The sequence below is a fragment of the Actinokineospora sp. NBRC 105648 genome (assembly GCF_030269645.1).
Taxonomy (GTDB): domain Bacteria; phylum Actinomycetota; class Actinomycetes; order Mycobacteriales; family Pseudonocardiaceae; genus Actinokineospora.
Window position 1 is genome coordinate 173,015 of record NZ_BSTR01000004.1, and the last position, 54,651, is coordinate 227,665.

Sequence of the window (54,651 nt, forward strand, 5' to 3'; positions counted from 1 at the left end):
TGGCGCTGGCCAAGGAGGACGACGCCGCCTCCCGGGACCGGCTGGCCGCGCTGCGCGCCGAGCTGGCCGAGAAGCGCGAGCAGCTGGCCGCGCTCACCGCCCGCTGGCAGAACGAGAAGGGCTCGATCGACCGGGTCCGCGAGCTCAAGGAGCAGCTGGAGTCGCTGCGCGGGGAGTCCGAGCGGGCCGAGCGCGACGCCGACCTCGGCCGGGCCGCCGAGCTGCGCTACGGGCGCATCCCGGCGCTGGAGAAGCAGCTGGCGGCGGCCACCGCGGCCACCAGCACCCCGACCGGCGAGGCGGTGATGCTCAAGGAGGAGGTCGGCCCGGACGACGTGGCCGAGGTCGTCTCGGCGTGGACCGGCATCCCGGCGGGCAGGCTGCTCGAGGGCGAGACGCAGAAGCTGCTGCGGATGGAGGAGGCGCTCGCCGGGCGGGTCGTCGGCCAGGCCGAGGCGGTGCGGGTGGTCTCCGACGCGGTGCGCCGGGCCCGCGCGGGCGTGGCCGACCCGGACCGCCCGACCGGCTCGTTCCTGTTCCTCGGACCCACCGGCGTCGGCAAGACCGAGCTGGCCAAGGCGCTGGCCGCGTTCCTCTTCGACGACGAGCGGGCGATGATCCGGATCGACATGAGCGAGTACTCCGAGAAGCACTCGGTGGCCCGCCTGGTCGGTGCCCCGCCCGGCTACGTCGGCTACGACCAGGGCGGCCAGCTGACCGAGTCGGTGCGCCGCCGCCCGTACAGCGTGGTGCTGCTCGACGAGGTGGAGAAGGCGCACCAGGACGTCTTCGACGTGCTGCTGCAGGTCCTCGACGACGGCAGGCTCACCGACGGCCAGGGCCGCACGGTCGACTTCCGCAACACCATCCTGGTGCTCACCTCGAACCTGGGCTCGCAGTCGATCACCGACCCGTCGCTGGACGACCGCGGCAGGCACGACGCGGTGATGGCGGTCGTGCAGCGGCACTTCAAGCCCGAGTTCCTCAACCGGCTCGACGACGTGGTGGTCTTCCACGCGCTGGCCACCGAGGAGCTCACCGCGATCGTCGACATCCAGGTGGCCAGGCTCGGCCAGCGGCTGGCCCAGCGCAGGCTCACCCTGCTGGTCAGCACCGGCGCGCGGGACTGGCTGGCGCTCAACGGGTTCGACCCGGTCTACGGCGCCCGCCCGCTGCGGCGGCTGGTGTCCTCGGCGATCGGCGACCAGCTGGCCAAGTCGCTGCTCAGCGGCGAGATCCGCGACGGCGACACGGTCGAGGTCGACCTCGCCGACGACAACTCGGGCCTCACCGTCCGGCGCGCGGGCTGACCGGCCGCGGGAGGCCCGCCCGGCGCTCCACGTGATCATCTCGGCGCCCCGGTTCCGCGACACAGGGGCCGGGGCGCCCCCGTGATCTTGAACAAGCCGCGATGACGACTACGCTGCCCCACGTGGGCATCCCCGCGTGGGTCTGGTTCGTCATCGCGGTCGTCGCAGCAGTCGCGGGCGGCCTGTTCTTGCTGCGCGATCGAGCGCTGCTCACCTCGCGCAACCGGGAGCGCCGCCGGTGGGCGGCCCTGCGCGGCTGGCAGTTCGCCGAGTCCGACCCGCAGCTGCCGTCGCAGTGGAGCGGCGGCGCCGTGGCCTACTACGGCGACGGCGTGGCCAGGGACGTGGTGGCGGGCTCGACCTTCACCGCCGACGGCAGGCGCAAGGTCTACGTCTTCGACCTGGAGGCCGGTGGCCGGGTCAACGTGGTGATCGCCGCGGTGCAGTGCCGCCGGGTGCACCCGGTCGTGCTGGAGCTGTGGGTGCCGAGCACCCCGTTCCAGCGCGAGCACATGCCCGAGCTGCTCGGCCCGGTCGGCCAGCGCTACGCCTTCGTCTCCGACATCGCCGCCGCCCGGGCGCTGATCACCCCGGACCTGGTCGACGCCACCGAGGAGATCGGCCAGGACATCGCGGTCGCCTGGATCGAGGCGGGCTGGGTGCTGGCCGCCGCCGCGCCCTCGTCCAGCCCGTCCCGGCTGGAGCGGCTGCTGCGCGGCATCGGCGAGATCGCCGACGTGGTCGACCCGTTCGACACCGAGGAGGCCGCGGTCGCCGCCGAGCCCTCGGCCGAGGCGGGCAGCAAGCCGGGCTCCACGGACTCCTGACCCGGAGTCCTCTCTGACCGGGAGTCCTCTCAGCGTCCGGCCGCGCTGCGCCCCAGTTCGGTCTGGCCGTGCCGCACGCTGCGGCCGTCCCGGCGCGTCGTCACGAAGCCCGCCGCGCGCAGGACGCTCGCGTGCTCGGACGCGGTGGCCGGGCTGACGCCGAGCCGGTCGGCCAGCTCACCGGTCGTGCGTTCGACCGCCAGCTCGCGCAGCACCGCGGCCCGGGTCCGGCCGAGCAGGTCGGCGAGCGGGTCGCCCTCCGGGGCCGGGGCGGTCAGCCGCAACGGGTCGCGGGCCGGGTAGACGATGAAGCAGGCCGCGGGCTCGACCAGGATCCGGGGCCTGCCGCGCAGGAACACCGACGGGACCACCCACACGTCGTGCCCGGCGAGGGTGATCTCCAGGTCGGGTCCGGGCAGTTCGAGGACCGGGCTGCGCCACCGGACCCCCGGGTGCAGCGACTCCAGCAGGCCGACCACGCCGCCGCGGGCCAGCACCGCCGCGCGGTGGGCCAGGTCGTCCGCGACGATCCGGCGCACCACCGGCAGGTCCTCGGCGAACGCGCGGTGGTAGCGGGCGAGCGCCGCGGTGACCGCCCTGCGCACGTCCCGGTCGCCGCGCCCCAGCGGGCCCGGTCGGCCGACCGCGGCCAGGTCGACGGCCAGCCGGGCGGTGGGCACCGACTCGATCCGGTCCGCCAGCCGGGCCGGGTCGTCGGTCCGCATGATCATGAACAGCGGCGGGTTGTAGTCCGGCAGCAGGTCCAGCAGCGGCGGCACCGCGCGCTGGTCGAGCCTGCTGACGAGCCGCTCGCGCCAGGGGGCGAAGACCGGGGTCGGCCGGGCCAGCAGCGGGATGCTGAACACCGCCTCGACCATGTCCGCGACCCCGGTGGGCGGCACCCTGGTCCGGACGAGCTCGTCGACACCGAACCGGATGCGCACCATCGCCCTGGATGGTCCCACCTTTCGGCCTCCGCCGAAAGGATGGCCCCGGACCGCTGGTGTTTGCCACGATCGGGGCAGCCCGCCGCGGGGTGGGGGGTCTTCGCGGCGGGCGTTCTCAACTCCACCCAAACGGTTCCGGTGGTGATTACCTATTAGTAGGTTTGGTGCCATGCCAACTGCGCTCATCACCGGTGCCACCGCGGGTATCGGCGCGGCCTTCGCCCGCAGGCTCGCCGCCGACGGGTACGACCTGGTCATCGTCGCCCGCACCACCGAGCGGCTCAAGGAGGTCGCCGCGGAGTTGGCCGCGGCGCACGGGGTGCGGGTGCAGACCCTGACCGCCGACCTGTCGACCACCCGGGCGCGCAAGCGGGTCGAGGCGCGGCTCGCCGACCAGGAGCGCCCGGTCGACCTGCTGGTCAACAACGCGGGCTTCGGCACCCGCGGCGCGTTCGCCGAGGCCGATGTGGACTGGCTGCAGAACCAGCTCGACGTCAACGTCACCAGCGTGCTGCGGCTCACCCGGGCCGCGCTGCCCGGGATGATCGCCCGCGGCCACGGCGGGGTGATCAACGTCTCCAGCATCGCGGGCTTCTTCCCGGTCACCGGACCGTCCTACGGGGCCACCAAGGCCTACGTGACCGCGCTGTCCGAGGGGCTCGCCGCGAACCTCGCGGGCACCGGCGTGCGGGTGGTCGCGCTGTGCCCCGGGTTCACCCGCACGGAGTTCCACGACCGGGCGGGCGACGACATGTCCACCCTGCCCGGTTTCCTCTGGCTGCAGGCCGACCGGGTGGTCGCCGACGCCCTCGACGACCTGCGGCACAACCGGTCCCGCTCGGTGCCGGGCGCACCGTACAAGGCACTGCTCGGCGTGACCAAGCTCCTGCCCCGCGGGCTGCTGCGTTTCCTGGGGAAGCGGGCCGCCGCGGGCCGCGACCGAGGTTAGGCTCCCGGGCATGACGAATCCGCAGCCCGGGTGGTACCCCGACTCGCCCGGCTCCACAGTCCTGCGCTGGTGGGACGGCAACCAGTGGACCAACAACACCCAGCAGCAGCCGCGCAGCGACGCCAGCGGCTGGGAGATCCCGATCGGCCAGGGACCCGACCCGGCCCGCATCCAGGAGCAGCAGCGCCGCGCGGGTGTCGGCCAGGTCGGCCAGGGTGGCGGCACCCTGTTCACCGAGCCGGTGCTGGTGGTGAACCAGAAGGTCAAGCTCATCGAGATGTCGAACGAGTACTCGGTGTTCGACCAGCAGGGCCGCCAGATCGGCTCGGTCGCCCAGGTGGGGCAGAGCGCGCTGAAGAAGGCCGTCCGGTTCCTGGGCAGCTACGACCAGTTCTTCACCCACAAGCTCGAGGTCCGCGACGTCAACCACCAGACGGTGCTGCGGCTCACCCGGCCGGCGAAGTTCGTGAAGTCGCGGATGATCGTCGAGCGCGGCGACGGCGCGCCGATCGGCGAGATCGTGCAGCAGAACGTGTTCGGCAAGATCCGCTTCTCGTTCGTGGTCAACGGCCAGGACATCGGCGGCATCCAGGCGGAGAACTGGCGGGCCTGGAACTTCGCCGTGGTCGACCACACCGGTGCCGAGGTCGCGCGGATCACCAAGACGTTCGAGGGCGTGGCCAAGACGCTGTTCACCAACGCGGACAACTACGTGCTGCAGATCCACCGGCCGCTGCCGGACCCGCTGATCTCGATGGTGGTCGCCTCGGCACTCACCGTCGACACCGCGCTCAAGCAGGACAGCCGGGGCTTCGGCTGAGTCGGGGCGCATGGCAGGCTTGCGCCTCGTGCGAACCGCTCCGACTGTCGACCCAGCAACCAAGGGCGAACTGGCCCGCCTGGTGAGCGAGCTTGCCGTGGTGCACGGCAAGGTCACGCTCGCGTCCGGCAAGGAGGCCGACTACTACGTCGACCTCCGCCGGGCCACCCTCCACCACGCCGCGGCACCGCTGATCGGGCGGCTGCTGCGCGGGCTCACCGGCGACTGGGACTACGTCGCCGCGGGCGGCCTGACCCTCGGCGCCGACCCGGTCGCGCTGGCGATGATGCACGCCGCCGCGGCCGCCGGTGAGGTGCTCGACGCCTTCGTGGTCCGCAAGGACGCCAAGGCGCACGGCCTACAGCGGCGGATCGAGGGCATCGAGGTCAGCGGGCAGCGGGTGCTCGCGGTCGAGGACACCTCCACGACCGGGGGCAGCGTGCTCACCGCCGTCGACGCGCTGCAGGAGGCGGGCGCGGTCGTGATCGGCGTGGTCACCGTGGTCGACCGGGACACCGGCGCCCGCGAGGCCATCGAGGCGCGTGGGCTGCCGTACCGCTCGCTGCTCGGGTTGGCCGACCTCGGCCTGGTCGACACCGACTGACCAGCGCCGACCCGGGTGGACCTGCCCCAACTTGGGTACTTTGGAAGTACTCGCCGGTTCTACCGGTGGTTGGGGAGGTGGCCGGTGTTCGCTGTGCTCGCCCATGCGACCGTGTTCGTGCACTTCGTGGCGTTGCTCTACATCGGCCTGGGCGGTTTCCTCGCCTGGAGATGGCCCAGGTCGATCTTCCTGCACCTGCTCTTCGCCGCCTGGGGCGTGATCGTCAACGTCACGTCCGCGGCCTGCCCGCTGACCTCGCTGGAGAACTTCTTTCGGGCGAAGCAGGGTCTCGGTCCGCTTCCCGGTGGCTTCAACGAGTACTACATCTTCGGTGAGATCCTGCCCACCGGCTACATTGGCCTCGCCGTGGCGGTCGGTGTCGCGGCGTTGGTGACCTCTTACGCGGGTGTGTACATCCAGTGGCGGAATCGCAAGAGCACGAGCCGGATGGTCCCGGTGAAGTAGGGCCGACGGGTGGAGTAGGGCCAACGGAGTGGGTCTTCGGTGACCCGGTCGGGGTCGGCCCGTGGCCGGGCGAGTGGCCCGAGGGCGCGCGGTACGACCCCGAGCTGCTGGCCGGGGGCGACCGCCGCAACGTGGTCGACGCCTACCGCTACTGGAGCCGGGCCGCGGTGGTCGCCGACCTCGACGAGCGCAGGCACGACTTCCACGTCGCCATCGAGAACTTCCAGCACGACCACAACATCGGGACCGTGGTCCGCACCGCCAACGCCTTCGCCGCGCGGGCGGTGCACATCGTGGGGCGCAAGCGGTGGAACCGGCGCGGGGCCATGGTCACCGACCGATACCAGCACGTGCACCACCACCCGACCGTCGAGTCGCTTGTGGACTATGCGGCCACGGAGGGTCTCGCTGTGGTGGGGGTCGACAACACCCCCGGCTCGGTTCCGGTTGAAACCGCCACCCTGCCGCGCCGCTGCGTTCTCCTCTTCGGCCAAGAGGGGCCAGGGCTGACCGACGAGGCCCGGGCGGGCGCGGACCTGCTCGTGTCCATTGCGCAGTTCGGCTCCACCCGGTCGATCAACGCCGGGGTGGCGGCCGGGATCGTGATGCACGCGTGGATCCGCGCGCATGCCGACCTCAGTCGAGCCTGGTGACCCCGGCCACCGCCGCCCGTCTCAAGTGGACATTCATGGCCAGGTCGGTGCTGTCGGTCCACTGGTCCACCGCCCCGGTCAGCGGGAGTCCGCTCAGCGTCGTGCCCTCGAGCGCCGCGCCCGCGAGCAGGGCCTCGACGAACCGGTCGGCGAGCAGCACCGGGTACGGCCTGCCGTAGTAGGTGCGCCGGGTGCCGTCCACCGGTTGGAACCCCGGGGTGAGGTTGTGCGTGGTGGCGGCGAACTCGTAGGCGTCGGCGAGCCGGTCGCCGCGCTCGCGGTAGTCCACGGCGGTCAGGACGTCGCGCAGGATGTCGGTGATCGGCTGGGCGCCCAGGCGGGCGAAGGCGCTGCCGAGCCACTTGCTGTACGGCGGGTAGACGCGGTGGTAGAGCAGGACTAGCCGGATCAGCTCGCGCACCAGCCGGGCGGCCACCACGGCCGAGCCGATCTCGTCGCCGACCTCACCCGCCCGGCCGACGAACGCCTCTTCCTGCGCGATCCGCCGCCACTGGCAGGCCAGCACGTAGCGGAACACGTGGTCGGGGTACCAGGCGAGCCCGCGGCGCAGCAGGTCGAGCTGGTCGAGACCGTCGTGGAACACCGTCCCGCCGGTGATCTGGGCGAGCTCCTGCGTCGGGGTCGCCAGCCAGTCGAGGGTGGTGACCTCCAGCCGCGGGTCGAACCCGAGCCTGCGCTCGGCCCAGCCCGCGATGTCGGTCACCTCGACCCGGTGCGCGACCGGGCCGTCGGTGGGCGTCATGTGCCCGACCCCGACACCCTCGAAGTGCGTCGGGTAGCCGAGGAACTCCTTGGGCAGCCGCTCGGCCAGCTCGCGGTGGATCCGGTCGGCCTGCGACAGGTCGGCGATGAAGACCTGGCAGCGCGGCCCCCACTCGTGGTCGGCGGAGATCTCGGTGTCGTAGCCCAGCACCTCCGACCCGGTGTCCAGCCGCGCCGCCGAGTGCGGCACGTGCACCAGGGGCGCGACCGCCTCCAGGTAGAAGCGGCGGGACAGTTCCAGGCCGGGGATCACGCCTCCCAGCGTGGCAGCGGCGGCAAGCGGATTTCCCCGATCTTCTCCCTGATCTTGCCTGGCGGGCACGCACCGGACCGCGGCCCGGGCGCACCATGGGGGCATGACCCGGGACAACGCCGACCCCGCGCTCTGGGCCGCGCGCGCGGGCGTGGCCGAGCGCGCCGTGCGCTCGCGGCACCTGCGGCGCGTGTGGGGCGCGCCGGGCACCCTGCTGGGGGTGGCGGCCTGGCCCCCGGGAACGGGGCAACGGCTGCACGCGCACTGGAACTACTGGTGGCAGGCGCACCTGCTCGACTGCCTGGTCGACGCGCAGCTGCGCTCGGCGAACCCCGCCCGGGGGCGGGTGATCCAGGCGCTGGTGCGCGGGATCCGGGTGCGCAACTTCGGGGTGTGGACCAACGACTACTACGACGACATCGCCTGGCTCGGGCTCGCGCTGCTGCGCACCACGGAGGCGGGCGAGGCCGGGGTGAGCGCGGACCGACCGCTGCAGGCCATCGCCGCCCAGCTCCGCGAGGGGTGGACCGACGAGGCGGGCGGCGGCGTCTGGTGGCGGCGCAAGGACACCTTCAAGAACGTGCCCGCCAACGGGCCCACCGCGATCCTCTTCGCCCGCCTCGGTGACCTGGCCCGGGCCCGTGCGACCACGGAGTGGATGGCCGAGTACCTGGTCGACCCGGACACCGGCCTGCTGTGGGACGGCTTGCACGTGCGCCCGGACGGATCGGTCGGGGAGGTCGTCACCACGATCTACACCTACTGCCAGGGCGTGTTCCTGGGCGCCTGCGTGGAACTCGGCCGAACCGAGTGGGCGGCGCGCACGATCCACGCGGTGGACAAGAACCTCGCGGTCAACGGAGTCCTGCCCGGGCAGGAGGGTGGGGACGGTGGGCTGTTCGCGGGAATCCTGGCCCGCTACCTGGCCCAGTCCGCCCTGCGCCTGCCGGACGCCGCGGCCGAGGTGGCCCGCCGCCTGGTGTTGAGCTCCGCCGAGGCGGCCTGGCGCAACCGCACGATCGCCGCCAGCGGCCCGGTGTTCGGCCCCGAGTGGTCCGAGCCCGCGGTGGCACCGCGCGGCCGGACCGACCGGCGGGTGGAACGCGACCTGTCGGTGCAGCTGTCCGGGTGGATGGTGCTGGAAGCCGCCGCCCTGCTGGAACGCGACCGCGGACCGGGCTCGTGACGCCGGTCCCGGTGGACCACCCGAGCGTGTCAGCATGGCGGCATGAGTGTGCTGGTGGTGACCGGTGGTGCCCGGGGTATCGGGGCGGCGATCTGCCGCCGAGCGGCCCGGGACGGGTTCGACGTGGTGGTCAACTACGCGCGTGACGAGGCCGCCGCGGCCGCGGTCGTGCGGGAGGTCGAGGCGCTGGGCAGGCGGGGGCTGGCCGTGCGCGCGGACGTGGCGGACGAGGACGAGGTCGCCGCGCTGTTCACCGCCGCCGACGCGCTCGGGCCGTTGACCGGGCTGGTCGCCAACGCGGGCATCACCGGCGACACCCCCGGGCGGCTCGACCAGCAGTCCGCCGCCACCGTCCGGCGGGTGCTCGACGTGAACGTCACCGGGGTCTTCCTGTGCCTGCGGGAGGCCGTCCGGCGGATGTCCGGGCGCGGTGGGGCCATCGTGACGATCTCCAGCACCGCCGCGCACCGCGGCTCGCCCGGGGAGTGGGCGCACTACGCGGCGAGCAAGGCCGCCGTGGAAACGCTCACCTACGGGTTGGCGCAAGAGGTCGCCGGTGAGGGGATCCGGGTCAACGTCGTGGCGCCGGGGCTGGTCAACACGGACCTGCACAGCGCGGCGGGGATGCCCGACCGGCCCGCGCGGCTCGCCTCGCGGATCCCGCTGGGGCGGGCGGGTGAGCCCGAGGAGATCGCCGAGGGGGTGGTGTGGCTGCTCAGCCCCGCCGCGTCCTTCGTGACCGGGGCGGTGTTGCCGATCTCGGGCGGCTTCTGAGCTTTCTGAGCTGCGGTGATCACCCGTTGCCGGGGCGGCAGCCGAGCCCGGGCTGTTCCGCGGTGATCAGGTCTGCTCAACTGGACAGGTGCTGAGACTGGTGGGCCGCGTCCTCTGGGTGCTTGCCCGGACTGTCCTAACCGGACTCTTCCTGCCCGCGCTGGTCATCGCCGCCGCCGTCGGCACCGCGCTCTTCCACGCCTACGCCCAGTCCGGCGTGCTGGGGGTCGGCGCGCACGTCCTCCTGGTGGTCCTGGCCGTTTCCCTCGCCCTGGTCACCAGCGCGTGCACGGCGTGCTTCCTGGACTGGAGCGAGTTCGAGGACCGCGAGCTCGCGCCCGGCGCGTTCGCCGGGCTGATGATCGTCGTGCTGGTCTTCCTCTGCGTGTCGCCCGCCGCCCAGCTCACCCAGGCGTCGGTGCTGGCCGACCGCGGTGTGGTCGTCTCCTGCGCGGTGACCCGGGTGGTGCCGGACGGCAAGGAGCGCAACTTCACCCACACGGTGGACTGCGGGACCACCCACGCCGAGTTCCCCCGGCCATTCCGCCTGGCCGAGCCGGGCGGGCGCCTCGACGTGCTGGTCGACCCCGGCGGCGACGTGGACCCGCTGCCCGCCGCCGAGGCCGCCGACCAGCGCGCGGCGGCCGTCGAGCTCACCACCGGCGCCCTGATCGGGTGCGGGGTGATCGCGCTCGCCCGTGCGGGCCTGTGGGTCTGGGCGCACCGCACCAGGCGGCGGCCCGGTGCGGCACCGCGGGCCGGCGTGGGTGAGCTGGGGGCTGTCGGTTAGCGCGGGCTAGCGCGGGAAGTAGGCCGTCAGCGTGGTGCGGCCGTCGGTGTGGGTGAGGTCGAAGCGGCTGGTCATGGCCTGGATCATGACCAGGCCGTGGCCGCGGGTGATGCCCAGGTCGCGGTTCGGGTCCCGCCAGCGGCCGTGGTCGGTCACGCTCACCACCGCGTCGTCCTCGCGCAGGGTGACGGTCAGCGCCACCAGGCCCGGCTCGCCGCTGTAGGCGTGCTCCATGGCGTTGGCCAGCGCCTCGTACACGGCCAGCACGATGTCGGAGACCAGGGCCTCGGGGGCGGACTGGCCACGCAGCCAGTCAGTGAGGCGGTGCCGGGCGCCCGCGAGCTCGTCGCAGTCCGCGGTGACGGTGAAGCTCAGTGACGCGATGCTCCGCGTGGTCGAGTCGATCTTCGGATCCAGCACGCCGCCCCCTCCGGGTGTGCGGGTCCGCCCAAACCCGACCGCCATGACCGTCGCCCGCCCGGGTGTTCGCGTTACCCGTCGCGTGTGATCGCACTCGATCGTGGGTACGCGGGGCACAACGTTGTTCTCCACGGGAGGAGCTGACCCCGATGTCCGACGACCTGGGCCTCATCGGCGACCTGGACCTGTCGATCCCCGACGCGCGGCGCGCCCAGGCCGCCCGGGTGGTCGCGGCCTGCTCCACCGATGCGGCGGAATGTGCCGAATTGCTTGCCATGCTCGGCCTGTCCGCCGATGGCGGGACCAAACGTGACGAGCATCGGGCGGCGTGAGGTGTAGGTCGGATTCGCCCGGGTACTCACTGGTCGTAATGCCCGACGCACCCTGGAGGAGCTGATCTCGTTGAGCACCATCACCGAGTCCGTCGATGTGACCGTCCCGGTGTCCACCGCCTACAACCAGTGGACCCAGTTCGAGTCGTTCCCGTACTTCATGGAGGGCGTCGAGCGGATCCAGCAGCTCGACGACCGGCACACGCACTGGGTGACCAAGATCGGCGGGGTCACCCGCGAGTTCGACGCGACCATCACCGAGCAGATCCCGGACGAGCGGGTCGCCTGGCGTTCGGACGCGGGCCCGGACCACGCCGGTGTGATCACCTTCCACCGGCTCAACGAGCGCGAGACCCGGGTCACCGCCCAGATGGACATCGACCCCGAGGGCTTCGCCGAGAACGTGGCCGACAAGCTGGGCATCATCGACCGGCGGATCAAGTCGGACATGAAGCGGTTCAAGGAGTTCATCGAGGACCGCGACGGCAAGGCCACCGGTTCGTGGCGCGGCGAGGTCGAGGCCCCGGGCCAGATCCCGCCCAAGTAGTTCTCGCGACACCGCACCACCACACGAGCAGTACCGGCACCACCGCACGAGCACTACCGCGACGCGCCTCGCGGCAGAGCCCCCGACCGAGGTCGGGGGCTTTCGCGTGCGCCTAGTCGGTCGTGTCGGCCGCTGGGGTCGCCTGGGTCGCTGGGGTCGTCTGGGTCGCCGCCTGGGTCGCGCAGCCGCAGGAGCCGCGGTGGGTGAGCGCGGGGGCCAGCAGCACGGTCTCCGGTGCCCGCTCCGGGTCGGCCAACCGCGCCAGCAGCAGCCGCACCGCGGTCCGGCCGATCTCGTCCACCGGGTGCGCCATCGTGGTGATGCCGGGGGTGACCAGCTCGGCCCAGTCGACCTCGTCGTGGCCCGCGATGGACAGGTCGCGGCCGATCTCCAGGCCGTGCGCCCTGGCCTCCCGGTAGGCCCCGGCGGTCATCGCGCCGTTGCCGGTGATCACCGCGGTGGGGCGTTCGGGGACGGTCAGCAGCCTGCGCATGGCCAGCACGCCGTCCTCGTGGGTGGCGCCGCCGCCCGCGACCAGGTTGGAGTCCCAGCGCAGGCCCGCCCGGCCCAGGCCCAGCCGGTACCCGAGGGTGCGCTCCTCGCTGGCGCCCATCCACTCGACGCCGCTGATGAAGGCGATCCGGCGGTGGCCCGCGCCCGCCAGGTGCGAGACCAGCGCCGAGGTGGACTGGATGTTCTCCGGGCCGACCTGGTCGAGCTTGATCTTGTGCGAGACCCGGTCGACCAGGACCGCGGGCACCCCGGTGCGGGCCAGTTGCTCCAGCGTCGAGGTGTCGCCCGGGGCGGGGGTGAGCAGCATGCCGTCGACCCGCCGCGCCTGCAGCTTGCGCACGGCGGCCCGTTCGCCGTCCTCGGTGTCGAGGGTGTCGCCCAGCAGCACGGTGTACCCGGCCGCGGTGGCCTCGGCCTCGATGGCGTGGATCAGCTGCGCCAGGTGCGGGTTGGCCAGCAGCGACATGGCCACCCCGATGGACTTGGTGCCGCCGGTGACCAGCGACCGGGCGATCGCGTTGCCGGTGTAGCCGGTGCTCTCGATCGCGGCGAGGACCCGGTCGCGGGTCGCGCCCGCGACCGGCCGGGTCTCGTTGACCACGTGTGAGACGGTGCTGATCGAGACACCCGCCAGCTTGGCGACGTCCTCCATGGTGGCCACTGCGTGCTCGACTCCAACTCTCGTGGCAAACGCTTGCGGGAACCCTACCCAGACGGGGGTGCTGCTGATGACCCGGGAGCCCGTTTTCGCTGATCTGGTCGGTCGCGCGGCGGCGCTCGCGGTGCCCGGCGAGCGCCGGTTGCTGGGGATCTGCGGCGCGCCGGGCTCGGGCAAGTCGACGCTGGCCCACCGGCTGGTCGACGCCCTGGGCGGCCGGGCCGCCCTGGTGGGCATGGACGGCTTCCACCTCGCCCAGGTCGAGCTCGACCGGCTCGGCCGCGCCGAGCGCAAGGGTGCCCCCGATACCTTCGACGAGGGCGGCTACGCGCACCTGCTGCGCCGGTTGCGCGCCAACGACGAACCGGTCGTCTACGCCCCCGAGTTCCGCCGCGAGATCGAGGAGCCGATCGCCTGCGCTGTCCCGGTCGGGTGTGACGTTCCCCTCGTGGTGACCGAGGGCAACTACCTGTTGCTGTGGCCGGACGTGCGCCCCCTGCTGACCGAGGCCTGGTACCTCGACCCCGGCGAGGACGTCCGCCGCGCACGCCTCCTAGCACGCCATATGGCCTACGGCCGGACTCGCGACCAGGCCTGGGCGCGCACCACCGGATCGGACGAGCACAACGCCCAACTGGTGGCGACCACCGCGCCAACAGCGGACCTCCTGCTGCGGAAGATCGATTGACCGAACGCACCCGAGTCACTCGACTGGGGCACTATGGCGGACGGCCCGCCCCCGAACGGGTCAAGGAGAGGACGGTTCGTCGATGCCCACGTTGACCGGCGTCCACCACGTCGCGCTGACGGTCACGGACGTTGACCGCAGCGTCCCCTGGTACGAGCGCGTGCTCGGCTTCACCACCGCCGGCCGCGCCGACGAGGGCGAGCAGGGCCTGCGCAAGGTGTTCCTGCGCGGCTTCGGCATCACGCTGACCCTGGTCCAGCACCCCGGCGGTGCGCACGAGCCGTTCGACGAGTGCAGACCCGGCCTGGACCACCTGACGTTCTCGGTCTCCGACGAGGCGACCCTGCGCGGGTGGACCGACCGGCTCACCGAGCACGGCGTGACGTTCTCCCCGATCACCGAGGAGATCTCCGCCCCCGGTGCCGCCGTGGTGGTGCTGCGCGACCCGGACGGCATCCAGCTGGTGCTCTGGGCCCCGCCTAGTCCGTGACCGAGACGGTGTCGACCGGCCTGCGCATCTCCTGCCGGTAGCGCAGCACGCCCCAGACCGTGCCGACCACGAAGAACGCCACGCTGCCCACGACCGCGGCGGTCTTGAGCCACGGCAGCTCGTCGAGCAGTCCCGCGCCGTAGTAGCCGAGCAGCACCAGGGTCGGCACCCAGGCCACGCCGCCGATGAAGGTGGCCAGCGCGAACCGGCGGGGGTCCATCTTCGCCGCGCCCGCGACCAGCGGGGCCAGCGTGCGGATCCACGGGATCCAGCGGGCCACCACGATGGCGAAGAAGCCGCGCCGGTCCAGGAAGTCCCTGGCGCGGTCGAGGTTGTGCTGGGAGAGCACCCGGCCGCCGACCCGGGTGATGATCGCGTGGCCGGTCTTGGCGCCGACGTAGTAGCCGAGCTGGTTGCCCGCGACCGCGACCAGGGTGGCCACCAGCGAGAGCCACCAGGCCTGGTGCTCGGCGCCGTGCTGGGCCAGCACGACCCCGGCGGCGAACAGCAGCGAGTCGCCGGGCAGGAACAGGCCCACGATGAAGGCGCACTCGGCGAAGACGAAGCCCAGCACGATGGCCCAGACGAGCAGTGGACCAGCGGATTCGAGCACGCCGAGCGCGGTGTTCACGGCCGTAGGGTACGTGCCCGACCTGGCGCGCCGCAGATGTTCGGGGTCGTATTCACCGGACTTCGGTCACGATTCAACCCCGGTCAAGATCGCATTTCCGGCCTGGAAATGATTCGCCCGATAGCCGGTGTCGGACGACAATTCCAGCCGTGATCACCACGCGCGAGGGCACGGTGCGCGACCTGCAGGCGCTGGCCCAGCGGATCTTCTCCCCCGCGAGCCTGTGCCACGTCGGTGACCTGGCCTGGCAGCGGTTCCAGCACGCGGGCCGGGAGGCGGAGTGGACGACGCGGGTGTGGGAGCGCGACGGCGTGGTGCTCGCCTGGGGCTGGGTGGACGCCCACGGCCTGCAACTGCTGGTGGACCCGGCTTTCCCGTACCTGGCGGGCGCGGTGCTCGACGAGTTCCCCGGCCACTCGGTCCCGGTGCTCGACTCTGAGGTCCACGTCATCGCGGCGCTGGTCGAGCGGGGTTACCGCGCCCAGGAGGGCCCCTTCTCCGTCTACCTCGCGCATCCGCTCACCGACCTGGCCACCCCGGTTCTCCCGGACGGCTTCCACGCCCGCCACGTCACGCCCGCGGATCTGGACCGGCGGGTCGAGGTGCACCGCGCGGCCTGGCACCCGTCGCGGGTGACCGCGGCGAGCTACGCGGCGCTCAGCGCCGCTTGGCCCTATCAGGCGACCCTCGACTGGGTGATTGAAGCGCCGGACGGGACCTTCGCCGCCAGCTGCCTGATCTGGCTCGACCCGGTCCACCGGGTCGCCGAGCTGGAGCCGGTCGGTACCGCCCCCACCCACCGCCGCAAGGGGCTCGCCCGCGCGGTCTGCCTGGCGGCCATGCGCGCGGCTCGGGACGCGGGGGCCGAGCGCGCGATCGTCTACCCGGTGGTGGGCGACCCGCGGTCGGTCGGCGCGCTGCCGCTCTACCTCGGCCTCGGTTTCACCCAGTACGGCCGCTGCACCACCTACCGGGGTGGAACTCGATCAATCGGTCGCTCGTTCGCCTGACGTGCTGGTGCGGTTGAGCGGGCTCGGTGTCCGCGTAGGTGCTGAGCGGTGGTTGTTCCGGGGACTCGACCTCGAACTCGCCGAGGGCAGCTGCCTGGCCCTGACCGGGGTCAACGGATCGGGGAAGTCGACGTTGCTGCGCTGCCTCTACGGGGTGCAAGACCCCACCGAGGGCTCGGTCACCGTCGACGGGCAGCCGCCGGACGAGCGGCGGCCTGAGTTCCGCAGGGCCGTGTCCGTGCTGTTCGACGACTCGGCGCTGTTCGGCGAGTACACCCCCGCCCAGCACTTCGAGCTGCTCGGCGTCGAGGAGCCCGACCACGACCTGCCCGACGTGCCCAGCCGTCAGCTCTCCGCCGGGCAGCAGCGCAGGCTGCTGCTGCGCGGTGCCTTCGCCCGCCCGCACCGGCTGCTCCTGCTCGACGAGCCCGAGCGCGCGGTCGACGCCGCGGGCCGGGAGTGGTTGGCGGGGATGGTCAAGGCGGCCAAGGCCGCGGGTGCGGCCGTGGTGATCGCCAGCCACTTCCCGCCGCTGGTCCAGGCGGTGGCCGACCAGTTCGTCGACCTCGACGAGGCCGGTGGCACGGCTGAGCGGACGCGGTGACGGCGGTGCGACGCGCCCGCCCGGCATTGCCGCTTGGTGCCCGGGCGTCCGGGCTTTCCAGCTCGCGACGGACCGCGGAGCCCGGCCGGTGAGGGCGTTCGGACGCTGGTTGGCCGACTGGCCGATCGTGGTCTTCGTCCTCGGCGGGGTGCTCGCGCTGCCGTTCTACAAGGCCGCCGACGTGCGCGCGAAGTTCATCGGCGACCACCCGCTACCCGTCGACGGCACGCTGACCCTCTTGCTCGTCGCCCTGGCGGTGAGCGTGTTCTCGGTGCTGCGCCGCTCCCACGTCTGGGCCGATCCGGCCCGGCTGACCTGGGACGACACCGGCGACCGAGACCGACCCATCACCCGCCGGCTGCTTGGTGCGCTGGCGGTCCGCGCGGCCGTGGTGGGGTACTTGTTCGCCGCGGGCGGGGTGGTCCTCGGCTGGCCCGACCTGGTGCTCTCGGTAGCGCTCGTCCTCGCCGCGGGCGTTTTCGCCTACCGACGGGCGGCTCGGCCCGCGCACCCGGCCGAGCTCGCCGCGCCGTTCCTGCTCGTCGCGGCCAGCATTGCTCCACAGTGGACCGCGTGGTTGGTGGTCGGGGTGCTGGCCGCTGCCGCCATCCCGGGGCGCGGGCTCCTGGCGCGGCGCGACGAGCTGGTGCGCGGGTGGAACGCCAAGGTCCTGCGCTCGGTCTCGGCCGCCTTCGGCGACGTCCTCGCCCTGCTCCCGGCCGCCCGCCCGGTCCGGCTCAGGCTCACCAGCACGGCGCGTCTCGTCCTCGCCGGGGTCGCCGCGCGACGTAGCGCGTTGCCGTCCGCCTTGTTGATCGCGCTCGTGGTTCCCTTGCTGCACCGGCTTTTCCCGGTTGTCGACCCCGGGTGGCTCACCGGCGTGGGCGGGTACCTGGTCCTGGTCCCGCTGGCGGGCGGGCTTTCCGAGGTGGTCCGGGTGGCGGGTCTGCGCCGCTGGGTCCCCGCGAGCACCCGCGCGCTCAAGCTCACCACCACCGGCGTGCTCACCGCGGTCGGACTGGCCTGGGTCGCGCTCACTGTCCTCTTCGGACTCCCAGTCGCACCCCGGGTCGAGTCGCTCACCGCGCTGCTGGCGGCGTGGGCCGCGGTGCGCACCGCGACCCGCCCGGACATCGACTACGCCTCCGCGGTCGCGGTCGACGCCGGTGGTCTCTACGTGCCAGTGGGTCTGGCCCGCCAGTTGGTGCGCGGGCCAGACCTGCTGCTGTTCGGGCTGCTGGTCCTGAACGCCTACTTCCACTCGTCGTAGCCGAGCACCACGTCGTGCGTGCCCGCCTGGCCGCCGCCCAGGCGCACCTGGTCGGCAGTCGGCGAGTAGCCGCTGGCGACCACGGTGTACTCGCCCTCGGCCAGGTCGTCGATGGCGTAGCGGCCCTCCAGGTCGGTCGTGGTCACGGTGACCATCCCGCCGGAGGCGTCCAGCACGGTGATCCGCGCGTCCGGTACCGCGACTCCCCCGTGCGTGCGGGCCACGCCCGCGAGCGACGCGCCGCCGACCAGTTCTACGTCGTGGCGCAGCTCCCCGGAAGCGGGTAGCCGCACCGGTGTGGCCGCGGGGCGGAACGCGGGCGCGCTCACCACGAGGGTGAACTCGCCGCACCGCACACCGCTGAACCGGTAGCTGCCGTCGGAGGCGCTGGGCTGCGACTCGACCACGTCGCCACGCGGGTCGGTGAGCGTCACCCGGGCCGAGCCGACCGGGGTGTGCCCGTCCGCGGTCATCACGAACCCGTGCAGCACCGTCACGCCGGTCAGCACGACGTCCACTGTGGACTGTCCTGGTCGGACGGTCACGGTGGTGGCCCGCGGCTGGTGCTCGGGCGCGGAGGCCAGCAGCACGTACGACCCGGGGACCGGCGCGTCGAGCGCGTAGCCGCCCGAGGTGTCGGCGCCGCCGCGCCACACCTGCTTGCCCTCGTCGTCCAGCAGGGTCAGCGCCGCACCCGGGACACCCGAACCGTCCGGGCCGCGGACCTGGCCGCGCACCCCGGGTGACGGGTAGAAACCGTTGTGCCCGGCGGGTTCCCCGTCGAGGGCGTTCCCGCTGAACGAGCCGTTGGCGGAGACCGGCTCCGGTTCCGGCGCGCGCTCGGGCTCCGGCGCGGGGTCAGCAGTCCCCGTCTCGGAGTCGGACTCGTTCTCAGTCTCGGAGTCGAGCTCGGCGGCGTGCGCCGGGGAGGTCACCGTGGCCGGGTTCTCCTTGGCAGCGTCCGGCAGCAGCGCCTCGCCGCCCTCCATGATCGCGGGCCCGGTGGTCAGCCGCAGCGGGATCTCCTTGATGAACAGCGACACCACGAACGCCAGCACCATCACCGCGGCGCCCACCAGGAACACCAGCTGGATGGAGTCGACGAAGCCCTGCTGGAACGGCAGCGCCAGCCGCGGGTCCACCGTCTGCAGGAACGACGAGTCCTGCAGCACCCCGCCGCCACCGCCGCCCTGCAGCGCGTCGAACACCGGCTTGTTCACCGGGTTCGCGCGGACCGCCGGGTCGGCCAGCGCGGCCTGGAACTGCGGGGTCGCCGCCGCCGTGCGGAACGCCGAGGCGATGTTGTCGGCGACCGTGCTGAACAGCAGCGACAGGAACACCGCGACACCGAGCGTGCCACCGAGCTGGCGGAAGAACGTCGTCGAGGCGGTGGCCACGCCGACGTCGCGGAAGGGCACCGCGTTCTGCGCCGCCACGGTCAGGGTCTGCATGCAGAAGCCCAGCCCGAGGCCGAACACGGTCATGAACACGATCGGCTGCCAGATCGGGGTGGCGACCTCGACGGTGTGGAACAGCAGCAGCCCGGCGACCAGCAGCGCCGAGCCGATGATCGGGAAGATCTTGTAGCGGCCGGTGCGCGAGGTGATCTGCCCCGAGGTGATCGAGGCGATCATGATGCCGAGCATCATCGGCACCATCATCAGCCCGGCCTCGGTCGGGGTGAAGCCGCGCACGATCTGCAGGTACTGCGGCACCATCGAGATCCCGCCGAACATGCCGACACCGAGGATGGTGCCCGCGACGATCGTCAGCGCGAAGGTGGAGGTCTTGAACAGCCGCAGCGGGATCAGCGCCTCGTCCTTCATCGCCCGTTCGACCAGCAGGAACCCGATCAGGCCGATGACCCCGATGCCGTAGCAGAGCACCGCCCTGGTCGAGTCCCAGCCCCACTCCCGGCCCTGCTCGGCCACGATCAGCAGCGGTACCACCGCGACCGAGAGGAAGACCGCGCCGAAGTAGTCGACCCGGTGGTCGCGCCGCTCGTGCGGCACGTTGAGCACCCTGGTCACCACGAACAGCGCGATGATGCCGATCGGCACGTTCACCAGGAACACCCAGCGCCAGCCGGTGATGCCCAGGATCTCGCCCTGGCCCGCGAAGAAGCCGCCGATGACCGGGCCGAGCACGCTGGAGGTGCCGAACACGGCCAGGAAGTAGCCCTGGTACTTGGCCCGCTCCCGGGGCGGCACGATGTCGGCGATGATCGTCAGCGCCAGCGACATCAGGCCACCGGCGCCCAGGCCCTGGAACGCCCGGTAGGCGGCGAGCTCGTACATCGAGGTGGCCAGCGTGCAGGCCAGCGAGCCGACGATGAAGATCGAGATCGCGGTGATGAAGAACGGCTTGCGGCCGTAGATGTCGGACAGCTTGCCGTAGAGCGGCGTGGAGACCGTCGAGGTGATCAGGTAGGCGGTGGTGGCCCAGGCCTGCAGGTTCAGCCCGTGCAGGTCGTCGGCGATAGTCCGGATCGAGGTGCCGACGATGGTCTGGTCGAGCGCGGCCAGGAACATGCCGAGCAGCAGCCCGGACATGATCACCAGGATCTGCCGGTGGGTCAGGCCGGGACGCTCCGGCGCGGCGTGCTTGGCCGCGTCGGTCCCGGCGGTGGCGGCGGTCATGCGGGTTCCCCTTGGTGGTTCTCGATGTCGGCGTTGAGCGTGGTGAGCAGGCGCACCAGGGTCCGGCGGTCGTCGTCGGGCCAGTGCGCGAGCAGCGCGGCGACGCGCTGGGTGCGCAGCCTGCGGTTGGCGGTGAACACCCGGTCGCCCTCCTCGGTCGGCGCGAGCACGCAGGCCCGCCCGTCACCGGGGTCGGTGCGCCGCTCGAGCCAGCCGCGCGCCACCAGTGCGCTCACCTGCCTGCTGACCGTGGACGGGTCGGCGTGGATGGCCTCGGCGAGCGCGTTGGCCCGCAACGGGCCCAGGTGCACCAGCGCGGCGAGCAGCGCGTAGTCCGACCGCTCGACCGCGTCCCGGGTCCCCCCGGTGAAGTGCTGCTTGGCGTGGTGGCTCAACCGCAGGAACCGCACGAGCTGCAGGCCGAGTTCATCGGCGGTGCGCAGCTCGGCGGGGCACGGCGCGTCGGGGAGGGTGTCCGACATGACGTCTCCTTGGTTGTGCCTGCCAACTGGTTGCGTTACCCAAGCATGTTCCTCGGCCCGGGTGATCGCAAGCCAGACGCGCGCGCCCGCGGCGGCCTAGGCGGCCAGCTCCTCGGCGAGCGCGCCGCGCAGGAACTCCCCGGCCTGGCCGATGGCCAGCCGCCCCTCCGGCAGCACCGGGTAGAACGCCGGGAACACGTGCACCTGGCCCGGCCAAACCTGCAGCTCGCAGTGGGCGCCCGCCATCGTCATGGCCGACGCCAGCCGCTCGGCGTCACCCCGCAGGCACTCGGTGTCACCCACCTGGATGAGCATCGGCGGCCAGCGCCGCTTCGAGCCCTTGAGCACCGCCAGCCGGGGGTGGTCAACGCCATACTCGCCCGCGTAGAGCGCGGCGACCTCCCGGGCCCGCGCGGGCGGGATGTACGGATCGCGGTGGCGCGCGTCGCGCTCGTCGAGCTGGGCGCAGGTGAGGTCGAGGAACGGCGAGAACAGCACCGCCGCGCCGGGCATCACCATCCGCTGACGGGTCAGGTCGGCCAGCAGCCCGGCGGTGAGGTGGCCCCCGGCCGAGTCGCCCGCGACCACGACCCGGTCGGCGGCGTAGCCCTGGTCCAAGAGCCACCGGTACGCCGCGAGCGCGTCGTCGGCCGCAGCGGGGAAGGGGTGCTCGGGAGCGCGCCGGTAGTCCAAGAGGAGCACGGGTAAGCCACACGCCTGCGACAGCGCCGCGGCCAAGTGGCGGTGAGTGCGCAGCGAGCCGAAGACGAAGCCGCCGCCGTGCAGGTACAGGACAGCGCCCGCGTGCTCGTCGGCGTCCCGCCCGGTGATCCACAGACCCGTGACGTCGCCGTAGCCGTGCGGCTCGGACACCGCGCGGATCCGGGTGCCGCGGGGCAGCCGGGTGAACCCGACCGCGTCGAAGGCGTCCCGCACGACCCGCAGCTGGGCACCCCGCAACCGCAGCCGGTCGGCCAGCGGGCGCACGCAGGTGAGCATGTACCGGGCGAGTGCCCTGGCCTGCACGCTCGGTCCTGGCAGCTCGCTCATGGCACACCCCCGATCGCGGGCGTCAGCAGTGACACCCACCACACCAACTGTAGGTCAGCACCCGGCCGATCGCCTACGGTTGGCCGGTGAGCACACCCCTGCTGACCAGGCTCCGCTCCGCCCTGGGCGCGGACGGGGTGATCACCGATCCGGACGTCGCCGCCGGCTACCAGCGCGACATGATGCCGCTCGCGCCGTTCGGCGCGCCGCTGGCCGTCGTGCTGCCGCGCGCGGTCGAGCAGGTCCAAGAGGTCGTCCGCGCGTGCGCGGCGCACGGTGTGCCGATCGTGCCGCGCGGCGCGGGCAGCGGCCTGTCCGGCGCGGCCAACGCCCTCGACGGCTGCGTCGTGCTGGTCACCACCCGGATGAACGCGATCCTGGAGATCGACCCGGACAACCGGCTCGCCGTCGTGGAGCCGGGCGTGGTCAACCTCGACCTGCGCGGCGCCGTCGAGAAGCACGGGCTGTTCTACCCACCGGACCCCTCCAGCTACGACTGGTGCACGATCGGCGGCAACCTGTCCACCAACGCCGGTGGCCTGTGCTGCGTGAAGTATGGCGTCACCACCGACTCCGTGCTGGGGCTGCACGTCGTGCTGGCCGACGGCGAGCTGCTCACGACCGGCAGGCGCACCGTCAAGGGTGTCGCGGGCTACGACCTGACCAAGCTGTTCGTCGGCAGCGAGGGCACCCTCGGCGTGATCACCCAGGCCACCCTCGCGCTGCGCCCGCTCCCGCAGGCGCCCGGCACGGTGGTCGCCGCGTTCGGCTCCACCGGGGCCGCGGGCGCCGCGGTGAGCCGGGTCGTGCGCGAGGGGATCGTGCCGTCGCTGATGGAGATCATGGACGCCACCTCGATCGAGGCCGTCGAGGCGCACCTGCGGACCGAGCTGGGCGCGGGCAAGGGCTGCGCGGCGCTGCTGATCTGCCAGTCCGACTCCGGCGGCGAGGCCGCCCGCCGCGAGCTCGCGGCCATCGAGCAGGTTTGCCTGGACTCCGGCGCCGAGCTGGCGCACACCACGTTCGACCCCGCCGAGGGCCAACTCCTGCTCACCGCCCGCCGGGCCGTGCTCAACGCCCTGGAGGTCTACGGCGCCTGGTTGACCGACGACGTCTGCGTCCCCCGCACCCGCATCGCCGAGCTGATCGAGGGCTGCGAGCGGGTCAGCGCCGCGGTCGGCCTGCGGATCGCCGTCGTCGGCCACGCGGGCGACGGCAACATGCACCCCACGATTGTGTACGACCCGACCTCGGCCGACGAGCTCGCCCGGGCCCAGCGCGCCTTCGACGAGATCCTGGCCCTCGGACTGGGGCTCGGTGGCACGGTCACCGGCGAGCACGGCGTCGGCAAGATCAAGCGCGAGTGGCTGGCCCGCGAGATCGGCCCGGTCGGGCTGCGCACCCACCGAGCCGTCAAGGCCGCGCTCGACCCGGCCGGTCTGTTCAACCCCGGTTCGATGTTCGAGCTCGAGCGGCGGGGAACCGACGGGTCGCCCGCGCCGTCCGACCAGGGCTGATCATGTTTGGAGGGGTGCGGTGACCGACCACGTGGAACTCACCGGTGGCAGTGCCGAGGACGTCGAACGCGAGCTCGCGGCCTGGAACCGGTCGATGGAGGCCACCGCCGCCCGGTACCGGGACATGCGGCTGGCCACCGAGACCGTCCAGGTCACCGAGTCCTCCCCGGACGGCGCGGTCACCGTGACCGTCGACCACACCGGGCAGGTCGTCGACATCGCCACCACCCCGGCGCTGGCCAAGCTCAAGCCCGAGCAGGTCGGCGGGCGGGTCCTGGCCACCATCAAGCGCGCCCAGGCCCGGCTGGCGACCAGGGTCGGCGACGCCATGCGCGCCACCCTCGGCGACGCCGACCCGGCGGTGGACCGCATGGTCGAGCAGTACCGCACCCGCTTCCCGGAGCCGGTCAGCGAGCCGGAGGACACGCAGTACCGCTTCGGGCCCCAGGACCCCGCGCCCGCGCCCCCGCGCAGGCCGCGCCCGGCCGCCCGCCCGGCTGATGACGACGAGGACTTCGGCGGCGGCGTCCTGCGCTAGCCGTACTGATCGAGAGGGGGACCCGATGCCGGACGGATACGGGCTCACCGCGACCGAGCTGGACGCCCACGCCAGCCACGTCGACGGCGTGGCCGACCAGCTCAACACCGCGCTCAGCGCGGCCACCGCGGTGGCCCTGCCCACCGGGGCCTACGGGGTCATCTGCCAGTTCTTCCCGCCGCTGCTCGACCCGGTGGAGCAGTACGGCATCGACGCGATCACCGAGTCGGTCACCGCGATGACCGACAACGCCGCGGGGATCCGGGGCAACGCGGAGAACTACCGCACCATGGAGTCCGACACCGCCGACGCGTTCGACCGGGGTGTCCGGTGACCAACCCGCTCATCGCCGCGCCCGAGGACCAGACCACCGCGGTCACCGGCATCGGCATCGCCGAGGCCGCCGTCGGCCTCTACGACGCGGTCAACTCCAAGGACTGGATCGACGCGGGCATCAACGCCGCGGGCTTCGGGCTCGAGGCGCTGGGCATGGCCATGGACCCGGTCGGCACGCTGGTCGGCTACGGCGTCTCCTGGGTCATCGAGCACTGCAGGCCGCTCAAGGAGGCGCTGGACAAGCTCGCGGGCGACCCGTCGGTGATCGCCTCCTACGCCCAGACCTGGAACAACGTGGGCACCGCGGTCACCAAGGCCGCCGACGACTTCAGCCGCGCGGTCACCGCCGACCTGACCAGCTGGACCGGCGCCGCCGCCGACGCCTACCGGGCCACCGCGGCCGAGCAGACCGACGCGATGCGCGGCGCGGGCACCCTCGCCAACACCATCGGCACCATCACCCAGATCGTCGGCGAGCTGGTCGGCATGGTGCGCGAGCTGGTCCGCGAGATCATCGCGATCCTGGTCTCCTACCTGGTCGAGCTGATCATCGAGGAGCTGGCCAGCTTCGGCCTGGCCACCCCGCTGGTGATCGAGCAGGGCGTCGCGGCGATCACCAGGGCCACCGGCAAGGTCACCCGGGTGCTGGGCAAGCTGATGAGCTCGCTGCGCAAGATCGCGGCCAAGCTGCCGGAGATCATCCGGGTGCTCGGCGACGTGATCCGCAAGCTGGCCAAGCGCGGGTCCAAGGTGGACACCCCGAACCCGGTCCGCTCGCCCGGGTCCCCCGGCGCGGGCTCCACCTCGCCCAGCGGAGCCCCGTCGGCCACGCCGAACGGCACCGCGACGCCGAACACGCCCAGTGGCAGCACACCGCCGCCCGGGAGCACCTCGCCCTCGGGCGCCACCCCGACCCCGACGCCGAACACGCCGAGTCCCACCACCAACCCCTCGGGCGGCACCCCGACGCCGCACACCCCCGGCGGCGGTACCCCGAACACACCGTCCGGGTCGACCTCGCCGTCCGGCGCGGGTAGCGGTACGCCGCCCACCCAGACCGGCGGCGGTGGCACGGGTCAGGGCGGTGGCGGCACGCCGCCGAACAACCACCCGCCGAACGGGCCCGGCCCCAGGCCGAACAACCCGCCGGACCCCAAGCACATCAAGCACACCGACCAGTCCCGGCAGCACATCCTCGACGGCGAGGGCGGGAACCAGGGCGGCCACCGGGCGGGCACCGGCAAGCCGGGCAAGACCGAGTTCCCGAAGAGCTGGACCGACGACGACATCGTCGACGCCGCGCATCAGGTCACCCAGCAGGGGCCGCCGTCGAAGGGCCCGTACCTGACCAACGACGGCAAGGGCAACAAGGCCTGGGCCTACGACTACGAGGGCCAGGTCAACGGGGTGACGGTCAAGACGACGGTGCTGGAGAACGGCGAGATCCGCACCGCGTACCCGCCCAGGTCGACCGACCCGGGCGTGATCACCAACCCGCCCGCGCCCAACCCGGCGCCCCAGGGGATCCCGCAGGCGGTGACCCCTCACTACAGTAATCCGGACCCGACTGTCGGCGGCGACGGCTCGTGGACCTGGCGCGGCAACAAGGGCGGCCGGGACATCGAGATCGTCCTGGACGACCAGGGCAACGTCACCCGGCACGACCATGGCCCGTACAACAAGAAGTGACGGATCGAGACGATGGACACCAAGCAGTACGCCACCGCCACCGAGGTCTGCCGACGGCTAGCGGGCAGGCTCTCCGATGACGTCGTCAGCGTCGTGCAGTCGCAGATCTTCGCGGGCGAGGACGAGCTCGCGCTGTCCTCGCTGCTGCTGAACCTGCAGTACGAGGGCGTCGCCGTCACCGCGGACGAGGCCGAGATGATCCGCACCCTGCTCGAGGACCCGCAGGACCCGGAACTGGCCGCGGTCCAGGTGACCGCCGCGGTGCCCCCGCCCGCCTACCGCTTCACCCCGACCGCCCCGGCCGACGCGCCGGACGCGGGCGGCGCCGACCAGGTCGTGATCGCCGAGTCCGCCCTGGTGGGCGGTCGCCGGGTCCGCCGCGCCTGGCGGGAACCGCTGCCCGAGGCGGCCAACCCGGCCACCTGGGTCTACCTCGTGCAGGTGGCGCCCGATGTGGACGAGCTGCGCGCCTACAGCGCGATCAGCTCGCAGCTGTGGGTGCACCGGCAGGAGAAGTGGCCGGTGGAGGTGGTGGTCGAGGGCAGGCTGCTGCCCCCGTACCAGGCCGCCGCCGTCACCGCCGCCCACCAGATCTGGTCCGCTTAGAGCCAACGTCGAAGGGGGCGGTCGCCGGACATCCGGCGACCGCCCCCTTCGGGCTGTTCGGGGTCAGAGCGTGTGCTCGACGCCGCGCTTGCGCTCGCGGCGGGCCTTCACCAGCTCGATGACGATCGGGATGACCGAGATCAGCACGATCAGGACCAGCATCGCCTCGAGGTTGTCGTGGATGAAGTCGATCTGGCCGAGGAAGAAGCCCAGGATGGTCAGGCCGGTCGCCCAGAGCACGGCGCCGAGGGCGGAGTAGGTGAAGAACTTCCGCTTGTCCATCGCGGCCACCCCGGCGATGGCGGTGATGAAGGTGCGCACCACCGGCACGAACCGGGCCAGCACGATCGCCCGCGGGCCGTACTTCTCGAAGAACGCGTGCGTCTTGACCACGTGCTCCTGCTTGAACAGCTTGGAGTCCGGCTTGTTGAACAGCGTGGGCCCGGCCTTGGCGCCGATGTAGTAGCCGACCACGTTGCCCGCGAAGGCGCACACCGTCAGCAGCACGCAGATCAGCCAGAGCGGCGTGGTGATGGTGTCCCTGGCCACCAGCAGGCCCGCGGTGAACAGCAGCGAGTCGCCCGGCAGGAAGAAGCCGAGCAGCAGCCCGCACTCGGCGAAGATGATCAGGGCCACGATCGGCAGCGTCCAGTTGCCCAGGCTGGTGAGGATGACCTCGGGATCCAGCCAGGAGGGCAGCAGGGCCAGGTTCACGGGGAGGTCGGCGCTCACCTGGAACAAGGTACAGGGCAGCGCTGTGCCGTTCCTGTGCGGCGGTGCGGGTTGCGCCGTTCAGAGCAGGGTGAGGAAACCGACCAGCGCGCCCGCGGCCAGCCCGAGCAGCAGGGCCAGCCCGAGCACCCACCACGCCCGCGGCGGCGCCTCGCGCGCACTGTGGACTGTCGCGTCCGGAACCTCCGGCGCGGCGACGGGCATCGGGGTCCGGGCCGCCTGCGCACGGAGCGCGTCCGTGAGCAGGCGTTCCGGGTCGGCCTCCTCGGTCATGCCGCGAAACTAACCCACCCAGGCGCCTCGGCGCATGACCGCGCTGACGTGCAGGGCTGAGTCCAGCAGGACCAGGTCGGCGGTCAGGCCCTTGGCCAGCTTGCCGGTGGCCTCGCTGAGGCCGAGCAGGGCCGCGGGCCGGGTCGAGGTGGCCGCGACCGCCTCCGGGACGGTGAGCCCGCAGCCCTGCACCAGGTTGCGGAAGGCCACGTCCATGGTCAGCGTGCTGCCCGCCAGCGAGGTGCCGCCGGCCAGGGTCGGCACGCCGTCGCGGACGACGACCTCCAGGCCGCCGATGTCGTAGCTGCCGTCGCCCACGCCCGCCGCGGCGATGGCGTCGGTGACCAGCACGGTGCGGCCGAGGCCCGCGTGCCGGGCGGCCAGCCGCACGATCGTGGGGTTGAGGTGCACCAGGTCGCAGATGAGCTCGACGGTGACCCGCTCGTCGTCGAGCAGGGCGCCGATCGGGCCCGGCTCGCGGTGGTGCAGCGGGCGCATGCCGTTGAACAGGTGGGTGGCCACCGTGGCGCCCGCGTCGACCGCGGGCATGACCTGGGCCTCGGTGGCGTCGGTGTGCCCGACGGCCGCGATGGCGCCGCTGTCGACCAGTTGGCGCACCGCGCGCACCGAGCCCTCCAGCTCGGGCGCCAGGGTGACCATCCGGACCGCGCCGCGGCCCGCGCGCAGCAGGGTGGCGACCGAGTCCTGGTCGGGGGCCTGCAGGATCGCCGGGTCGTGCGCGCCGCAGCGGGCCGCGGACAGGAACGGGCCCTCCAGGTGCACGCCCGCGAGCAGACCGTCCTCGACCAGCTCGTGCAGGGCGCTGATCTGGTTGACCAGCTCCGGGATCGGCCGGGAGACCAGGCTGGCCAGCAGGGTCGTGGTGCCGTGCCGGGCGTGCGTGTCGACCGCGACCCTGGCCCGGGCCGGGTCGGTGCTCATGAACGGCTCGCCGCCGCCGCCGTGGCAGTGGATGTCGACGAAGCCCGGGACGACCCAACAGCCCTTCGCGTCCACCGTGTCGTCGGCGCGCGGGTGCTCACCGGTGCCCAGTGCGGAGATGTAGCCGTCCTCGACTAGCAGCCAGCCCTCGTCCACCACGCCGTCCGCGGTGACGAGCTTGCCCCCTGCGATGAGCCGTCCTGCCATTTGATGGTCCTCCGAGCGTCCGTGCACGCGACAGTGCACAGTGGCAGTCTATTGGTCTATACCGCAATGGTCTAAACCAACTTCGCCCAGTAGGAGTACGCCTACGGCGTGTTCATGATCTTCTGGAGCGCCTCCAGGGCCCGGCTGGCGGTCGATTTGACGGTGCCCTTCGAGATACCGGCGGCCTCGGCGATCTCCGCCTCGGTGAGGTTGCCGTAGTAGCGCAGCACCAGGACCTCGCGCTGGCGAGGCGGCAGCTGGGAGAGCGCGCGCACCACGTGCTGGTGCTCGGCGGTCAGCATCGCCAGGCTCTCCGCGGACCGCGCGTTGACCGCGTGCGGCGGTGTGTACTCGCGCGCGGTCTTGCGCCTGCGCAGCACACTGCGCGAACCGTTGACCACCGCGGTGCGCAGGTAGCCGACGGCGGCCGCCGAATCGCGCAGCCCACCCCAGTTGCGGTGCAGCCCGGTGAACGCCTCCTGCACCACGTCCTCGGCGGTGGCGGGCTCGTCGACCAGCAGCAGCGCCAACCGGATCAACCGCATCCGGTGGGTGCGGTAGAGGTCCTCGAGGGTCAGCGGCGCCTCCGGCTGCGGCGGCGGCGCGCTCTTGAGGTCGATCGCGCGCAGGTGGGTGAGCGTCTTCTCGACGCTGCTCTCCCCGCCCGCGCCGGGCTGCTCCCCGCCGAGGTCTCCCCGCGCCGGAGGGTAATTACCTGGTTGCACGCCATCCCCTGCCACGGGCAAACCCTACCGGTCGGAAGGGGTGAGCACACCGCCCGTCGGGCGGAACGGCCTGCGATCATGTCGCCATGACCTGGTTCACCGTGGACACCCGCTACGCCGACCTCGACCGCATGCAGGAGGTCCGCCCCACTCACCGTGCGTATCTGAACGGCTTCGTCGAGTCCGGTCGAGTCCTCGCGGGCGGCCCCTGGGCCGACGGCGAGGGCGGCTTCTTCGTCGTCAAGGCCGCCGACCGCGCCGAACTCGACAAGATCCTGGCCGAGGACCCCTACCAACTGGAGGGCGTCGTCGCCGAGCGCACGATCCGCGAGTGGACCATCGTCCTGGGCCCCTGGGCCGACTGACCCCGGGCACCCCCGTCCGTCAACCGGCGCCGCCGGTGAGCAGTACGCGGATCTCGTGCGCGCGCGGATCGACCATCGCCGCGTAGAGCTCCACAGCCATCCGCCAGTTCGCGCGCGCCTCACCGGTGCGCCCGGCCCCTGCTGTGCTGGTGTGCGACCAACGGGAGCGCCAGCGCGGCCTCGGCGTACCCGATCGCCTCGTCCAGCTGCCCCATCGCCGCGTTCACCTCGCCGAGCTTGCTCGTGCGCCGCGTGATCCCGGTGGTGTGGGTGGGTACCCAGTCGCCCAGCGGCGTGCGGTTGAGGAAGAGCCCGAGGAAGGTGACCGGGAGCTGTCACGCCAGTGCGCCACGGGCCTGTGCGGCGGCGGCGATGAGGTTGGCGTATTCCAGTTCGCACCAGCGCAACGCGAGTCCAGTGCGTGTCGTCGGTCGTGGAATTGCGCGAGGTCGGCGGGGAGTTGCCGTGGCACCCGCACGGTGTCGACCTCGTGGAAATCAGTACGTCCCGCCGAGTTTGCGGTGGTCCCAGGAGACCACCTTGGTCGGGGTGAACACGAGGCCGACGCGCTTCACCGCCTGGGCCCGCAGGAACTGCGACGCCGACGCGGCCACCTCCGGGCTCTCCGTGTACCGCTCGGTGATGGCCGCGCCGATCGCGGTGATCCGTTCGGTGTCCTCGACGATCTCCACGTCGCACTCCAGGGACACGCCGCGCAGTTCCTCGTAGGACGTGCCCGCCTCGATCAGCGCCGTTGCCTGGGGCAGTCGGCGGAGGTTGGCGACCTTCTGCGACGCGCCGTAGGTCCAGGTGGCGAAGCCGTCGGCCTCGGGGACGTACCAGAGCGGGGCCAGGTGCGGCCTGCCATCGGGGCCGATGCTGGCGACGGCGGCGACGCGTTCGACGGCCAGGAAGTCCCGGACCTCCGCGGGCGTCATCTTGATCTGGTCCCGACGCGACACGCGTGCTCCCCTCGGTTGGCTGCGCCGAGTTATAGCGCAGCGCCCTCCTTGCGCACGGCCGCCGCGCCGCCCGCGCCCACCGGGCGGGAGGACGCCTCGGCGCCGCGTTCGGCGATGTCGGCCAGGGCCGCGCGGTCCGCCTTGGCGATCATGTTCCCGCGCAGCCGCCCGCCGATCTCGATCACCGGCGGGATGAACGCGCGGACCAGCTTGAGCAGCCCGACCCAGCCGGGCACGTGCACGGTGCGGTCGCGGCGCAGCACGCCCTTCTCCAGCGCGTCGAGCGCCAGCGGCACCGGGTGGGTCTTGCCGATCGGGCCGGGCATGGCCGCGCGCAGCGGGCCGAACACCGGGTGCTCGTCGGCCCCGTTGACCAGGTCGGTGGCGATCCAGGACGGGTGCGCGACGCCGACCCGGACGCCCAGGTGGCGGACCTCGGCGCGCAGGCTGTTGGTGAACGCCTCGACGCCCGCCTTCGCCGCGGCGTAGGCGGCCATCGCGGGGGCGTGCGTGATCGCGGCCAGCGAGGAGACCACCAGGACGTAGCCGCGCCGCTCGATGACGTGCGGCAGCGTGACCCGGACGGTGCGCCACACGCCGAGCAGGTCGACCTCGATGGTGCGCTCGAACGCGGCCGGGTCGATCGACCGGATGAACCCGGCGGCGGCGATACCGGCGTTGGCGATCACGATGTCGATCCCGCCGAACCGCTCCACCACCGCCGCGGTGGCCGACTCCAGGGCGTCCCAGTCGGTCACGTCGGCCTCGAACACCGCCGCGTCCGGCCCGCACTCGGCGGCCACCGCCGCCATCTCCGCGGGCTCCAACCCGACCAGCGCGACCTTGGCCCCGCGCGCGGCGAACCGCTTCGCCAGCCCCGCGCCGAAGCCGCGGGCCGCGCCGGTGATCAGGATGACCTTGCCCTTGACGCTCTGCTCGCGGGCCAGCAGGTTCGTCACGCCCATCGGTGCCTCCATCAGCGGGTCGGTCCCTGGACCGTACCCCAACTTACCCCGAGTAAGCTACCGCGAGTAACAGTTACCTCGGGTCCGATTCGGCACTCGGTCGGCGCCGGGACGACAGGCGGGCTCGTCCCGGCGACCCGCCCTCAGCTCTCCGACGCCGCGGTCAGCGCGGCGACCTCTTCGGCACCCAGCTCCAACTCGGCCGAGGTCAGCAGGTCGGCCAACTGCTCCACGGTCCGCGCGCTCGCGATCGGCGCCACCACGTTGGGCTGCGCGCGCAGCCACGCCAGCGCGACCGATGCCACGGGCACCCCGTGCGCGGCCGCCACGGTGTCCAAAGTGGACAGCACCCGCCGTCCGCGGTCGTCCAGGTACGCCGAGGCCGCACCGGCGCGCGGGCTGTCCACCGCGGCCCCGCCGTCGCGGTACTTGCCGGTCAGGAAGCCCTTCGCCAGCGACCAGTACGGCAGCACGCCGAGCCCTTCGCGCGCGGCCAACCCGGCGTATTCGGTCTCGTAGCCGGACCGCTCCACCAGGCTGTAGTGCGGCTGCAGTGCCGCGTACCGGGCCAGTCCCTCGCGGTCGGCGAAGGCCAGGGACGCCGAGATCCGCTCGGCGGAGAGGTTCGACGCGGCCACGTACCGCACCTTGCCCTCCCGGACCAGGGCGTCCAGTGCCGCCACGGTCTCCTCGACCGGGGTGTCCAGGTCGTCGAAGTGGGCGTAGTACAGGTCGATGCGGTCGGTGCCGAGCCGCTTGAGGGAGTTCTCCGCGGCGGACTTGACGGTGGCCGCGTCCAGCGCCGCGAAGCCGGGGAGGGTGCCCACCTTGGTGGCCACCACGAAGTCGTCGCGCTTACCGCGGGCCGACAGCCAGTCGCCGATGATCGACTCGGACTCGCCGCCCTGGTTGCCCGGGGCCCAGTGCGAGTAGGAGTCGGCGGTGTCCAGGAAGTTGCCGCCCGCGGCGGCGTAGGCGTCCAGGACGGCGAACGAGGCGTCCCGGTCCGCGGTCCAGCCGAACACGTTGCCGCCCAGGTTGAGCGGGTACACCTCGAGGTCGGTGCTGCCGATGGTCGTCATGGCACGAAACCTACCGCGATACCGTTCGCACTATTACGAACAACACGGAGGAAACGATGACAGTGGAACTCGGTCGGGTCGGGATCTGGAGCATGAGCCACCTCTGGCCCGACCGCGCCGAACTCGCCGCCGAGCTGGAGGAGCTGGGCTACGGCGCGCTCTGGCTGGGCGGCTCGCCCGGCGGCGACCTCGGGATCGTCGACACCCTGCTCGACGCCACCAGCACGCTCGTGGTCGGCACCAGCATCGTCAACATCTGGTCGGACGACCCGGCCCCGATCGCCACCGCCTTCGACCGGATCACCACCCGGGCGCCCGGGCGGTTCGTCCTCGGGCTCGGCTCCGGCCACAAGGAGATGGTCGAGCCGCTGACCGGCAAGACCTACGTGCGTCCCTACAGCAAGCTCGGCGAGTACCTCGACCAGCTCGCGGTGCCCGCCGAGTCCGTCGCGCTCGCCGCGCTGGGCCCCAAGACCGTCCGACTGGCGGGCGAGCGCACCCGCGGCGCGCTGCCCTACCTGGTGACACCTGAGCACACCGCACAGGCGCGCGAGATCCTCGGTGCCGGTCCCCTGCTCGCCCCCGAGCAGCACGTGGTGCTGGAGACCGACCCGACGCGGGCCCGCGAACTGGCCCGCGACGCCCTGAGCCTCTACCTGGGCCTGCCCAACTACGTGAACACCTGGCGCAGGCTCGGGTTCAGCGAGGACGACGTCAAGGGCAGCGACCGGCTGGTCGACGCGCTGGTCGTCTGGGGCGACGAGGAGGCCGTCCGGGCCAGGGTGGCCGAGCACCTCGCCGCGGGCGCCGACCACGTCGCGCTGCAGGTGGTCACCGCCGACGGCACCCTGGACCCGGCGGCCTACCGCCGCCTGGCAGAACTCAACGACTAGGGCTCAAACGGACAGGGATCAGGCGTTGATGTCGACGCCCTTCCAGAACGCCACGTGGCCCTTGATGTTCGCCGCCTCGGCCTTGGGGTCGGCGTAGTACCAGACGGCGTCGACGTTCTCCTCGCCGTTGACGTGCAGGGTGTAGTAGTTGGCGGTGCCCTTCCAGGGGCACACCGAGGTGGTCTCGGAGGGGCGCAGGAGGTGCTGGTGCACCGACTCGATGGGGAAGTAGTGGTTTCCTTCGACGATCACGGTGTCGTCGCTCTCGGCGATGGTCTCGCCGTTCCAGCTCGCGGTGGCCATGGATCCAGTCTGCCCAACACCGCGGCGGCCCGCTGCTCGTAGGATGCGCCAGAACGGCGCAGGCCACCCCGAGGAGGAGCACCGATGCCCATCGCCACACCCGAGGTCTACGCGGAGATGCTGGACCGGGCCAAGGCGAACGAGTTCGCTTACCCCGCCATCAACGTGACCTCGTCGGAGACACTGAACGCCGCGCTGCGCGGCTTCGCCGAGGCCGAGAGCGACGGGATCATCCAGGTCTCGACGGGCGGCGCGGAGTTCGCCTCCGGCACCAAGGTCAAGGACATGGTCACCGGCGCGGTCGGGCTGGCCGAGTTCGCGCACGTCGTCGCCCAGAAGTACCCGGTCAACGTCGCGCTGCACACCGACCACTGCCCCAAGGACAAGCTCGACGGGTTCGTCCGGCCGCTGATCGCGATCAGCCAGCAGCGGGTCGACAACGGGCAGCACCCGCTGTTCCAGTCGCACATGTGGGACGGCTCGGCGGTGCCGCTGGCGGAGAACCTGCAGATCGCCACCGAGCTGCTGGCCAAGGCGGCGGCGGCGCGGATCGTGCTGGAGATCGAGGTCGGCGTGGTCGGCGGCGAGGAGGACGGCGTCGCCAACGAGATCAACGACAAGCTCTACACCTCCGCCGAGGACTACCTCAAGACCGTCGACGCGCTCGGTGTCGGCGAGAAGGGGCGCTACCTGCTGGCCGCGACCTTCGGCAACGTGCACGGGGTCTACAAGCCGGGCAACGTCAAGCTGCGCCCGGAGATCCTCAAGCAGGGCCAGGAGGTCGTGGCCGAGAAGCTCGGCCTCGGTGCCGACGCCAAGCCGTTCGACCTGGTCTTCCACGGCGGCTCCGGCTCGCTGCTGGAGGAGATCCAGGAGGCGGTGTCCTACGGCGTGATCAAGATGAACATCGACACCGACACCCAGTACGCGTTCACCCGGCCGATCGCGACGCACATGTTCACCAACTACGACGGTGTGCTCAAGGTCGACGGCGAGGTGGGCAACAAGAAGGCCTACGACCCGCGCAGCTACCTCAAGGCGGCTGAACAGGCCATGGCCGCGCGCATCACCCAGGCGTGCGAACACCTCAAGTCCGCCGGGCGCATGATCGCCGGCTGACGCTCTTGCACGCAGAAGGCCCTCCCCGCGCGCGGGGAGGGCCTTCTTGTCGTCCTGGGCCTGTTGTCCCTGGGCCTTGTCGCCTAGGGCGTGCCCTTCGGATCCTCCTGGTGTGGGAGCGGCTGTGCGAGTGGACCGCGCGCAGGTCGTGGCGCGGGTGATCGTCAGAGACGACTTGCTCGGGGCGTTGGAGGGCAGCGTCGCGTTCGTGGTCGGTGTCGGCTCCATGAGTGTGCGGGTGCACCAGCGCGTGGTCGGTGTCCGGAGAACGGGGCTGCGCGGACTGGGTCGAAGCCCTCGCGTCGACGGTTAGGACCTTGGAGGCTCCTGTGGAGGACTGACCCGCACCGCGTCAAGGCAGTGGCGGACCAAGGCCACCGTTCCCGAACGCGTCGACCGGATCGACTGACGCAAGGGCACGGGCTCGGCCGGTGGCAGGCCACCGGCCGAGCCCGATCTCTACGAACTCCGCAATGCGGCCGAGCGCTGCTTCATCCGTCTCACGCCGTTCCGCGACTTGACCACCAGGTTCCACCAAACGAGCCGCCCACCACCGCGCCGAGATCGTCCACGCCCGCATCGTCCTCCACCCGAGGCGAGGATCCGCAGGACAGGCCCTAGGCGGCTGCCACTACCGGTTTCCGGTTGAGCCAGAGCGCGGTCGGTCTGCCCGCGGCCCACAGCGCGGCCACCAGCACGAAGGTGATCGGCGCCGACCACCAGGCGACCGGCGGGGCGTCCAGGACGATCTCCTGCGCGTAGAGCGCGCCGTGGCCCAGGACCGTGATCGCGGCGGCGCCGGTCACCGCCTCCACCAGGTTGGCCAGGTGCAGCCTGCGGACCAGGTCGACCGCGAGGCCGACGAAGAGCAGGTAGAACGGCACCGTCGAGGGCGGGAAGTCGGCCGCCACCAGCAGCGGCCAGATCACCGCTCGGTAGGCGACGTAGGCGCCCGCCACCGCGGTCGCGGCCCACCGGTGGTTGATCGTCTTACCGGCTGCGGCGAGGATCAGCGCGGCGACCCCGATGCCCCACATCGGGTACACCCAGTCCGGGATCGGCATCGCGAAGTGCTCGATCGCGGTGTAGTCGACCGGGCGGTGGATCTGGTTGGCGGCGAACTCCAGCAGCTCCCGCTCGGCGTAGCAGGTGTCCGGGTTGAGCACCCCGTTCGGCGTGCAGGAGGCCATCTCCAGCGTGCCGTACTCCTGCTGGCCGTTGGGGAAGAGCGTGTTCTCCAGGAAGAACACCCACAGCCCGCCGAGCACCCACGCCCAAGCCCGCCCGCGCGGCCCGGCGGCCACCCAGCCGTCGATCAGCCCGGCGATCATCAGCGCGGTGCCCAGGTAGAGCAGCGCGTGCGACGGGCTCCACGCGGTCAGGTCCAGCCCGTTGACCCGGTGGTTGATCACGTCCAGCGGCGCGGCGACCAGGAACACACCGAGGCCGTACTGCACCAGCCGCTGCGAGCGGCGGGTGGCGGCCATCCCGGTGAAGCTGTGGATCGCCACCAGCACCACCGCGATCCCGGTGCCGACGCTGTTGATCAGGTGCGGCGGCGCCAGGTCGTCACGCAGGAACTTGAAGTGCCACGACTCGTCCCAAGAGGACCCGAGCAGCTTGAACAGCAGGGCGAGTAGCCAGGTCCGGTAGGCGAAGTGCCACACCCAGTCCGGCGTCTCCCGCCCGGCCGCGCCGCGGGTCCAGTGCAGCCGGAAGAACGCCTTGAACTGCCCAACCGGACCCCTGACCTCGGTCTGCACGCCCTGATTCACCGGGCAATCATGACCGTGCGCGGCTGAGAACAGGAAGGGTGGTCGGGCTCTTCGGGGTGAAATCGGGACTTACCCCTACGGGTCGGTAGTCGCGCGGTCACCCGGCGTCCACGCCGAGGCGGTACGGCAGGATGGCGCCATGACCGGAAACCTGCTCGGCCCCGAGCCGACCCTGCTCCCCGACCGCGCCGAGCCGCAGGCCGCGCTGGAGGCAGGCACCGACCCCGTCCAGGTCGCCTCGACCTGGCCCGACTTCAGCGAGGCGTGGGCCGCGCTGGCCGAGCGCGCGCTCGCCGCGGGCGAGCCCGTCGCCGCCTACGCCTACGCCCGCACCGGCTACCACCGCGGCCTCGACCAGCTGCGCCGCTCCGGCTGGAAGGGCTTCGGCCCGGTCCCGTGGTCGCACCGGCCCAACCAGGGCTTCCTGCGCGCGCTGGCAGCCCTGGCCGGTGCTGCCAAGGCCATCGACGACACCGAGGAGTACGAGCGCTGCTCGACCTTCCTGGCCGACTCCGACCCGGCGGCCCCGGCCGCGCTCGGCCTGCTCTGAGCCGCCGCCAGACCCGCACTGCCGCCAGACCAGTACGGCAGCCAGACCCGTGCCGCCGTGCCCGACGCGATGTCGGGCACGGCGGCCGCTTTTTGTCAGCCCGCGGGGCGGTTGAGCACGCCGACCAGCAGCGCGTGCACCGGCCCGTGGTCGGCCGGGTCGGTGAGCTTGGTCAGCCCGCCGCGCAGCCGGTACCACTCGTCGGCGCCCGCGTAGCGGACCTTGGCCGTGAGCACGCCGTCCGGCCCGAGCGTGCTGCGCAGCTCCAGGTCACCGGTGACCACGCCCGCCTCCTCGGTCATCACGCCGGGGCCCGCGTTCAGCGGTGAGGAGTACTCGGACATGGCTCTCCCTGGGGTTCCCGGACGTCAGCAGCGGTCGAGCATGGACTGCAGCGCGGACTTCTCCGCCGAGTTCACGCTGAGCCCGTAGCCGTACTTCACGTGCGTCCACATCTTGGCGTAGGTGCACCAGTACGAGGTCAGCGGCGGCTTCCAGGTGTTGGGGGCCTGGTCGCCCTTGGACTGGTTGACGTTGTCGGTCACCGCGATCAGCTGCGGGCGGCTCAGGTCGTTGGCGAACGCCTGGCGCTGCGCGGTGCTCCAGGACGAGGCGCCCGAGCGCCAGGCGGCCGCCAGCGGCACCACGTGGTCGATGTCCACGTCGGAGGCCGCCGACCAGGTCGCGCCGTCGTACGGGCTGAACCAGCTGCCCGAGGTCGCCGCGCACGAGGAGTTGGTGACCACGCCGCTGCCGTCGCGCTTGAGCACGGTCTCGCGGGTGTCGCAGGCACCGGAGATGGTGATCCAGTGCGGGAACTTGTCGCGGGAGTAGCCGGTCATCGAGCCGTCCGCGCGCACGGTCAGGGCGGCGAGCTCGGAGCGGGCGGTGGCCGCGCTGGGGATGCCCGGCGGGGTCGCGCTCGCGGTGGTGGTCAGCCCGATGGTGGCGGCGATGGACAGGAGTAAGGCGCCGAGCGCCCGTGTCTTCATCGACATGTTTCCTCCGGTGTGCAGCAGGGGCGCCCATCACCGTGGCCGGTTGAGGTGGAGTTGATGACACCTGTGGGTGACACTCTGACGACGGGCGGTAAAAGACCTAGATCACACAGGGCAATCGGGTCGGTGCGCCTGCTCCGGGTCCGGCCAGTAGCCGTAGGCCGGGAGCGAGGGGCTGCGCACGGCCGCTGAGCAGCCACGACCCCGGATCGCCGAGTCCGGGTAGCCGACCCCGGTGGCCAGGCCGGAGATGTCGCGCAGCTGGACCACCGGCTCGTCGAAGTACACCGTCGGCCTGCCCTTTGCCCGCAGGCAGGAGGCCGGGACGAAGGCCCAGACCCCGTACGAGCCGCCCGGGTGCGGCGCGCTCACCAGGGCGACGGCGCCGTCCTTGGTGACGTACCGGTAGGACACCTGGCCCAGGTCGAGGTCGGTCACCCGCTGACCCGGGTCGACCACATCCGCCGATTCATCCCGCCGGGTGTAGTTGAGCGAGGGGGTGCACTCGGCGCCCGCCGCCAAGGACACCCCGGTGCCGAAGGTGATCCGCCGCCACCCGGTCGAGCCGTCCACAGTGACCTCGCGCAGTGAGTGGAACGGCGCGTTGATCGCCCCGACCCAGTCCCGCCAGCGGTCGCCGTCGGTGCCGCACCGCTCCGGCACGCCGTCGAGCCCACCCGCCTGGCTCGCCCTGGTCAGGTTGCCGCGCAGCACCCAGCCGACCGGGGTCGCCATCGCGTGCCCGGCGCTGACCCGGATCCGCACCCAGCCGCCGCAGTACGCGGTGACCTCGGCCCGGTCGCCCCTGACCGCGTTCGCCAGCACCAACCTGCCGGGGTACTCCCGCACCGTCGCCCGGTCCGACGAGACGGTGTCCGCCGTTGCCGCCTCCACCGGCGACGCCGCTACCAGCCCCGCGGTCACCGCTACCGCTGCTCCCACTGCCCACGCGCGCACGAGCCACCTCCGTTGTCGGTTCACGGAGTCCAGTAGCCCGCGGCCCCGCGCACCGGCGGCAGGGCCGCTGCGCGGGTGATCAACGACAGTGCACAGCCAGTCACGCCGCTGTCACGCGGCCCATCACACTCGACTGCCACCAGGTGACACGCCGGCCCACACATCGTCACACCAGGTGTCACGCCAGGGGCACGCCGGGGCGTCACACGAGCCCGCGCGCCACCCGCAGGTCCTCGGTGTGCCGGTACCAGGTCCACTTCGCCACGTCGGTGACCACGCCGTCGTGCTCGAGCCGGGTCCGCACGCAGCCGATCTGGAAGGCCCGACCGGTGAACGGTGTGACCCGCTTGCCCAGCAGCCCGCCGCGCACCACCCGGGCGACCAGGCCGGGGCCGCCGTCGGGGTCCGGGGTCACCTCGATCCGCTTCGCCCGGCCGCGCAGGGCCGTCGCGTCGTCGCAGTAGGCCACCCCCTGCGGCTGGTCGATCACGCCGAGCCCCAGCAGCACCCCGCCCGCGTCGTCGCGGATCAGCGGGTACTGGTCGATCTCGCCGTCCAGGGCGACCCGCGCCAGCCGCTCCGGGTCGCGTGGCAGACCCCACAGCGCGGGGATCGCCGAGCCGCGCGGGTCTAGCGGCAGGTACCCGATCGGGGTGACCGCGAGCCGGTCGGTGCGCAGCACCCGCAGCACCACCGCGGCCAGGTCGGCGTCGGTGCCGTGCACCACGACCCGGCGGCCGTCGGTGGCCTTGAGCAGCGGGTCCAGCTCCGATCGCCCGGGCGTCGCGGCCACCTCCCACCAGTCCACGTCGTCACGCTCGGTGAGCGTTGCCGGGCGGCCGGTGGCGGCCGCGTTTCCGCAGGCCAGCACGAGTGCGCTCACTGCAGTCTCCTGGTCTAGTCTCAGTCACCGGCATTCGCCCGAGGCAGCACGGGTACGGGTGTCCAAGGGTTTCTCCACACTGCCAACACCTGGAGTTTCACATGCCGGCAATCGTGCTGATCGGCGCCCAGTGGGGCGACGAGGGCAAGGGCAAGGCGACCGACCTGCTCGGCGAGCGGGTCCAGTGGGTCGTTCGGTACCAGGGCGGGAACAACGCGGGTCACACCGTGGTGCTCCCCGACGGTCAGGACTTCGCGCTGCACCTCATCCCGTCCGGCATCCTGACCCCCGGGGTGACCAACGTGATCGGCAACGGGGTCGTGGTCGACCCGACCGTGCTGCTGCGCGAGCTCGCGGGCCTGGAGGGCCGCGGCGTGGACACCTCCCGCCTGCTCATCTCCGCCGACGCGCACCTGATCATGCCCTACCACGTGGCGATCGATAAGGTCACCGAGCGCTACCTGGGCAAGGCCAAGATCGGCACCACCGGCCGCGGCATCGGCCCGGCCTACCAGGACAAGGTCGCCCGGGTCGGCGTCCGGGTCCAGGACCTGCTCGACGAGAAGATCCTGCGGCAGAAGGTCGAGGCCGCGCTCGACGTCAAGAACCAGATGCTGGTCAAGATCTACAACCGCAAGGCGCTCGACCCCGAGCAGATCGTCGAGGAGGTGCTCGCCTCCGCGGAGCGGTTCGGCCACCGCATCGCCGACACCCGGCTGCTGCTCAACCAGGCGCTCGAGCGCGGCGAGACGGTGCTGCTGGAGGGCTCGCAGGGCACCCTGCTCGACGTCGACCACGGCACCTACCCGTTCGTCACCTCGTCCAACCCGACCTCCGGCGGCGCCAGCGCGGGCTCGGGCATCGGGCCCACCCGGATCACCACGGTGATCGGCATCCTCAAGGCCTACACCACCCGGGTCGGCTCCGGCCCGTTCCCCACCGAGCTCGACGACGAGATGGGCGAGCGGCTGCGCAAGGTCGGCGGCGAGATCGGCGTGACCACCAAGCGGCTGCGCCGCACCGGCTGGTTCGACGCGGTGATCGCCCGCTACGCCAGCCGGGTCAACGGCATCACCGACTACTTCCTCACCAAGCTCGACGTGCTCTCCGGGCTGGACACGGTGCCGATCTGCGTGGCCTACGAGGTCGACGGGCAGCGGGTGGACGACATGCCGATGACCCAGACCGACGTGCACCACGCGGTCCCGGTCTACGAGGAGATGCCCGGCTGGTGGGAGGACATCAGCAAGTGCCGCTCGTTCGACGAGCTGCCCGCCAACGCGCGCGCCTACGTCGAGCGGGTCGAGGAGCTGGCGGGTGCCCGGGTGTCGGCCGTGGGCGTCGGGCCCGGCCGCGACCAGACGATCGTGCGCCACCAGATGGCCTGATCACCGCGCAGGTTTGAGCGACCGAGTAGGAGTACCCCCGGGACCGTTGTCCCGGGGGTATTTTCTTGCACCGCTGAAAAGAAGTCCGGGGCCTTGGCGCGCATTGTCTAGCCATTCCGGGTGGAATCGGTGCACCCGTGGTGCGCCTTTCCAGGATTCGGGACGGGCTGTCCGACCGTTGACTTCCGGCGCGCCCGCTCCAAGACTCACCCTTATGAGTGGCGGCGAATCCCTGGTGTCCCGCCTGCACGTCGATCTGCGGCGGCAGGCCAGCGCGATCTGTCCGGCCTGACGCGCTCCAGCCGGGCCGCGCCCGGCTAGTTCCCCCAGCACTGACCGCCCCCGTGCCGGCGCCCCGGCCCGGGCTCCTCGGCGCGCCCGCACACCCGCGCGCGTTTCCCCACCTCTCGGGAGACCCCCGTGTCCGTATCGACCCTGGGCGCCCCCGTGCGCGCCGAAACCAACCCGGAAAGCCCACCCACGGCCAAGAAGCGCAGGCGACTGCCCGACCTGCGCCGGTGGATCAGTCCACTCGCGATCGTCGCGCTCTGGCAGATCGCCTGCGGCACCGGGTTCCTGCCGCCGGACAAGCTCAGCTCGCCGTGGACCGTGCTGCAGTCGGGCATCGAGCTGACCCGCTCCGGTGAGCTCGGCGACGCCTTCGTGGTCTCGACCACCCGGGTCGGCATCGGGTTCGTCATCGGCGGCGCCATCGGCCTGGTGCTCGGCATCGTCGCCGGGCTGTCCCGGTGGGGCAACTTCCTGGTCGACCCGCCGGTGCAGATGCTGCGCACGCTGCCGTTCCTGGGCCTGATCCCGCTGTTCATCCTGTGGTTCGGCATCGGCGAGGAACCCAAGATCGCGCTCGTCGCGCTGGGCGTCGCGTTCCCGCTCTACCTCAACGTGCACTCCGGCATCCACAACGTCGACAGCCACCTGATCGAGGCCGCCACCGCGCTCGGTTTCACGCGCACCGAGCGGCTCTTCCACGTGGTGCTGCCCGCCGCGCTGCCGAACACGCTGGTCGGCCTGCGCCAGTCGCTGGGCATCGCCTGGCTCTCGCTGATCGTGGGCGAGCAGGTCAACGCCAGCAGCGGGCTCGGCTACTTGATCAACAACGCCCGCGAGTTCCTGCGCACCGACGTCATCGTGGTCGGCCTGGTGGTCTACGCCGCCCTCGGCCTGGCCACCGACGCGATCGTGCGCCTGGTGGAGAGGAGGGCCCTGCAATGGCGGAGCTGACCGTCGAGGTGCGCGGCCTGACCAAGAGGTTCGGCGAGCGGACCGTGCTGCACGGGCTCGACCTCGACATCGCCCCCGGCGAGTTCGTCGCGCTGCTCGGCCGCAGCGGCTCGGGCAAGTCCACACTGCTGAAGGTGTTGGCGGGCTTGGACACCGCCGTCACCGGCAAAGCCACTGTGGACGGTCAGGTGTCGGTCGCGTTCCAACAACCCCGGCTGCTGCCGTGGCGGCGGGTGTGGCGCAACGTCGTGCTCGGGCTGCACCCGGTGCGGGGCCGCGACGTCGCGCTCAAGGCGCTCGACGAGGTGCGCCTGGCCGACCACGCCGACGCCTGGCCGCGCACGCTCTCCGGCGGTGAGGCGCAACGGGTCTCGCTGGCCCGGGCGCTGGTGCGCGAGCCCGGCCTGCTGCTGCTCGACGAGCCGTTCGGCGCCCTCGACGCGCTGACCCGGCTGGCGATGCACCGGCTCGTCGAAGACCTGTGGCAGCGGCACCGGCCGTCGGTGCTGCTGGTGACCCACGACGTCGACGAGGCCCTGCTGCTCGCCGACCGCGTCCTGGTCCTCGACGAGGGCCGGATCTCCGCTGAATACGTCCTCGGCCACCCCCGGCCGAGAACAGTCACTGACGACCGTACCGCTGTTGATTTCAACCGTGTCCGCACGAAGGTGCTGGGCGACCTGGGAGTGACCGAACGTGCGACTGCGTAACCTGATCCCGCTCGCGACCGCCGCACTGGCGCTCACCGCCTGCGGGGGCACCGACACCCCCGCCGCGTCGGCGCCCGTGCCGGACACGGTCAGTGCCGCCGACCTGGCCAAGGTCACCCTGAAGGTGGGTGACCAGAAGGGTGGCCAGAAGTCCTACCTGGAGGCCGCGGGCCTGCTCAAGGACCTGCCGTACAAGATCGAGTGGTCCACCTTCAGCTCCGGCCCGCCGCTGCTGGAGGCGGCCTCGGCGGGCGCGGTCGACATCGGCGCGGTCGGCAACACCCCGCCGATCTTCGCGGGCGCGGCCAACGCCAAGATCGCCGTCGTCTCGGCGCAGAAGGGCGATGTCTCCAGCGACGCCCTGCTGGTGCCCGACGGTTCCCCGCTCAAGTCGCTGGAAGACCTGCGCGGCAAGACGATCGGCGTCGCCAAGGGCAGCTCGGCGCACGGCCTGGTGCTCACCGTGCTGGCCAAGGCCAACCTCAAGGTCGACGACGTCAAGCTCAGCTTCCTGCAGCCGTCGGACGCCTACGCCGCGTTCACCCAGAAGAACATCGACGTGTGGTCGATCTGGGACCCGTACACCACCCAGGCCCTGCGCGAGGCCAAGGCGAAGGTGCTCGTCGACGGCACCGGCACCCTCGGCGGCGGCGCGCCCGGCACCGAGGCGGGCCCGGACTCGCTGGCCAGCGGCTACAGCTTCCTGGTGGCGGGCAAGGGTTCGCTGGCCGACCCGGGCAAGAACACCGCGCTGCGCGACTACGTCGTCCGCTACGCCAAGGCCCTCAACTACGCCAAGACCCACGGCGAGGAGCGCGCGGCCGCGTGGGCCAAGGACACCGGGCTCAAGCCGGAGATCGCCCTGGAGGCGACGAAGCGCGGCCTCGACCGCCCGATCGAGATCGACCAGACGGTGATCGCCGACGAGCAGAAGCTCGCCGACGCGTTCGTCGAAGCGAAGGTGCTGCCGACCAAGTTCAAGTTCACCGACTTCGTCGACACCCGCTACGCGGCCGACGTCAAGGCGGCGGCGGAATCCGGGGCGCAGAAGTGAGCGTCACCCTGCACTGGTTCCTGCCCACCTCGGGCGACGGCCGCACGGTCGTGGAACGCTTCCACGCCAACCGCGCCGAGCACTCCGCCCGCCGCGACCCGGACATCGACTACCTCGCCCAGGTCGCCCAGGCGGCCGAGCGGCTCGGGTTCACCGGTGTGCTCACCCCGACCGGCACCTTCTGCGAGGACGCCTGGCTGACCACGGCGGCGCTGATCCGGGAGACCAGCACGCTGAAGTTCCTGGTGGCGTTCCGGCCCGGCGTGATCTCCCCGACGCTGGCCGCCCAGATGGCCGCCACCTACCAGCGCGTCTCCCGCGGCAGGCTGCTGCTGAACGTGGTCACCGGCGGCGACGCGGTCGAGCAGCAGCGCTTCGGCGACTTCCACGACCACGACAGCCGCTACGCCCGCACCGACGAGTTCCTGGCCATCGTGCGCGGGATCTGGTCGGGTCAGCCGTTCGACTTCGACGGCGAGCACCTCAAGGTGGTCGGCGCCACCGCGCTGGCCGCCCCGGACCCGATCCCGAGTGTCTACTTCGGAGGGTCGTCGGCCGCCGCCCTCCCGGTCGCGGCCCGCCGCGCCGACGTCTACCTGACCTGGGGCGAACCCCCGGCCCAGGTCGCGGAGAAGATCGCGGCCGTCCGCACCCTCGCCGAGGCCGAGGGCCGGACGCTCCGCTTCGGCGTCCGCCTGCACACCATTTCGAGGGACACCTCCGAACAGGCCTGGGCCGAGGCCCAGCGCTTGCTGGACGCCCTGGACCCGGCCCAGGTCGCGGCCGCGCAGGCGCAGCTCTCGGCCAGCCAGTCCGTCGGCCAGCAACGCATGCTGGCCCTGCACGAGGGCGCCCTGGACCGAGGCGTCCGCGGCCTGGAGATCCACCCCGGCCTCTGGGCAGGCATCGGCCTGGTCCGCGGCGGCGCAGGCACAGCACTCGTGGGCAGCCACGCCGAGGTCGCCGACCTGATCTCCCAGTACCACGACGTGGGTATCACCGAGTTCATCTTCTCGGGCTACCCCCACCTGGAAGAGGCCTACTGGTTCGGCGAGGGCGTCCGCCCAGAACTCGCCCGCCGCGGCCTACTGGCAAACCAGACGGACACAACCCGAACCCCTCTGCGCACAGCCGCATCCTGACGCTTGTCGAGTACGAACAGCCCCCGACCCCACCGGTCGCGGGGCTGTTTTTTTGGGAGGGAGAGAGAAGGGAAGGAGGAGGAAGAAGGAGGCAAGGAAAGGAGGGAGGAGGGAAGGAAAGGAGGGAGGAGGGAAGGAAGGGAAAGAGAACGAAGGGGAAGAGAACGAAGGGAAGAGAGGTGGAGGGAAGAGGGAGGAAGGGAAGAGGAGGGGAAGGGAGCGAGCGAGGGGAAGGAGGGGAGGGAAGGAAGGGGTGAGGGGATGGAAGGAAGGAGTGAAGGACGGGAGGGGAGGGAGAAGGGAGGGAAGGAAGGAAGGAGTGAAGGGAGGGGAGATAGCGGGGAGGGAGGAGGAGTGAAGGGAGGGGGAGGTAGCGGGGAGGGAGAAGGAGGGAAGAGGAGGAGGAAGGAGAAGGAAGGAGGAAGGAAGGGGCTGGGAGGGAAGGAGGGATAACGTCAGCCGCTGATCAGCCAAACGTCAACCCCCACCGCCATGCTTATCCCAGCAAGGCAAACGGGAGAGGTGCCCGGAGCGGCTTAACGGGTTCCTGTTCTACCAGGAAGGGCCTAGCGCCCACGCAGGTTCGAATCCTGCCCTCTCCGCCAAAGAGAGCCCCCTCTGCGGGGCTCTTTTCGCTTTCCCCGCCTACCCGCAACGGAGAGGCCACCCCCACCCACACAAGACCGCAGCGGTGAGGCCGACCCCGCTGGAACTCAAGGCCCGCTACGGATGCTCGATCTAGTGGACTCGCTTCGTGTGGGGGGAGAGCACCGCTAAACTTGCCTGGTAGTGGGGATGCCCTTCACCCCACGCTCTTTCCCCACCGCGGTGCTCTAGGGGCCCCACACGAAGCGAGTTCACTAGATCGAGCCCACGCTAGTAACTTGGGCAACGAAGACGGCAACGCCGAGGCGAGTCCACCAGTCCAAGCCCACGAGCCACCCGCAGCCACAAAAGATCCACAGACCCGTCAGCCACTCATCAGCCCAACATCAGACCCGACTGCGAAACTAGTCCCAGTCAAGGAGAGGTGCCCGGAGCGGCTTAACGGGTTCCAGTTCCACCGGAAGGGCCTAGCGCCCGCGCAGGTTCGAATCCTGCCCTCTCCGCCTCGAAAGGCCCCGCCGCCCCCGCGGGGCCTTTCCTGTCCGCTCACTCGCAGGACAGCCTCACTCACGGGACAGCCTCACTCTCGGGACAGCGCGGCCTCTTCCAGGTCCAGTTCCCGTTGCACCCGGCGCAGGATCTCGTCGTCGATCTCGCCGCGGTCGCGGGCCTCGACGAACACCGACCGCTCCGCCTCCAACATCGCGCGGCGCAGCCTGCGGAACGCCACCGCCGGGTTCTCGGTCTCCTGCCTGCCCAACCTTTCCCACGCCGCGTTGCCGCGGTGTTCGGCGATGGCCCGCAGCCGGTCGGCGAGGTGGTCGGGGATGTCGCCGTCGGCGAGGATCTCGTCGAGCCGGTCGATGGACGCCCTGGCGGCGTTGTTCTGCACCTGGGCCTCGGCCAGCGCCCGGTCCTGCCCGTCCGCCGCGCGCACGCCGAGCTTGCGGATCAAGGCGGGCAGCGTCAGGCCCTGCAGCAGCAGCGTGCCCACGGTCACCACGAACGTCAGCAGCAGCACCACGTCCCGCCCGGGCATCCCCAGCGGGATCGCCGCCGCCGCGGCCAGGGACACCACGCCGCGCATGCCCGCCCACGAGATCACCGTCAGCTGTGCCCAACCGGGCCGTTCCTCCCGTCGCCGGATGCGTGGGAACAGCCACCGGGGCACGTGCGCGGCCGGGAACACCCAGACGAACCGCACCACGATCACCGCCAGCAGCACCACCCCCGATGCCGCGACCAGTCCCCAGCCCGGCTTGGCCGCCGACACCACCGACCGCAGCTGCAACCCGATCAAGGCGAACACCAGCGACTCCAGCAGCACGTCGATTGCCGCCCACACCGCCGTCTCCTGCAGCCGCGTCGAGTACCCGGCCGCGGTCGCGTTGTGCCCGAGGTAGAGCCCGGCCACGACCACGGCGAGGACGCCGGAGGTGTGCACCTCCTCGGCCAGCAGGTACGCCCCGAACGGGACCAGCATGCCCAGCGCGCTCTCCAGGATCCCGTCCCCCAGCCGCAGCCGGATGGCGTGCACCACCACGCCGAGCACCAGCCCGACCGCGATTCCCCCGATCGAGGTGACCAGCAGGGTGACCAGGGTCTCCGACCAGGAGAACGCCGCCACCCCGGTCGCGGCCGCCACGGCGACCTTGAACGCGGTCAGCGCGGTCGCGTCGTTGCCGAGGCTCTCCCCGGTCAGCAGCGTCATCGCCCGCCGGGGCAGGCCGAGCTTCCGCCCGATCGCCACCGCCGCGACCGCGTCCGGCGGCGCCACCACCGCGCCCAGCACCAGCGCCGAGGCCAACGGCAGACCGGGCACGACCAGGTGAGCCACCACACCGACCACCACGGTCGAGGTCAGCACCAGGCCGACGGCGAGCAGCCCGATCGGCCGGATGTTGGCCTTGATGTCGAGGTAGGAGCTGTCCAACGCGGCCGAGTACAGCAGCGGCGCCAGCACCAGGAGCAGCACGAACTCGGGGTTCAGCGCGAAGTCGGGCACCCCCGGCACGAACGAGACCGCCAACCCCACCGCGACCAGCAGCAGCGGCGCGGGCCAGTCCATCCGGCGCGCCACCGCGGCGACCGCCAGCGACCCCGTCACCAGCAGGAGCAGTTCCACTCGCGCCTCCCTCGTCGTCGTGCGCAAGGATTACCCATGCCCACACCGGCATGGAAGGAGCGGGCCCGATGACCTGCGAACACACCGACGCGCTGCCCGCCGAGGTAACCCCGGACGCCACCGACATCTGCCAGGACTGCGTGGCCGAGGGCAACCGGCACTGGGTCCACCTGCGACTGTGCCTGACCTGCGGGCACGTCGCCTGCTGCGACTCCAGCCCGCGCAAGCACGCCACGGCGCACTTCCAGCAGACCGACCACCCGGTCATCCAGTCCTTCGAACCGGGCGAGTCCTGGCGCTGGTGCTACCTCGACAACAAGATCGTCTGACCTACCACCCGGCGCGCCCCAGGACAGCGAACGGGCCGCCACCCCGGTCGGGGTGGCGGCCCGGCGGACCAGGGGGTCAGCGGCGCGGGAAGGTCTCCGCGCGCGAGGCCACCGCGATGTCGCTGTTGTCGCTGAACACGCCGTCGACGCCCGCCGCCCAGTACGCGGCCAGCTCGCCGAACAGGTTGCCGTACTCCGACGGCACCGCCGAGGACCGGAAGTTCAGCGGGAGGAAGTTGTTCTCCGCCCGGAAGGTGTACGGGTGCACCTTCAGCCCGGCCGCGTGCGCGTCCTTCACGAGCGCGGTCGGCGTGCCCAGGTTGCCCGCCGCGTCGCGTGGGATGACCTGGTTCTTGTCCGGGCCGAGGCCCGCGGCGTACTTCGCGACCTCGCGCAGGCCCGCCGCCGAGACGATGTCGGCGTAGGTGCGCTTGTCACCGCGGTCGATGAAGTCGTACGGCGCGCCCGAGGCCGAGGTGAGCTGCACCAGCGGCACCCGCAGCTTGCGGCTGAGCGACTGCAGGTTCGACACCTCGAAGGACTGCACGAACACCTTCGCGCCGCGCCGGTTCAGGCCGTTGCGCTCGAGGGTGGCGACCAGCTTGGGCTCCAGCTCCAGGCCCAGCTTGCGGAAGTAGGTCGGGTGCTTGGTCTCGGGGTAGATCCCGATCTCGCGGCCCAGCTCGCGCGAGAGCCGCTTGCTCAGGTCGATGACCTCCTGGAAGGTCGGCACCTCGTAGCGGCCGTTGTAGATGGTGTTGCGCTGCCGCAGGTCGGGGATGCGCTCGACCGCGCGCAGCGTCTTGAGCTCGGCGAGGGTGAAGTCCTCGGTCCACCAGCCGGTCACCGTGACCCCGTCGAGCACCTTGGTCGCCTTGCGGGCGGCGAACTCGGGGTGCTTGGCGACGTCGGTGGTCCCGCCGATCTCCGGCTCGTGCCGGGCGACCAGCACGCCGTCCTTGGTGGACACCAGGTCGGGCTCGATGTAGTCGGCACCCAGGCGCGCGGCCAGCTCGTAGCTCGCCAGGGTGTGCTCGGGCCGGTAGCCGGAGGCACCGCGGTGGCCGATGACCAGCGGGGCGGCGCCGGTGCCGTGCCGGTCGCCCGCGTCGGGGGTCGCGCTCGCGGTGCTCAACGTGGCGACTCCGAGCAGGGCCAGGGCGGACAGGGCGACTCCGATGGTACGAGTTGCCTGCATGGGGACCTCCTTGTCAGGTGGAGCTCAGTGACCGCGCAACCTTCGCCGCGCGCCACGAAATCGGAACCACCGCCCGGCGAAGGGTGTCCCACGCGCGGATGAACGACCAGGGTCCGCGAGCCTGGTTGCCGCCGCCGGGAGCCGAGCATCTAGGCTCGTCCACCGTGCGTGTCCTGGTGATCGGGTCTGGCGCCCGCGAGCATGCCCTCGTCCTGGCGTTGTCGAAGGACCCCGAGGTGGTCGCGCTGGCGTGCGCCCCGGGCAACGCGGGCACGGCGGCCCTGGCCGAGACCTACGGCGTCGACGCCCTCGACGGCGCCGCCGTGGTCGAGCTGGCGACCGGCTGGAAGGCCGACCTGGTGGTCATCGGGCCGGAGGGCCCGCTGGTCGTCGGCGTCGCCGACGCCGTCCGCGCCGCGGGCCTGCCCTGCTTCGGCCCGGGTGCCGAGGCGGCGCGCATCGAGGGTTCCAAGGCGTTCGCCAAGGACGTGATGACCACCGCCGGGGTGCCGACGGCACACAGCGAGGTCGTCGACAACCCGGCCCGCCTCGACGCCGCGCTGGCCCGCTTCGGCCCCACCTGGGTGGTCAAGGACGACGGCTTGGCCGCGGGCAAGGGCGTCGTGGTCACCACCGACCTGCTCACCGCCCGCGCGCACGCGATGACCCTGCTCGACGGCGGCCACCCGGTCCTGCTCGAGTCGTTCCTCGACGGCCCCGAGGTCTCCCTGTTCTGCGTGGTCGACGCCGCGGGCGCGGTCGTCCCGCTGCTGCCCGCCCAGGACTTCAAGCGCGTCGGCGACGACGACGCGGGCCCCAACACCGGCGGCATGGGCGCCTACGCCCCGCTGCCCTGGGCCCCCGACGGCCTGGTCGAGGACGTGGTGACCCGGATCATCCAGCCGGTGGTCGACGAGATGTCCCGGCGCGGCGCGGCGTTCTCCGGCCTGCTCTACGCGGGCCTGGCGCTCACCGTGAACGGCCCCGAGGTCATCGAGTTCAACTGCCGCTTCGGCGACCCGGAGACCCAGTCCGTGCTCGCCCTGCTCCGCAGCCCGCTGTCCCGCCTCCTGCTGGCCGCCGCCGAGGCCCGCCTCGCCGAGCACCCGCCACTGGAGTGGGCCCCCGGCTCAGCCGTCACCGTGGTCATCGCCGCCGACGGCTACCCCGGCCGCCCCCGCACCGGCGACGTCATCACCGGCGCCGAGTCCGACGGCGTCCTGCACGCGGGCACCCGCCGCCGCGACGACGGCGCCCTGCTCTCCGCGGGCGGCCGCGTCCTGGCCGTGGTCGGCACCGGCGACGACCTCACCGCCGCCCGCGCCGAGGCCTACCGCAAGGTCGACGCCGTCCACCTGCCCGGTTCACACCACCGCACCGACATCGCCCTGCGCGCCCTCAACGGCGAGATCGGTGTTCCGGTGGCGCGGTAGTTTTTCTGCGGGAAAGCTCAGGTACCCCACCCACCCCGTTGGTAGCCTCGAACGGGAGACCACACCGTCACGATGCGTACCCGGGGGTACCACCCATGAACGTCCCGCCTCTCGGCGGCGCGATCGACGCCATCGTCGGAGCCGCAGGCCAAGCCGCAGACACGATCATGCGCAACACCCCGGCCAGTGGCGGCCACTTCACCGTCAACCACGACAACGTCCTGGCCGCCGCCAAGGTCATCCAGACCCAACTGGACACCCTCAAGGACCGGGTCACCGGGGCGTTGCAGGACCTCGCCGTCGTGCCGCCGGGCGAAGACATCGTCAGCAAGCGAGTGGCGGAGTCCTGGAACGATCGCCTGATTCGCAACCCGGGCTCGTATCAGCAGCGGGTCAACGAGTACGTGCAAAGCCTGCAGAACCTGGTCGACCAGCTCGTGACCAGCGCCCATGACTACGGCTACAACGAGGACCAGATCTCCGCTGCTCTCGGGGGCAATCGGAGTGCGTAGTCGGCGTTGGTACGTCCTGTTCGCGGTGCTGATCGCGTTCGGTGGTGCGGCATGCACCACCGCCGAGACCGGCAAACCTGTGTCGTCCGGTGACGCGCCTGCCGTAACGACGTCTGATTCGGCCGATCCGACCACCACCGCGACGCCGACGACATCGCTGCCGCCGCGCCCCAAGGAGATCAAGCTCGACAGTGTCGAGCCGTGCACCCTGTTGACCCAGCCGCAGCTCGCCGAGCTCAAGGTCACTCGTACTCGCGCCCGCGCGAGCACCAGCGAGGTCTATCGCGGCGCGAAGGAGTGTGTTCTCGAGGCGTCGACCGCGAAGTCGGGCTACGACTACGCCGTGACCGCGGTGACCACCGAAGGCGCGGAGGCGTGGTTGACCGGGAAGCGCAATGTTGATGCCAAGGCCGTCTCCGTCGCGGGCTACCCGGCCGTTCGGTACAACTTCAAGGGCGCGTCCCAGGCGAACACGTTCAACTGTTGGACAACTGTCGACGTCGCGCAAGGACAGCAGCTACAGGTCATGTTCACCGTCAACCTGCGCGACGCGTTTACGCTCGATCAGATGTGCCAGATGAGTGAGCAGGCCGCCACGCTGGCCATGGCCACGCTGACGTCGAGGTGAGGGGCTGAGATGGCAGGGGACAACGGGCTCGCCGATCTGCGGTTCGAGGGCTACGGCTACGAAGCGCTGGCCCAGCAGCTCGACCGGCTGCGGCAGGGGCCGGGGTCGTCCAGCATCTTCCGGGCCGTCCGCGCCCTGATGGACATCGCCGACGGCCTCTCCGACACCGACCGCACGCTCCGCGAGGAGCTCGCCAAGATCGGTGTGGAGTGGCAGGGTGCCGCCGCCGACCGGGGTGAGGAGGCGACGAAGAACTCGAGCATCTACGCCTCCGACGCCGTTCCCGTGGTCGCGAACTCCGCTGGGGGTGTCAGCGAGCAGGGGCACACCTTCTCCGCCACCGCGGGCAGTGCGCCGCAGGGCCAGGAGTTGCGCGGCGCGAACCAGATGGGCTGGATCGACGCGGGTCTCAGCGCCGTCGGTGTCACCACTCCGCGGGCGGCTGAGGTGCAGCGGACGCAAGCCGCGCACGACGCCGCGGCCGCCGCGATGAACGACTACGCCCGCAACAGCCAGGGTGCGTTGGGCAACTACCAGAACCTGCCCGTCCCGCCGAACCTGAACCTGGTCTCCCAGCCCACCCAGACCCACGGGATGACCGCCGCGCAGGGCTTCTCCACCGGTGAGGGTGCCTACACGCCCACCGGTGCCGGCACGGCCCCAGGTGGCCCCAGCGCGACGGGCGTCCCGGGCGGCCAGCCGGGCTCCTTCAGCGGTGTCAACCCGGGCGCCCCCGGCACGACCGGCGGCCTCGGCCCCACCGGCACCCCCAGCTTCACCGGCCCGGGCCGCCCGGCCGAGGGCCTGAACATCCCGGCGCTCGGGCGGTCGTCCGGTGTCGGTCCGGTGCTCCCCGGCATGGGCGGTCTGCCCAACACCGGCGCCGGTTTCGGTGGTGTGCGCCCCGGTTTCCCCGGCGCGCTGATGGGCGAGATCGCGACCGCGGCGGGTATCGCCGGTGCGGGTGGCGCCGGTGTCGGGGCGGGCGCGAGCCTGGAGAAGGACAAGGTCGTCCGCGGCGGCGGCAACGAGGGCGCGGCGGCGAAGCGGGGTGCCCCGGGCAACGAGGGCGCCAAGCGGAGCGGGCTCAGCCCGGTCGCGGACATGCCCGACGAGGAGGCCCGCGCGGCGCGCAACGCCGAGCGGCTCGGGACGGGTAAGAGCGGCAGGCCGGGGTCTTCGCTGCTGCAGCCCGCGGCGGCCGGTGCCGGGGCCGAGGGCGAGGAGGACGACGAGCACGTGCGCAAGTACGGCATCGACTCCGACGACGTCTTCGGCGACGACCGCCTCGTGGTCTCCCCCGTGCTCGGCCAGGACGAAGACGCCTGAGTTGTCCAGCAGCGTCATCCTGTCGGCCCTCGAGTTCGACGTGCTGTGGGAGTCCGAGCGCCTCCCGCGCAGGCACGTCGCGATCGACGTCCCCAGCCCCGGCACGACGCACTCCGAGCGCGCCGAGCTGGTGGCGGGGGCGTTCGCCGCACTGCGGGAACGTGGGCTGGTGGTCAACGGGCGCGCCGTGCCGGAGCTCGCCGACCGGCTCAGCCTGCTCGCCCACGCGCAGGTCGGCATCGATAGCTGGATCTGGACCGACCGCGAGATCAAGGCGTACGCGGTGGCCAGCGGTGACCAAGCGGGCCTCGCCGTGGTCGACAGCGGTCAGGTCTGGCTGATCGCCGCCCGGGTGACCGCGCTCGCCGAGGCCGCGGTGTCCATCGCCGGTGAGGCGCCCGCCGGGCCCGGTCGGTCGGTGAGCCTGCAGACCGATGTGCTGATGGCCGCCGACGCCAAGGCGGGTGGCGATCCGCAGAACCTGATCACCCCCCTGAACAGCGCGGGCGTCCCCCTCTACGACGCGCAGACCCTCGCCGCGATGTTCGCGGGCGCCGGTGTGCGGGGTCAGTTCGGCGCCGAGCGGGTGGGCCGCGACCAGCGCAGGAACCGCGCGGCGCGGGTGGTCAACTTCCACGACACCGGACAGGGCCGCTACGTGCACCTGATCCGCCCGAGCAACGACGGCCGCGACTGGAGCACGATCGCCCCCGCGGACACCGCGCGGATGGCCGCGTGCGTGTGGGAACTTCTCGACGAGGTGTGACCTTTCGGGAACCGGGTCACCGGGCCGGTCGTCAGAGCCGAGCGCACCGAACCGCTGAGGGGGCCGATCCGTGTCAG

Annotated in this window: 63 protein-coding genes and 2 tRNA genes (2 of these 65 only partly in view); 42 read left to right on the top strand and 23 right to left on the bottom strand. The window is 72.0% G+C overall.

The genetic code is table 11. The features are described from left to right. Nucleotides 1-1,310 carry the 3' portion of an ATP-dependent chaperone ClpB gene (clpB, locus tag QSK30_RS05710; RefSeq protein ID WP_285500136.1) on the top strand. It extends 1,285 nt beyond the left edge of the window, so 1,310 of the gene's 2,595 nt are visible here — the last part of the coding sequence; the start codon falls outside the window, past its left edge; it ends in the stop codon at nt 1,308-1,310. Between the two features lie 122 nt (nt 1,311-1,432). Then, on the top strand, nt 1,433-2,137 hold the full coding sequence (locus tag QSK30_RS05715) for a TtfA family protein (protein WP_285500137.1): 705 nt from the start codon (nt 1,433-1,435) through the stop codon (nt 2,135-2,137). 29 nt (nt 2,138-2,166) lie between these two features. On the opposite strand, the gene QSK30_RS05720 is transcribed toward QSK30_RS05715, so the two are convergent. Continuing rightward, the gene (locus tag QSK30_RS05720) at nt 2,167-3,084 is read right to left on the bottom strand and encodes an ArsR/SmtB family transcription factor (protein ID WP_285500138.1); all 918 of its coding nucleotides are present in this window, start codon (nt 3,082-3,084) and stop codon (nt 2,167-2,169) included. Between the two features lie 169 nt (nt 3,085-3,253). Here QSK30_RS05720 and QSK30_RS05725 point away from each other — a divergent pair, with 169 nt between their 5' ends. The 5 genes from QSK30_RS05725 to QSK30_RS05745 all read left to right on the top strand — a co-directional run bounded on the left by QSK30_RS05725 (nt 3,254) and on the right by QSK30_RS05745 (nt 6,575). After that, entirely contained in the window at nt 3,254-4,033 is a 780-nt protein-coding gene (locus tag QSK30_RS05725) for an SDR family NAD(P)-dependent oxidoreductase (RefSeq protein ID WP_285500139.1), read from the top strand. 10 nt (nt 4,034-4,043) lie between these two features. Then, nucleotides 4,044-4,853, top strand: coding sequence for an LURP-one-related family protein (locus tag QSK30_RS05730; RefSeq protein ID WP_285500140.1), 810 nt, complete (start codon nt 4,044-4,046; stop codon nt 4,851-4,853). A 10-nt stretch (nt 4,854-4,863) separates the two neighbouring features. Then, nucleotides 4,864-5,457, top strand: coding sequence for an orotate phosphoribosyltransferase (gene pyrE, locus QSK30_RS05735; protein WP_285500141.1), 594 nt, complete (start codon nt 4,864-4,866; stop codon nt 5,455-5,457). 84 nt (nt 5,458-5,541) lie between these two features. After that, nucleotides 5,542-5,922, top strand: a complete 381-nt coding sequence (locus tag QSK30_RS05740; RefSeq protein ID WP_285500142.1) for a DUF2784 domain-containing protein — start codon at nt 5,542-5,544, stop codon at nt 5,920-5,922. Continuing rightward, the gene (locus tag QSK30_RS05745) at nt 5,877-6,575 is read left to right on the top strand and encodes a TrmH family RNA methyltransferase (RefSeq protein ID WP_285500143.1); all 699 of its coding nucleotides are present in this window, start codon (nt 5,877-5,879) and stop codon (nt 6,573-6,575) included. The genes QSK30_RS05740 and QSK30_RS05745 overlap by 46 nt, the downstream gene beginning before the upstream one ends. Here the strand turns inward: QSK30_RS05745 and QSK30_RS05750 are convergent. Further along, nucleotides 6,559-7,611 (bottom strand): DUF4037 domain-containing protein, encoded by a 1,053-nt coding sequence (locus QSK30_RS05750; protein ID WP_285500144.1) that lies wholly within the window; start codon nt 7,609-7,611, stop codon nt 6,559-6,561. The two genes, QSK30_RS05745 and QSK30_RS05750, sit on opposite strands and share 17 nt — an antisense overlap. Before the next feature lie 103 nt (nt 7,612-7,714). Between QSK30_RS05750 and QSK30_RS05755 the strand changes: the two genes are divergently transcribed. The 3 genes from QSK30_RS05755 (at nt 7,715) to QSK30_RS05765 (ending at nt 10,361) form a co-directional block, all read left to right on the top strand. Next, complete coding sequence (locus QSK30_RS05755; protein WP_285500145.1) at nt 7,715-8,797, top strand: glycoside hydrolase family 76 protein; 1,083 nt, start codon at nt 7,715-7,717, stop codon at nt 8,795-8,797. A 42-nt stretch (nt 8,798-8,839) separates the two neighbouring features. Further along, nucleotides 8,840-9,571, top strand: coding sequence for an SDR family NAD(P)-dependent oxidoreductase (locus tag QSK30_RS05760; protein ID WP_285500146.1), 732 nt, complete (start codon nt 8,840-8,842; stop codon nt 9,569-9,571). An 88-nt stretch (nt 9,572-9,659) separates the two neighbouring features. After that, nucleotides 9,660-10,361, top strand: coding sequence for a hypothetical protein (locus tag QSK30_RS05765; protein WP_285500147.1), 702 nt, complete (start codon nt 9,660-9,662; stop codon nt 10,359-10,361). Between the two features lie 6 nt (nt 10,362-10,367). Here QSK30_RS05765 and QSK30_RS05770 read toward each other — a convergent pair whose 3' ends face one another. Then, nucleotides 10,368-10,781: an ATP-binding protein gene (locus QSK30_RS05770; protein WP_285500149.1), complete on the bottom strand. Its 414-nt coding sequence runs from the start codon at nt 10,779-10,781 to the stop codon at nt 10,368-10,370. 149 nt (nt 10,782-10,930) lie between these two features. Here QSK30_RS05770 and QSK30_RS05775 point away from each other — a divergent pair, with 149 nt between their 5' ends. Both QSK30_RS05775 and QSK30_RS05780 read left to right on the top strand, forming a co-directional pair. Then, on the top strand, nt 10,931-11,113 hold the full coding sequence (locus QSK30_RS05775; protein WP_285500150.1) for a hypothetical protein: 183 nt from the start codon (nt 10,931-10,933) through the stop codon (nt 11,111-11,113). A 70-nt stretch (nt 11,114-11,183) separates the two neighbouring features. Next, nucleotides 11,184-11,660, top strand: a complete 477-nt coding sequence (locus QSK30_RS05780; RefSeq protein ID WP_285500151.1) for an SRPBCC family protein — start codon at nt 11,184-11,186, stop codon at nt 11,658-11,660. Between the two features lie 112 nt (nt 11,661-11,772). Here QSK30_RS05780 and QSK30_RS05785 read toward each other — a convergent pair whose 3' ends face one another. Beyond that, the gene (locus QSK30_RS05785) at nt 11,773-12,825 is read right to left on the bottom strand and encodes a LacI family DNA-binding transcriptional regulator (RefSeq protein WP_285500416.1); all 1,053 of its coding nucleotides are present in this window, start codon (nt 12,823-12,825) and stop codon (nt 11,773-11,775) included. Nucleotides 12,826-12,901: 76 nt separating this feature from the next. Between QSK30_RS05785 and QSK30_RS05790 the strand changes: the two genes are divergently transcribed. Both QSK30_RS05790 and QSK30_RS05795 read left to right on the top strand, forming a co-directional pair. After that, the gene (locus tag QSK30_RS05790; RefSeq protein ID WP_285500153.1) at nt 12,902-13,519 is read left to right on the top strand and encodes a nucleoside/nucleotide kinase family protein; all 618 of its coding nucleotides are present in this window, start codon (nt 12,902-12,904) and stop codon (nt 13,517-13,519) included. A gap of 82 nt (nt 13,520-13,601) precedes the next feature. Beyond that, a complete protein-coding gene (locus QSK30_RS05795; RefSeq protein ID WP_285500155.1) occupies nt 13,602-14,009 on the top strand; it encodes a VOC family protein in 408 nt (135 codons plus the stop codon). Here the strand turns inward: QSK30_RS05795 and QSK30_RS05800 are convergent. After that, the gene (locus QSK30_RS05800) at nt 13,999-14,640 is read right to left on the bottom strand and encodes a DedA family protein (protein ID WP_285500157.1); all 642 of its coding nucleotides are present in this window, start codon (nt 14,638-14,640) and stop codon (nt 13,999-14,001) included. The two genes, QSK30_RS05795 and QSK30_RS05800, sit on opposite strands and share 11 nt — an antisense overlap. Before the next feature lie 149 nt (nt 14,641-14,789). Between QSK30_RS05800 and QSK30_RS05805 the strand changes: the two genes are divergently transcribed. The 3 genes from QSK30_RS05805 (at nt 14,790) to QSK30_RS05815 (ending at nt 17,524) form a co-directional block, all read left to right on the top strand. Continuing rightward, nucleotides 14,790-15,650, top strand: a complete 861-nt coding sequence (locus QSK30_RS05805; RefSeq protein ID WP_285500158.1) for a GNAT family N-acetyltransferase — start codon at nt 14,790-14,792, stop codon at nt 15,648-15,650. A 52-nt stretch (nt 15,651-15,702) separates the two neighbouring features. After that, nucleotides 15,703-16,254 carry an ABC transporter ATP-binding protein gene (locus tag QSK30_RS05810; protein WP_285500159.1) on the top strand — a complete coding sequence of 184 codons (552 nt, stop codon included), beginning with the start codon at nt 15,703-15,705 and terminating at the stop codon, nt 16,252-16,254. 88 nt (nt 16,255-16,342) lie between these two features. After that, nucleotides 16,343-17,524, top strand: coding sequence for a DUF6297 family protein (locus tag QSK30_RS05815; protein WP_285500161.1), 1,182 nt, complete (start codon nt 16,343-16,345; stop codon nt 17,522-17,524). Here QSK30_RS05815 and QSK30_RS05820 read toward each other — a convergent pair. The 3 genes from QSK30_RS05820 to QSK30_RS05830 form a co-directional block, all read right to left on the bottom strand. Beyond that, nucleotides 17,506-20,163: an MFS transporter gene (locus QSK30_RS05820; protein WP_285500162.1), complete on the bottom strand. Its 2,658-nt coding sequence runs from the start codon at nt 20,161-20,163 to the stop codon at nt 17,506-17,508. The genes QSK30_RS05815 and QSK30_RS05820 overlap by 19 nt on opposite strands. Then, complete coding sequence (locus QSK30_RS05825) at nt 20,160-20,645, bottom strand: MarR family winged helix-turn-helix transcriptional regulator (protein WP_285500164.1); 486 nt, start codon at nt 20,643-20,645, stop codon at nt 20,160-20,162. Before QSK30_RS05825 ends, QSK30_RS05820 begins: the two co-directional genes overlap by 4 nt. A 96-nt stretch (nt 20,646-20,741) precedes the next feature. Continuing rightward, the gene (locus tag QSK30_RS05830) at nt 20,742-21,695 is read right to left on the bottom strand and encodes an alpha/beta hydrolase (RefSeq protein ID WP_285500165.1); all 954 of its coding nucleotides are present in this window, start codon (nt 21,693-21,695) and stop codon (nt 20,742-20,744) included. Nucleotides 21,696-21,781: 86 nt separating this feature from the next. On the opposite strand from QSK30_RS05830, the gene QSK30_RS05835 reads away from it, so the two are divergent. Genes QSK30_RS05835 through QSK30_RS05855 form a run of 5 tightly spaced genes read left to right on the top strand, consistent with a single transcriptional unit; the run spans nt 21,782 to nt 26,381 of the window. Further along, nucleotides 21,782-23,212 (top strand): FAD-binding oxidoreductase, encoded by a 1,431-nt coding sequence (locus tag QSK30_RS05835; RefSeq protein ID WP_285500167.1) that lies wholly within the window; start codon nt 21,782-21,784, stop codon nt 23,210-23,212. Between the two features lie 19 nt (nt 23,213-23,231). Further along, nucleotides 23,232-23,750 carry a YbaB/EbfC family nucleoid-associated protein gene (locus tag QSK30_RS05840; protein WP_285500169.1) on the top strand — a complete coding sequence of 173 codons (519 nt, stop codon included), beginning with the start codon at nt 23,232-23,234 and terminating at the stop codon, nt 23,748-23,750. Between the two features lie 25 nt (nt 23,751-23,775). Beyond that, the gene (locus QSK30_RS05845; RefSeq protein ID WP_285500170.1) at nt 23,776-24,084 is read left to right on the top strand and encodes a type VII secretion target; all 309 of its coding nucleotides are present in this window, start codon (nt 23,776-23,778) and stop codon (nt 24,082-24,084) included. Beyond that, complete coding sequence (locus QSK30_RS05850; protein WP_285500171.1) at nt 24,081-25,775, top strand: EndoU domain-containing protein; 1,695 nt, start codon at nt 24,081-24,083, stop codon at nt 25,773-25,775. Before QSK30_RS05845 ends, QSK30_RS05850 begins: the two co-directional genes overlap by 4 nt. A gap of 12 nt (nt 25,776-25,787) precedes the next feature. Then, nucleotides 25,788-26,381, top strand: a complete 594-nt coding sequence (locus QSK30_RS05855) for a hypothetical protein (RefSeq protein ID WP_285500173.1) — start codon at nt 25,788-25,790, stop codon at nt 26,379-26,381. A 63-nt stretch (nt 26,382-26,444) separates the two neighbouring features. On the opposite strand, the gene QSK30_RS05860 is transcribed toward QSK30_RS05855, so the two are convergent. The 4 genes from QSK30_RS05860 to QSK30_RS05875 all read right to left on the bottom strand — a co-directional run bounded on the left by QSK30_RS05860 (nt 26,445) and on the right by QSK30_RS05875 (nt 29,164). Next, entirely contained in the window at nt 26,445-27,113 is a 669-nt protein-coding gene (locus QSK30_RS05860) for a DedA family protein (RefSeq protein WP_285500174.1), read from the bottom strand. 60 nt (nt 27,114-27,173) lie between these two features. Further along, nucleotides 27,174-27,386, bottom strand: a complete 213-nt coding sequence (locus QSK30_RS05865) for a hypothetical protein (protein ID WP_285500175.1) — start codon at nt 27,384-27,386, stop codon at nt 27,174-27,176. A gap of 9 nt (nt 27,387-27,395) precedes the next feature. Continuing rightward, nucleotides 27,396-28,535: an N-acetylglucosamine-6-phosphate deacetylase gene (gene nagA, locus QSK30_RS05870; RefSeq protein WP_285500176.1), complete on the bottom strand. Its 1,140-nt coding sequence runs from the start codon at nt 28,533-28,535 to the stop codon at nt 27,396-27,398. A 101-nt stretch (nt 28,536-28,636) separates the two neighbouring features. Continuing rightward, nucleotides 28,637-29,164, bottom strand: coding sequence for an RNA polymerase sigma factor (locus QSK30_RS05875; RefSeq protein ID WP_285500418.1), 528 nt, complete (start codon nt 29,162-29,164; stop codon nt 28,637-28,639). Between the two features lie 182 nt (nt 29,165-29,346). Here QSK30_RS05875 and QSK30_RS05880 point away from each other — a divergent pair, with 182 nt between their 5' ends. Beyond that, nucleotides 29,347-29,625: a YciI family protein gene (locus tag QSK30_RS05880; protein ID WP_285500178.1), complete on the top strand. Its 279-nt coding sequence runs from the start codon at nt 29,347-29,349 to the stop codon at nt 29,623-29,625. Nucleotides 29,626-30,122: 497 nt separating this feature from the next. Here QSK30_RS05880 and QSK30_RS05885 read toward each other — a convergent pair whose 3' ends face one another. The 3 genes from QSK30_RS05885 to QSK30_RS05895 form a co-directional block, all read right to left on the bottom strand. After that, entirely contained in the window at nt 30,123-30,587 is a 465-nt protein-coding gene (locus QSK30_RS05885) for a pyridoxamine 5'-phosphate oxidase family protein (protein ID WP_285500179.1), read from the bottom strand. Between the two features lie 29 nt (nt 30,588-30,616). After that, a complete protein-coding gene (locus tag QSK30_RS05890) occupies nt 30,617-31,552 on the bottom strand; it encodes a short-chain dehydrogenase/reductase (protein ID WP_285500181.1) in 936 nt (311 codons plus the stop codon). Between the two features lie 143 nt (nt 31,553-31,695). After that, the gene (locus QSK30_RS05895; protein ID WP_285500183.1) at nt 31,696-32,634 is read right to left on the bottom strand and encodes an aldo/keto reductase; all 939 of its coding nucleotides are present in this window, start codon (nt 32,632-32,634) and stop codon (nt 31,696-31,698) included. 56 nt (nt 32,635-32,690) lie between these two features. Here QSK30_RS05895 and QSK30_RS05900 point away from each other — a divergent pair, with 56 nt between their 5' ends. Beyond that, nucleotides 32,691-33,527, top strand: a complete 837-nt coding sequence (locus QSK30_RS05900) for an LLM class F420-dependent oxidoreductase (protein ID WP_285500185.1) — start codon at nt 32,691-32,693, stop codon at nt 33,525-33,527. 18 nt (nt 33,528-33,545) lie between these two features. Here the strand turns inward: QSK30_RS05900 and QSK30_RS05905 are convergent, their stop codons facing one another. Then, nucleotides 33,546-33,830, bottom strand: coding sequence for a DUF427 domain-containing protein (locus QSK30_RS05905; RefSeq protein ID WP_285500186.1), 285 nt, complete (start codon nt 33,828-33,830; stop codon nt 33,546-33,548). Between the two features lie 84 nt (nt 33,831-33,914). Here QSK30_RS05905 and fbaA point away from each other — a divergent pair, with 84 nt between their 5' ends. After that, complete coding sequence (gene fbaA, locus QSK30_RS05910) at nt 33,915-34,949, top strand: class II fructose-bisphosphate aldolase (protein ID WP_285500187.1); 1,035 nt, start codon at nt 33,915-33,917, stop codon at nt 34,947-34,949. A 617-nt stretch (nt 34,950-35,566) separates the two neighbouring features. Here fbaA and QSK30_RS05915 read toward each other — a convergent pair. Beyond that, on the bottom strand, nt 35,567-36,724 hold the full coding sequence (locus QSK30_RS05915) for a hypothetical protein (RefSeq protein ID WP_285500188.1): 1,158 nt from the start codon (nt 36,722-36,724) through the stop codon (nt 35,567-35,569). Nucleotides 36,725-36,863: 139 nt separating this feature from the next. On the opposite strand from QSK30_RS05915, the gene QSK30_RS05920 reads away from it, so the two are divergent. After that, a complete protein-coding gene (locus QSK30_RS05920; RefSeq protein WP_285500189.1) occupies nt 36,864-37,274 on the top strand; it encodes a DUF3151 domain-containing protein in 411 nt (136 codons plus the stop codon). 95 nt (nt 37,275-37,369) lie between these two features. On the opposite strand, the gene QSK30_RS05925 is transcribed toward QSK30_RS05920, so the two are convergent. The 4 genes from QSK30_RS05925 to QSK30_RS05940 form a co-directional block, all read right to left on the bottom strand. Next, nucleotides 37,370-37,618, bottom strand: coding sequence for a hypothetical protein (locus tag QSK30_RS05925; protein ID WP_285500191.1), 249 nt, complete (start codon nt 37,616-37,618; stop codon nt 37,370-37,372). A 24-nt stretch (nt 37,619-37,642) separates the two neighbouring features. Next, the gene (locus QSK30_RS05930) at nt 37,643-38,272 is read right to left on the bottom strand and encodes an HNH endonuclease family protein (protein WP_285500192.1); all 630 of its coding nucleotides are present in this window, start codon (nt 38,270-38,272) and stop codon (nt 37,643-37,645) included. A gap of 105 nt (nt 38,273-38,377) precedes the next feature. Then, complete coding sequence (locus QSK30_RS05935) at nt 38,378-39,196, bottom strand: SH3 domain-containing protein (protein WP_285500193.1); 819 nt, start codon at nt 39,194-39,196, stop codon at nt 38,378-38,380. 235 nt (nt 39,197-39,431) lie between these two features. Continuing rightward, a complete protein-coding gene (locus QSK30_RS05940) occupies nt 39,432-40,112 on the bottom strand; it encodes a hypothetical protein (protein ID WP_285500195.1) in 681 nt (226 codons plus the stop codon). Nucleotides 40,113-40,213: 101 nt separating this feature from the next. Between QSK30_RS05940 and QSK30_RS05945 the strand changes: the two genes are divergently transcribed. The 9 genes from QSK30_RS05945 to QSK30_RS05980 all read left to right on the top strand — a co-directional run bounded on the left by QSK30_RS05945 (nt 40,214) and on the right by QSK30_RS05980 (nt 46,757). Further along, the gene (locus QSK30_RS05945; RefSeq protein ID WP_285500196.1) at nt 40,214-41,500 is read left to right on the top strand and encodes an adenylosuccinate synthase; all 1,287 of its coding nucleotides are present in this window, start codon (nt 40,214-40,216) and stop codon (nt 41,498-41,500) included. 214 nt (nt 41,501-41,714) lie between these two features. After that, the gene (locus tag QSK30_RS36765) at nt 41,715-41,792 is read left to right on the top strand and encodes a putative leader peptide (RefSeq protein WP_352231547.1); all 78 of its coding nucleotides are present in this window, start codon (nt 41,715-41,717) and stop codon (nt 41,790-41,792) included. Between the two features lie 128 nt (nt 41,793-41,920). Further along, entirely contained in the window at nt 41,921-42,742 is an 822-nt protein-coding gene (locus QSK30_RS05950) for an ABC transporter permease (protein ID WP_502871795.1), read from the top strand. Beyond that, complete coding sequence (locus QSK30_RS05955; RefSeq protein ID WP_285500198.1) at nt 42,730-43,452, top strand: ABC transporter ATP-binding protein; 723 nt, start codon at nt 42,730-42,732, stop codon at nt 43,450-43,452. The genes QSK30_RS05950 and QSK30_RS05955 overlap by 13 nt, the downstream gene beginning before the upstream one ends. Continuing rightward, nucleotides 43,439-44,506 (top strand): ABC transporter substrate-binding protein, encoded by a 1,068-nt coding sequence (locus tag QSK30_RS05960; protein WP_285500200.1) that lies wholly within the window; start codon nt 43,439-43,441, stop codon nt 44,504-44,506. The genes QSK30_RS05955 and QSK30_RS05960 overlap by 14 nt, the downstream gene beginning before the upstream one ends. After that, a complete protein-coding gene (locus tag QSK30_RS05965; RefSeq protein WP_285500202.1) occupies nt 44,503-45,648 on the top strand; it encodes an LLM class flavin-dependent oxidoreductase in 1,146 nt (381 codons plus the stop codon). The genes QSK30_RS05960 and QSK30_RS05965 overlap by 4 nt, the downstream gene beginning before the upstream one ends. 52 nt (nt 45,649-45,700) lie before the next feature. Beyond that, entirely contained in the window at nt 45,701-46,006 is a 306-nt protein-coding gene (locus tag QSK30_RS05970; protein WP_285500204.1) for a hypothetical protein, read from the top strand. Nucleotides 46,007-46,164: 158 nt separating this feature from the next. After that, nucleotides 46,165-46,253: transfer RNA gene (locus QSK30_RS05975), tRNA-Arg, on the top strand. A gap of 419 nt (nt 46,254-46,672) precedes the next feature. Beyond that, nucleotides 46,673-46,757: transfer RNA gene (locus QSK30_RS05980), tRNA-Gly, on the top strand. 77 nt (nt 46,758-46,834) lie between these two features. Here QSK30_RS05980 and QSK30_RS05985 read toward each other — a convergent pair. Beyond that, a complete protein-coding gene (locus QSK30_RS05985) occupies nt 46,835-48,379 on the bottom strand; it encodes a Na+/H+ antiporter (RefSeq protein WP_285500206.1) in 1,545 nt (514 codons plus the stop codon). A 68-nt stretch (nt 48,380-48,447) separates the two neighbouring features. On the opposite strand from QSK30_RS05985, the gene QSK30_RS05990 reads away from it, so the two are divergent. Then, the gene (locus QSK30_RS05990) at nt 48,448-48,708 is read left to right on the top strand and encodes a UBP-type zinc finger domain-containing protein (RefSeq protein ID WP_285500207.1); all 261 of its coding nucleotides are present in this window, start codon (nt 48,448-48,450) and stop codon (nt 48,706-48,708) included. A gap of 76 nt (nt 48,709-48,784) precedes the next feature. Here QSK30_RS05990 and QSK30_RS05995 read toward each other — a convergent pair whose 3' ends face one another. Continuing rightward, complete coding sequence (locus QSK30_RS05995; protein ID WP_285500208.1) at nt 48,785-49,906, bottom strand: glycerophosphodiester phosphodiesterase; 1,122 nt, start codon at nt 49,904-49,906, stop codon at nt 48,785-48,787. Nucleotides 49,907-50,070: 164 nt separating this feature from the next. Between QSK30_RS05995 and purD the strand changes: the two genes are divergently transcribed. From purD to QSK30_RS06025, 6 genes are all read left to right on the top strand, one after another. Further along, on the top strand, nt 50,071-51,339 hold the full coding sequence (purD, locus tag QSK30_RS06000; RefSeq protein ID WP_285500210.1) for a phosphoribosylamine--glycine ligase: 1,269 nt from the start codon (nt 50,071-50,073) through the stop codon (nt 51,337-51,339). A gap of 95 nt (nt 51,340-51,434) precedes the next feature. Then, a complete protein-coding gene (locus QSK30_RS06005) occupies nt 51,435-51,851 on the top strand; it encodes a PE domain-containing protein (RefSeq protein ID WP_285500212.1) in 417 nt (138 codons plus the stop codon). Nucleotides 51,852-51,876: 25 nt separating this feature from the next. Next, on the top strand, nt 51,877-52,479 hold the full coding sequence (locus tag QSK30_RS06010; RefSeq protein WP_285500213.1) for a DUF3558 domain-containing protein: 603 nt from the start codon (nt 51,877-51,879) through the stop codon (nt 52,477-52,479). Nucleotides 52,480-52,488: 9 nt separating this feature from the next. Beyond that, complete coding sequence (locus QSK30_RS06015; protein ID WP_285500214.1) at nt 52,489-53,808, top strand: PPE domain-containing protein; 1,320 nt, start codon at nt 52,489-52,491, stop codon at nt 53,806-53,808. Nucleotide 53,809: 1 nt separating this feature from the next. After that, a complete protein-coding gene (locus QSK30_RS06020; protein WP_285500216.1) occupies nt 53,810-54,574 on the top strand; it encodes an ESX secretion-associated protein EspG in 765 nt (254 codons plus the stop codon). A 70-nt stretch (nt 54,575-54,644) separates the two neighbouring features. Then, nucleotides 54,645-54,651 carry the start of a hypothetical protein gene (locus QSK30_RS06025; RefSeq protein ID WP_285500218.1) on the top strand. The gene runs 293 nt beyond the window's last position, so only the first 7 of its 300 coding nucleotides appear in the window; the start codon lies at nt 54,645-54,647; its stop codon lies beyond the right edge, outside the window.

Excerpts from the sequence above, each read along its gene's own strand:
- QSK30_RS05720 (WP_285500138.1), bottom strand. The coding sequence starts at position 3,084 with ATGGTGCGCATCCGGTTCGGTGTCGACGAGCTCGTCCGGACCAGGGTG.
- QSK30_RS05725 (WP_285500139.1), top strand. The coding sequence starts at position 3,254 with ATGCCAACTGCGCTCATCACCGGTGCCACCGCGGGTATCGGCGCGGCC.
- QSK30_RS05730 (WP_285500140.1), top strand. The coding sequence starts at position 4,044 with ATGACGAATCCGCAGCCCGGGTGGTACCCCGACTCGCCCGGCTCCACA.
- pyrE (WP_285500141.1), top strand. The coding sequence starts at position 4,864 with ATGGCAGGCTTGCGCCTCGTGCGAACCGCTCCGACTGTCGACCCAGCA.
- QSK30_RS05755 (WP_285500145.1), top strand. The coding sequence starts at position 7,715 with ATGACCCGGGACAACGCCGACCCCGCGCTCTGGGCCGCGCGCGCGGGC.
- QSK30_RS05760 (WP_285500146.1), top strand. The coding sequence starts at position 8,840 with ATGAGTGTGCTGGTGGTGACCGGTGGTGCCCGGGGTATCGGGGCGGCG.
- QSK30_RS05775 (WP_285500150.1), top strand. The coding sequence starts at position 10,931 with ATGTCCGACGACCTGGGCCTCATCGGCGACCTGGACCTGTCGATCCCC.
- QSK30_RS05785 (WP_285500416.1), bottom strand. The coding sequence starts at position 12,825 with ATGGAGGACGTCGCCAAGCTGGCGGGTGTCTCGATCAGCACCGTCTCA.
- QSK30_RS05790 (WP_285500153.1), top strand. The coding sequence starts at position 12,902 with ATGACCCGGGAGCCCGTTTTCGCTGATCTGGTCGGTCGCGCGGCGGCG.
- QSK30_RS05795 (WP_285500155.1), top strand. The coding sequence starts at position 13,602 with ATGCCCACGTTGACCGGCGTCCACCACGTCGCGCTGACGGTCACGGAC.
- QSK30_RS05820 (WP_285500162.1), bottom strand. The coding sequence starts at position 20,163 with ATGACCGCCGCCACCGCCGGGACCGACGCGGCCAAGCACGCCGCGCCG.
- QSK30_RS05825 (WP_285500164.1), bottom strand. The coding sequence starts at position 20,645 with ATGTCGGACACCCTCCCCGACGCGCCGTGCCCCGCCGAGCTGCGCACC.
- QSK30_RS05830 (WP_285500165.1), bottom strand. The coding sequence starts at position 21,695 with ATGAGCGAGCTGCCAGGACCGAGCGTGCAGGCCAGGGCACTCGCCCGG.
- QSK30_RS05845 (WP_285500170.1), top strand. The coding sequence starts at position 23,776 with ATGCCGGACGGATACGGGCTCACCGCGACCGAGCTGGACGCCCACGCC.
- QSK30_RS05855 (WP_285500173.1), top strand. The coding sequence starts at position 25,788 with ATGGACACCAAGCAGTACGCCACCGCCACCGAGGTCTGCCGACGGCTA.
- QSK30_RS05865 (WP_285500175.1), bottom strand. The coding sequence starts at position 27,386 with ATGACCGAGGAGGCCGACCCGGAACGCCTGCTCACGGACGCGCTCCGT.
- nagA (WP_285500176.1), bottom strand. The coding sequence starts at position 28,535 with ATGGCAGGACGGCTCATCGCAGGGGGCAAGCTCGTCACCGCGGACGGC.
- QSK30_RS05880 (WP_285500178.1), top strand. The coding sequence starts at position 29,347 with ATGACCTGGTTCACCGTGGACACCCGCTACGCCGACCTCGACCGCATG.
- QSK30_RS05890 (WP_285500181.1), bottom strand. The coding sequence starts at position 31,552 with ATGGGCGTGACGAACCTGCTGGCCCGCGAGCAGAGCGTCAAGGGCAAG.
- QSK30_RS05895 (WP_285500183.1), bottom strand. The coding sequence starts at position 32,634 with ATGACGACCATCGGCAGCACCGACCTCGAGGTGTACCCGCTCAACCTG.
- QSK30_RS05900 (WP_285500185.1), top strand. The coding sequence starts at position 32,691 with ATGACAGTGGAACTCGGTCGGGTCGGGATCTGGAGCATGAGCCACCTC.
- QSK30_RS05905 (WP_285500186.1), bottom strand. The coding sequence starts at position 33,830 with ATGGCCACCGCGAGCTGGAACGGCGAGACCATCGCCGAGAGCGACGAC.
- fbaA (WP_285500187.1), top strand. The coding sequence starts at position 33,915 with ATGCCCATCGCCACACCCGAGGTCTACGCGGAGATGCTGGACCGGGCC.
- QSK30_RS05920 (WP_285500189.1), top strand. The coding sequence starts at position 36,864 with ATGACCGGAAACCTGCTCGGCCCCGAGCCGACCCTGCTCCCCGACCGC.
- QSK30_RS05925 (WP_285500191.1), bottom strand. The coding sequence starts at position 37,618 with ATGTCCGAGTACTCCTCACCGCTGAACGCGGGCCCCGGCGTGATGACC.
- QSK30_RS05930 (WP_285500192.1), bottom strand. The coding sequence starts at position 38,272 with ATGTCGATGAAGACACGGGCGCTCGGCGCCTTACTCCTGTCCATCGCC.
- QSK30_RS05945 (WP_285500196.1), top strand. The coding sequence starts at position 40,214 with ATGCCGGCAATCGTGCTGATCGGCGCCCAGTGGGGCGACGAGGGCAAG.
- QSK30_RS36765 (WP_352231547.1), top strand. The coding sequence starts at position 41,715 with ATGAGTGGCGGCGAATCCCTGGTGTCCCGCCTGCACGTCGATCTGCGG.
- QSK30_RS05955 (WP_285500198.1), top strand. The coding sequence starts at position 42,730 with ATGGCGGAGCTGACCGTCGAGGTGCGCGGCCTGACCAAGAGGTTCGGC.
- QSK30_RS05990 (WP_285500207.1), top strand. The coding sequence starts at position 48,448 with ATGACCTGCGAACACACCGACGCGCTGCCCGCCGAGGTAACCCCGGAC.
- QSK30_RS05995 (WP_285500208.1), bottom strand. The coding sequence starts at position 49,906 with ATGCAGGCAACTCGTACCATCGGAGTCGCCCTGTCCGCCCTGGCCCTG.
- QSK30_RS06005 (WP_285500212.1), top strand. The coding sequence starts at position 51,435 with ATGAACGTCCCGCCTCTCGGCGGCGCGATCGACGCCATCGTCGGAGCC.
- QSK30_RS06015 (WP_285500214.1), top strand. The coding sequence starts at position 52,489 with ATGGCAGGGGACAACGGGCTCGCCGATCTGCGGTTCGAGGGCTACGGC.